The organism is Winslowiella iniecta (assembly GCF_001267535.1).
Lineage (GTDB): Bacteria > Pseudomonadota > Gammaproteobacteria > Enterobacterales > Enterobacteriaceae > Erwinia > Erwinia iniecta.
Genome location: NZ_JRXE01000004.1, coordinates 90,184 through 140,821, shown reverse-complemented (window position 1 = coordinate 140,821; position 50,638 = coordinate 90,184). Strand labels below are relative to the sequence as shown.

Here is a 50,638-nt window from a genome sequence, read left to right as displayed (position 1 = left end):
GGCCGCTACCGGTGAGGAACATCGCCAGCCCCCAGTACAACCCTTCGGCACTCTGTCCGGAGAGCACCCAACATCCCGCCACCTGCAACACCATCCCAAGGACAAACAGATTGCGGTTACTGAGGAAGCGGCCACCAAGGTAGCCGCCGAACAAATGCAGGCCATAGTTAAATGCGCCAAACACGCCCATCATGGTATTGGCCTGAGCATCGCTAAAGCCAAGACGTTTAGTGGCATACAGCACCAGCGTCGAATAGAGCACAGCGAAGCCGAGTGTGGCGAAGATCTGAATAAAGAAGAGTGCACCAGAACCGGCGGGAACGCCGTGTGGCTGCGCCTTTGTTACGTGATTCAAACTAACCTCTGTGATTTTCTTGCCAGAATAAGCGCATTATTATGCGCATTACTGCCTCATGATGCAGGATGGAAAATGTGATTAGTTGTGTTTTTTCCACCTTTCGGCCAATTTGCCAGCAAAATGCTGAAAAACTGTCTAAACGCACCAGCCGATGAACAAAGTTCGTTGACGGCGCGGCAGGAAATCCCTACATTAGCCGCCGTCGACAAGTCACTTGCCGACAACAATATGGTGAGGTGTCCGAGTGGCTGAAGGAGCACGCCTGGAAAGTGTGTATACGGCAACGTATCGAGGGTTCGAATCCCTCCCTCACCGCCATATTCTGAGAAAAAGCCCGAACTTAGGTTCGGGCTTTTTTGTTTTTCTCTCCGCGCAGAGAGAGCGGATAAGCGGCCTGCCAGCGCCTGAACGTTAGCGGTGAAATTCAGCTACCGTCATCGTAAAGATTAGCTGACTGTTTCCGTCATTTGCATAATGATGGGCCGTATCTGGGAAGCGGGTGACGAATTGGTACGGGGTCTGGAACTGATGATGCCTGCGCAGGTATTGAAAAGAACCTCATCAGTTTTGATATTCCATAGTTTTTGCTGCGCAGATTATGCGCAGAAGGTGAGATAAAGTTTAAAGGTCTTAGGGCGTTTCCCCTGACGCCTATCACATTTGAAGGTATAGATGAACAGGGATTTATTCAGATCCTCTGATGCCCGGCAATAGGCCGAGATTACGCTGAACCAGGCGTAAACGAGGTAAGATCTGTTCTTTCTGCCAGTGAAAGCGAGGCCAGTCTTTCTGTTGCCAGATCCAGTTTGTCGCCATAATTTCTCCAGCGGATTGCCGTATTCGGCTCACTGCACAACGTAATCTCCACATTAAACCGCAAATGCCCGAACGTCAGTTCGGGCATTTGGCAGAGTGCGGCACCGCTATCGATCATTACGGCTATTTAATCCCCATCGCCGCCCGCATGGTATAGAACAGATCGGTCTGGTCAGTCAGGCCAACCACATTGGCAGCATGCGGACCATACGCGGCGATACGCAACTGGGTGCCGGTATGCCCCTGAGAGTCCTCTTCCGAATTACCGTAACTGATGGTCATCAGGCCCCCCTCTTTGGTATTCAGCGTCTGCGTCAGACCGGGTGCCTTACTGTTATTGGCAATAATCTGACTGGAATGCGCATGATCGGCGGTCACGATCACCAGCGTATTGCCGTCCTTACGCGCAAACGCCAGTGCCTTCTGTACCGCTTCATCCAGATCAACCGTTTCACCAATCTGTCCGCAGGGATTAGCCGCATGATCCTGTTTATCGATGGATGCCCCTTCCACCTGCAGGAAGAAGCCATTTTGATTTTTGCTCAGCAATTCGATGGCCTTATCGGTCATCTGCGCCAGTGTTGGGGTCGAGGCCGGGCGCTCTGCGTTGACCTCACAAGTGACAGCATTGCCTTTCAGGTTGCCGTGATAGCTGGCCTTTGGCCCTTTCCAGCGCACCGGCATATTGCCTGGTGCAAACAGGCCCAGTACCGGTTTATCCTGATTCGCTTCGCCGATCGCATTCATGCCGTCAAGATCTCTGACCCACTGATAGCCACGCAGTTTTGCCTGTTCTTCCAGGGTTTTCCCCTGCCACTCACCGGCCTTCGCCGTTTCGCTAAAGGTTTTTCCGCCGCCGCCCAGCGTGACGTCAACGCGGGTATTTAACAGCTGCTCGGCAATCGACCCTTTACCGCCTCGTTCCAGCGCATTGCTGGCGCACAATTCAGTGGTTTTTTCCGGGCCGTAACATTTGCGTGAAGTGACATGAGCAATCTGCGCCGCCGGGGTGGCGTCCTGCAATTCTGCGGTGGAGACGTTGCCGGTGGCTTTGCCCGCCGCTTTGGCAAGCTCCATAATCGTCGGATGATCTTTGCCGTTAACGTCAACGCCAATTGCCCCATTATAGGATTTCACTCCGGTACTCCAGGCGGTGGCCGAAGCGGCAGAATCGGTAACATAGTCAGGTTTATGGGTTTTCTTATCCAGCGCGTAGTGGGTGTATTGTCCGGTCAGCGGCAGCGCATCGATGCCTTTAAAGAAGCCGCCGGCACCTTCGGCATAGTTACGCGCGGCGGTGATTTCGGAGTCACCCATACCATCGCCAATCAGCAGAATCACGTTTTTCGCGGTGGTATGGGTTAATGAGGCTTTTAACGCGTCGGTCTGATCGCTGGTCAGACGGCGCGCGCCGCCGGGCTGAGTCAGATCGCCCTGCGCTGCGCGGCTGTAAGCGGCGATATCGGCATAGCAACTGGCGGAAAACAGCGTTGCGATAACAGACAGGGTGAATAGTTTTTTGTGTGACATCTTGCCATCTCTCCATGAGAAAAAGTTAACTAAGGTTTTCAGAGAGCGAGTTTGCGACAAAACCCTGTCAGTTTTGTGACACCAGCATGTCAATCTGATGTCAGTCACCGCGCCGCCTCATGACGTTAAAACCATTAGCCACCTCACAATTCGCGGCCTGCATTCCAACACTTAGCGAAATTTCGTCTAAAGTTTTTCGAATGGTCAATTACTTACAGACCATGTCGGGTCTGGACAAGGAGAACTGCCGATGATGAGACGAATTGATAACCCTCAATGGAAAGGGGCACTGCTGCTGCCGCTAATGTTTACCGGCGCGCTGGCGGGAATCACTCTGCCTGCGCACGCTGAAGAGGATCAGCGGATGTTAACCAGCGCACCGCAGCCGCCCGATGTGCGCCTTGGTCCGCTGTATCATGCCATACAGTCGGCAAAATTCTTCCCCGATCAGAAAACCTTTGCTGATGCGGTACCGAAATCTGATCCTACTTCAATTCTCGCTGACTGGCAGATGCAAAAAGGCCAGCGCAATTTCGATCTGCGCCACTTTGTAAACAGTAATTTTATCCTGCCGACCGAAGGTGAAAAGTACGTGCCACCGGAAGGCCAGAGTCTGCGTGAGCATATCAACGGGCTGTGGCCGGTGCTGACGCGCACCACCGATAAAGTGAATCAATATGATTCGCTGCTGCCACTGCCGAAGCCGTATGTGGTGCCGGGTGGACGTTTCCGCGAAGTTTATTACTGGGACAGTTACTTCACCATGCTGGGGCTTGCCGAGAGCGGTCACTGGGATCGGGTGCAGGATATGGTGGATAACTTCGCCGCGGAACTGGATAAATATGGTCATATTCCTAACGGTAACCGCAGTTATTACCTTAGCCGTTCACAGCCGCCGTTCTTTAGTCTGATGGTGGATCTGCTGGCGAAGCACGGCGGCGAGGAGGTGTACAGCAAGTACCTGCCGCAGTTGCAGAAGGAGTGGAATTACTGGATGGCGGATGCTGAAACGGTAAAACCCGGTGACGCCAGCAAGCGCGTGGTCAAGCTGAAAGATGGCACGATCCTGAACCGTTACTGGGATGCCCGTGATGTACCGCGCACCGAATCGTATATGGATGATATCGCCACCGCGCAAAAATCGCCGGAACGTAATAAAGCTGAGCTGTATCGCGATCTGCGTGCCGGTGCCGCTTCCGGTTGGGATTTCAGCTCGCGCTGGTTTGATAAGCCCGACGATCTCTCGACCATCCATACTACCCGCATCGTGCCGGTCGATCTCAATGCGCTGCTGTTCCATCTGGAAACCACCCTCGCCCACGCCAGCAAAGTGGCGAAGCAGGATGACGCCAGTCAGCGCTTTGGCGATCTGGCGAAAAAGCGTCAGGAGGCAATTAACCGTTACCTGTGGGATGAGCAGGACGGCTGGTATGCCGACTACGACTGGCAGAAAAACAGCGTGCGTAAGCAACTGACCGCCGCCACGCTGTTCCCGCTGTATCTGCAAGTCGCCAGCAAGGATAAAGCCAGCCGCACCGCCGAGGCGGTACAGAAGCAGCTGGTTAAAGAGGGCGGACTGGTCACCACTAACGTCAATAACGGCCAGCAGTGGGATGCACCTAATGGCTGGGCACCGTTGCAGTGGGTCGCCGTTGAGGGTCTGAATCATTACGGTAAGCAGACGCTGGCGAAAGATATCGGCATGCGCTTTCTGAAAAATGTGCAGGCGACCTATGATAGAGAGCATAAGCTGGTTGAGAAGTATGTCGTGGAAGGCGCCGGTCTGGGCGGCGGTGGCGGCGGTGAATATCCGTTGCAGGATGGCTTTGGCTGGACCAACGGCGTCACGCTGAAACTGATGGATATGTACTGTCCGAAAGATGTCACCTGTAATAATGTTGGCGATATCAGTAAAACCCAATAAGGATTTTTCACTTTAAACACTGCATATCCTCACAACGGGAGCCGAAAACGGCTCCCGTTGACTGGCCCGGAGCCATCATGCAATCACAAATCACTCGCTCAGCCAGTCGCCGTGCATTAGTGGCCGGTTCGGTCGGTAACTTTATTGAATGGTATGAATTTGGCGTTTACGGCTTTCTGGCCACGGTGATTGCCGCGAATTTCTTTCGCCTTGAGGGTGAAAGCGAGATCACCAGCCTGATCCTGACTTATGCTGCCTTTGCCCTCGCCTTTTTCTGTCGTCCGCTGGGGGCAATTCTGTTTGGCCGCATTGGCGACCGCATCGGGCGTAAACCGACGCTGATCGCGGTGCTGATTATGATGACGCTGGCCACCGCAGCCATCGGGCTGATGCCGACTTATGCCACGCTGGGTGTGGCCGCTCCATTGCTGCTAACACTTTTGCGTATGTTGCAGGGGCTGTTTGCTGGCGGTGAATTTGGCGGCGCGGTGGCGCTGATGACCGAATTTGCGCCGCGTGGCAAACGCGGTAGCTATGGCGCCTGGCAATCTTTTACCGTGGCGCTCGGTTTACTGGCCGGTGCCGGGGTGGTGGCGTTACTCGGTATGTTACTGACCAGCGAACAACTGCACAGCTGGGGCTGGCGCGTGCCGTTTCTGCTGGCTTTGCCGATGGGTCTGGTGGCGCTGTGGCTGCGTTTGCAGCTGGATGAAACCCCAAGTTTTAAGCAGACGCAGCAACATCGGCAACCCGCGCCGCTTTCCGGGGTGGTGAAAGCCATTGCGCTGGGTATTGGCCGCATGATGGGCTGGTCCGCCGCCGGTTATACCTTCCTGGTGGTGATGCCGTCATGGCTGCAAACCGCACTGCATGCCAGCTTTCAGCAGGCACTGGTGGCAACAGTATTGGGAAATATTGGCTTCGCGCTGACCATTTTACCGGCGGGTCGTCTCAGTGACCGTTATGGCCGCCGCCGCATTATGCTGCTGGCGATTGGCGCGGTAATTATTTTTACTTTCCCGCTGCTGGCAATACTGCAACAGCCAGAGGCGTCACTGTGGTGGAAGGCTGCGGCCGTGATGCTGGCCGGTGCGGTGGTGGGCTTGCTGGCCGGGCCGGGACCGGCGATGCTGGCAGAGATGTTTCCGACCCGGGTACGCTATACCGGATTAGGGCTGGCCTACTCGCTCTCCAATGCAGTGTTTTCCGGTTGCGCCGGACTGATTATTACCGCCCTGATAAAGCAAACCGGCAATATTAATATCCCGGCCTGGTATGTGGTGATCATTTCATTAATCAGCTTACTGGCGATTCTCACTTTGCGCCCCGACGACCATCTGCGCGACCTTGAGAGTTAACCGCTTGTCAGACGGCCCTTGCGCCGTCTGTTTCCTGCTCAGAAATGTTAATACCCCGATCGCTTTGTGTGAATATATCAGCATAATCAATGCTTGAAACCGCAATCGAGAAAGATAATAATTATCATTAGAATTATGACAATGTATGTCAATTGCATTGTCGGTGCGCTCAAGCTGGAATTCCTCTCGGAAACGCCGGCTTAATTACAATGAAACTATGGGATATTTAGAATGAGAATGGCTTTTACCTTAAAGCGTTCTGCTCTGCTTTGTTCACTTGCACTTGCCGCGCCAGCACTCTCTTTCGCTGAAGAGACCATGGTCGTCACTACACAGCCAGCCGAAACCGCCCAGTCACCGACTTCAGGTTACACCGTTAAAAACAGTACCGGTGCCACAAAAACTGATGAGCCGCTGATTACCACCGGACAATCCATTTCCGTGGTGACCCGCCAGCAGATCGAAGATCAGGGTGCCACCAACCTGAATCAGGCGCTGAACTATACGCCGGGGGTGTTTACCAACTTTGCCGGTGCCGCTTCACGCTTCGATACCGTTTCTCTGCGTGGCTTCCACGGCGGTGATACTGACAACACCTTCCTGGACGGACTGCGTGTTATGAGTGACGGCGGCAGCCACAACGTGCTGCAAGTTGATCCCTGGTTCCTTGAGCGCATCGATATTATCAAAGGCCCTTCTTCTGCCCTTTATGGTCAGACCGTACCGGGTGGCCTGGTGAATATGACGTCAAAACGTCCGCAGTTCGCTGAACAGGGCCATTTCCGCCTGTCTGCCGGTACGCAAAATACCAAAGGCGGTGCGTTTGACTACACCAATGCGATTAACGATCAATGGGCATTTCGTCTGACCGGTATGACCCGCACCAGTGATACTCAGTACGATCATACCCGTGAAGAGCGCTATGCGATCTCGCCATCACTGTTATGGCAGCCGGATGAAGATACCTCTCTGTTGTTGCGCGCTTATCTGCAAAAAGACCCTTCCGGCGGTTATCACGGCTCGGTGCCGCTTGATGGCACCACCAGCGAACATAACGGTAAAAAACTTAGCCGCAGCTTCTACGAAGGTGAAAGCTCACTCGATCAATACAAACGTACCGAGCAGATCTACAGCTATGAGTTTGCCCATCGCTTTAATGAAACCTGGGCATTCCGCTCGAATGCCAGTTATACCCACTCTAACGTCAAGCTTGACCAGGTTTATCAGGCTGGCTGGGTCAGCCCGACCAGTGATGAGTTAACCCGCTACTATTCCGGCACCCGTTCTTCGCTGGATGCGGTGGCGATTGATAACCAGCTGGAAGCCGATTTTGCTACCGGCGCGGTGGAACATAAAGTGATGCTCGGTGCTGAGTATCATCAGTATAAAAACGACCTGTGGGATGGCGGCGCGACGGCCACTAACCTGAATGCCTTTACCGGTGTTTCAGGTGGCACTGCCCTGAACTTCTACACCGATGATGACCTGACCCGTCGCTACTACCAGACCGGCATCTACTTGCAGGATCAGATGAAACTGGATAAGTGGCATGTTGATTTGTCTGGTCGTTACGATCGCATTGTGGCGAAACAGGATAACGATACGTCCGGTGACTCGCGCCGTCGCTCCGACGACCACGTCAGTGGCCGTGCTTCGGTACTCTATGCCTTCGACAACGGTATTTCACCTTATGTCAGCTACAGCCAGGCGATCACCCCAAGCTCACTGACCGGCCCGGATAATAATCTGCTGAAACCCAGCACCGCCGAGCAGTATGAGGCTGGGGTGAAATATCAGCCAGTGGGTACATCCGATATGTACTCGATTGCTGTTTATGATCTGACGCAGAAAGATGTCTCCAGCCGCGACGTGGTCAATGCGATTAACGTGCCGGCCGGTAAAGTGCACTCACAAGGTCTGGAACTGGAAGCGCGTAACCAAATCACGCCGCGTCTGAGCACCATTGCCGGCTACACGCTGAACCATGTGCGCTATAAAGAGACGCCGGATAATAACGATGGTCATACGCCATACCTGACGCCAAACCAAATCGCTACCGCCTGGGCACATTATCAGTTTGATTATGGTCTGAGCGTCGGTGCCGGAGTGCGTCATCTGGGCAAACAGTGGGCAGACAATGAAAACACCACTCGTCTGCCATCCGTCACGCTGTTTGATGCTTCCGTGCGTGCCGATTTGGGTGCCTGGAACAGTCAGCTGAAAGGGGCGTTTGTGCAGGTTAATGCCAATAACCTGACCGACCGCGAGTACATTGCCGCCTGTTATGGTACAGGCTTCTGCTACAAAGGCGCTGAGCGTACCATCGTTGCCACTGTCGGTTACGACTTCTGATACCTGGATTACGGTCACAAAAAAGGGAGACGTAAAGTCTCCCTTTTTAATGTGTCTGGTGCTTAACTTCTGACTTTACGGTAGATAAACAGCACCACAATGGCACCGATCACCGCCACCACAAAGCTGCCGAAGTTAAAGCCATCGACTTTACCAAAGCCGAAGAAGGTACTGATCCAACCGCCGACTACGGCACCGATAATACCCAACACGATAGTGATAATAAAACCGCCACCGTCTTTACCTGGCATAATCCATTTCGCAATGATACCGGCGATCAGACCAAAAATGATCCATGAAAGAATTCCCATTTCCTGCTCCTTATTTTTTGCTAATTAATACACCAACAACCAGACCCAGCGCAGCACCAATGCCTACGCCAGCCCAGGGATTCTTTTTCAAATAATCACAGGAGTCGCTGGCTGCGCTTTTCAGCTCATCACACAGTTCGCTACCTGCTTCGCGTGAGCGTTCCTGAACCTGCTCAAGTTTTTTACCGGCTTCACGTTTTGAAAACATCATACTCTCCTGTTAATACGCTCGCAGATGGCCGAAGGCCTTTTCTGTTAACAAGTATAGGCGAGATTTCTAACTCTGTGATTTGAATCCAAACTTTGATGAAAAAAAGACAGATACTCAGCGAATAAATGTAAAGTCCGCCGCTCTGACGCCGATACTGACCCCTGTACCGTTATCAGCAACGAGATTGCAACCGCACCGGAGCAGGATGTGAAAGAGGAAGATAAAGAGCAGTACCGTAAACACGGCACACTGGCGGTGCTGGGGGTACTGCGTGATCTGGAAAAACATCAGACCCCGGTGCGAATCGTCAGTGCACGCGGTCAGTTTATCAGCCGCATCCTGTTGGTTAATCAGCAACAGCTGATGCTCGATTACGGCAGTAATGCCTATGATAATCAGCTGGCATTGCAGTCACAGGATCTGCATATTTGTGCCGAAACCCAGGGTGCCAAAGTGGAGTTTGCCCTTGACGCGCTGGATGCCGTGGAATATGAGGGCTTACCGGCATTTTCTGCCCCGCTGCCGCAGCTACTGTGGCTGATTCAGCGCCGCGAATTTTTCCGGGTGAATGCGCCGCTGGAACCGGCGTTCTTCTGCCAGAGTCAGTGGCCAGATGGCTCCCGCGCCCGTTTTCGCCTACAGGATGTGTCGCTCGGGGGCATTGGCGTACTGCCGGATGGCCCGTTACCGCCAACACTGAACAGCGGTGATATTCTGCAAAATTTGCAGGTGGAGCTGGGAGAATACGGTCAGTTTACCGTCGATGCTCAGCTGCTGCATATCGGCGAACGCACCACCGTCAGCAGTAAAAATGAAACGGTGGTGACGCCACGGCTGAGTTTTCGTTTTGTGGCACTGAATGCCGCTCAGGAACGACAGTTGCAGCAGGTGATCTTCTCTCTGGAAAGGCTGGCGCGTGATAAGGCCAGACGCTTTGCTGAATAAGCCAGGGGCTAAACCGGCGGCTACCTTCATTTACGCTAGCCGCCTGACTAAACTCACCCTTTTAGTGTTCAGTCCACTCCGGAACCGGATCGTCAAAGAGCGTCCAGCCATGCGGCCCCAGTGCCATCTCCTTATCACTCAGCAGAGCCGCGCCGAGCTTATGCCGCAGCCCGTCTTCATCCATATCGATGCCAATAAACACCAGCTCCTGACGCGCATCGCCGACGCCATCGACCCAGTTTTCCGCAATAAACTGGCGCGTGTCGGCATCCTGCGGCCAGCGCTCGCGCGGCACAGAAGCCCACCATACCCCCGCCATTCCCTGCCGCGATACGCCACCGGCTTGTGACCATGACCCGGCAAAAGCGGGGCGAGTTGCCAGCCAGAAATAGCCTTTCGAGCGCACCACACCGGGCAAATCGCCGGCGACCAGCTGCCAGAAACGCTGCGGATGAAACGGCCGACGGGCGCGAAACACAAAGTGACTGATGCCGTACTCTTCGGTTTCCGGCGTATGTTCACCCCGTAACTCTTTCAGCCAGCCCGGCGCCTGAGCGGCAGCATCAAAGTCAAATAGCCCGGTATTCAGCAATTTATTCAACGCCACTTTACCGAATTGCGCGAATTCAATTTTCGCCCGCGGGTTCAGACTATGCAGGATCGCCATCAGCTGCTCGCGCTGCTCAACATCGATTAAATCGATTTTATTCAGTACCAGCACATCACAAAACTCAATCTGATCGATCAGCAGATCGACCACCGTGCGCTGATCCGCTTCACCCAGTGACTCGCCGCGCGCGCGGATGCTTTCATTCGACTGATAATCTTTCAGGAAATTGCAGCCATCGACTACCGTCACCATGGTATCGAGCCGCGCCACGCTGGAGAGGCTAATCCCCTGTTCATCCTCAAAGGTGAAGGTTTCTGCCACCGGCAGCGGTTCCGAAATGCCGGTGGATTCAATCACCAGCTGATCAAAGCGGCCTTCCTGCGCCAGCCGGGTGACCTCCAGCAGCAAATCTTCGCGTAACGTGCAGCAAATGCAGCCATTACTCATCTCAATCAGTTTTTCGTCGGTGCGGGACAATTCTGCGCCCCCTTCCCTGACCAGCGCCGCATCAATATTGACCTCCGACATATCATTCACGATCACCGCGACCCGACGACCTTCACGATTATTGAGAATATGATTTAACAGCGTGGTTTTACCGGCACCCAGAAAACCTGAGAGTACGGTTACGGGCAACCGAGAGTCGGCGGCGATAACTTCTGACATGGGAAACACTCCTTACTGGATAATATTGTTATGTTATAACATAACAATATTCATTACCAGAAGCGGTGTTAACGGTAGTTCTCCCAGGTGAACAGCATAAATTCAACTTTGCCCTCGGCGTAGGTTTCTGGCTGCGCGCCGCTGTCGAGGTGCCGGAGCATCAATGTGATCGCCAGTTGAGCGTGCTGGCGGGTGTTCTGGTCGAGGGTCAGCGAGACAGCATTTTTCGCCAGCAGCGCCTCGGTGGTGGTATACAGTTCGTGGGTAATAAATACGCTTTTACCGAGAAGGCGATGGCGATCCAGCGCTTCGCTGATTTCACTGTTACCGAGGCCGGTATTATAAATGCCCGCCACCTCACCCGACTGCGCCAGTTGCTGCTCCAGCAATTTACTGATGGTGTCGCGGCGCTCCTGTCCGGCCAGCACTTCGCGCAGCCGGATATGCGGGAAGCTTTGTTGCAGCACATCACGAAATCCCTGAATGCGCTGGCGATGGGCGCTGTAATCAAAGCGACCGCTGACCATAATCACTTCGCCATCAGTGTGCAGCATTTTTCCCATCAACCATCCCGCGGTGCGGCCAGCCTGCAACTGGTTAATTCCCACGTGACATAATCTTTCCACGCCTGGCAAATCGGTTACGATGGTGATTACCGGCACGCCACGCTGTTTGCAGAGCGCCAGCGCGTCATAAATTGCCGGATATTCATGCGCAAAAACGATCAGCCCGTCGCGCCTGGCGCTACAGGCGACAATATGCGCCGCCAGCTTGTCAGGACGGGATTCGGGAATAAAGGTACGGTGCAGCGTCAGGCGGCGATAGCCGTGGCCGGATGCCACCTCACTGAAGTCCTGCGCCAGCTGTTTAAAAAAGAAAGAGTCATTGCCGCTCAGTATCACTTCAAGCTGCCACGGATGACGATGCTCCTCCGGCAGAATCCGCTTCAGCCCGGCATCGCGCGCCGCCTCCAGTACTTTACGGCTGGTTTGCGGTGAAACGCCGCCACGCTCATTCAGCACCCTATCAACCGTCGCCACCCCCACTCCCGCCGTTTTCGCCAGTTGTTCCAGGGTGACTTTTTTCATGTCGCGCTCCGTTGAGGGATTTCCATCAAAACACCGTTCATCAAGTGTATCGGGGAAAGGTATTTTGGCAATGCACATTCGGCGATATTTCACGCTTAACCCCGGAGTAAAAATGGCAGCAAAACAGAGATTTGCCCTGCTCGGCAGCGGTTTTATCGGTCAGGTTCATGCACAGAATCTGGCCATGCATCCTGACACTGAACTGGTGATGGTGGCGGACAGCGATCCCTCACGGGCGGCAGCCGTTGCGCAGCGCTACGGCGCAAAATGCGCAGAGGTTTCGGCCGCCATTAACAGCGATACCATTGATGCGGTACTGATTGCCAGTTCCACCCCTTCCCATGCTGAACTGCTGCTGACCGCCGCCCGCGCCGGTAAAGCCATCTATTGTGAGAAGCCAATCGATCTTTCTCTTACGCGCGCCAGACAGGTAGTGGCGCAAGTGCTGCCGCTCTCTGTGCCGGTTACCGTCGGCTTTAATCGCCGTTTTGATGCCAGCCACCAGCAGCTAAAACAGCATCTGCAACGAGGCGACATCGGGGGCGCAGAACTGATTCAGATGGTTTGCCGCTCATCAGAGATGCCGCCCCTCAGTTATTTGCAGGCTTCTGGCGGACAAATGCGCGATCAGGCCATCCACTTTTTCGATCTGCTGCGCTGGCTGACGGCAGATGAAGTCACTGTCGTCGGCGCGATGGGCAGCGCGCTGGCGCAGCCTGAAATTAGCGCCTTTGGCGATGTGGATACCTCAGTATTGATTATGCAGATGGCCAGCGGCGCTCTGGCACAGCTGGATAATACCCGGCGAACCGGTTATGGCTATGATGAGCGCATCAGCGTACTGGGTGCGCGTGGATTGGCTGAATCCGGCAGTCAAAGCCCGCAAGGCGTCACGCTATGGCAGGGTAATCAGCAGCGTCGGCCAGGCCTGTGGCCGGACTGGTTCAGCCGGGTGAAAGAGAGTTATTACCTGCATCTGGATGCCTTTGTGCGCCAGTTAAACGGCGAGCTGACAGCGGATCTGCCGGGTTTGCTGGATGGGTTACAGGCGCAGGCGATTGCTGAAGCGGCGGTGCAGTCGCTGGCCGAAAAACGATTCTGTACCGTTGAGCAGATTACTGGCTGAAAACAGTCAGGGCGACATTTGTCGCCCTGTCGCCATCAGCGTTCTTCGTTAAATACGACACCGATCTGTCGGCGCACCTCATCCATTACCGACAGCGTCAGCAATGAGGTGGCAAGCGGCCGCACCGGTGAGTCCGTCAGCCCTTGCCCGACACACCAGGCAAAATGCTCAGCTTCATAACTCAGCTGCGCATAGCGGTTAAGCGGCTCTTCCCAGCGTAGTACTTTGCCGCCCTGGCTTGAGGTCAGGGTAAACGCGCCCGGCGCGTAAAACTGTCCGTCCATCACGATAGTCGCGTCACGTCCGGCAATCACCGCCCCGCCTGGCGTATTGCTGAATAAGGTGGTGTTGAGCACCGAATGCATCCCGTTGCCGTGGGTCAGCAGCATAGATGCCTGACCATTCACGCCACCGGGCGCGGGCTGACCGTGCGCCACAATGTTCTCCGGCGCGCCGCCCACATTAACACTCAGCCCAATCAGGTAGCTGCCGAGATCGAGCATTGGGCCGCCTGCCAGCGCCTGATTAAAAATACGATGATCGGGGGTAAAAAACTCGCCGTGATCGGCAATCAGGGTATGCAGATCCCCTAAAACGCCGTCTGCCAGCAGTTGACGTAACACAGCATATTTAGGCGTAAAATCGCACCACATCGCCTCCATACAGAGTACGCCCTGCTGTTGCGCCAGCTGCTGAAGCTCGGTGGCCTCGCGGGCATTGAGCGCCAGCGGTTTTTCAATCAGCGTATGTTTACCGGCCTTCAGTACCTTCAGGCCATCCGGATAATGATGGTTATGCGGCGTGGCGATATACACCGCGTCGAGATCGGGCAGCGCCAGCATCTGATCAACATCAGTAAACACCCGGAGAATATCCCATTTTTCGGCAAACGCCTGGCCTTTTTGCTGACTGCGGGACGAGACCGCCACCAGCTGCTGAGAAGTCTGCTGGCGTAATGCCCGGGCAAAGTGGTCGGCAATCCAGCCGGGACCGATAATCCCCCAGCGCAATGCTGGAATGCTGCCGGATGCCGGAAGACGCGGAGTCGGAAGTGAAGAAGGAAACATACTTTCTCCTGTTACTGAAAATAATGGAGGATTTAGTCAGCGGCCACCGGCGTCCAGCTGCGGGACACCATCGACTGTTCAATCGCCGTCAGGATCTGCTGATTCTCCAGGCCAAAAGCAAAATTCGGATAACAGTCATGATCGCTACAGATACCCTGAACCAGGTCGTGGACTTCGATCACTTTGATATCGAAGTATCCGAGGCCACCGCCGCCAAAATCAAAGCCAAAGAAGCCGGAATAAGCCGGGATCTGACTACCGGCATACAGCGTTTTAAAGCCGCGATCGTGTTTGTCATCGCTAAAGCGATAGAGTTGCAGTTCATTAAAGCGTTCGCCGTCCATATACAGGGTGCCCTCCGTCCCGGAGACTTCCCAGAACACGCCAAAGATGCGCCCGGCAGCAATGCGCGACGCCTCAATCACCCCCGACGCGCCGCTGTGGAAGTTCACCAGGCACTGCACCTGATCGTCGTTTTCCACTTCACGCATCTCCGCATGGGTATCAATGCGGCTGGCGTAACCGGCATCCACCTGCGGGACCGGCCGCTGACGCAGAAAGGTCTGGGCGCTGGCGGTCACTTCACTGATGCCACCCATCAGAAACTGCGCGACCGACAGGGTATGCGCGCCTAAATCGCCGAGCGCACCGCTGCCCCCCAGGGTTTTCGAACAGCGCCATGACCAGGGCAGCGTAGGGTCATTGTAGAACCCCTGGTCAAAGGTCCCGCGAAAGCGCACCGGGGTGCCGATATCACCGCGTTCAATTATCTGCCGCGCCAGCAGCGCCGCTGGCGTTTTGATATTGTTAAACGCCACCATGGTTTTGACTCCGGCGCGACGTGCCGCTTCGGTCATCTCACGCGCCTGCTGCGAATTGACCGCCAGCGGTTTTTCGCAGTAAACGTGCTTGCCGGCCTTTATCGCCGCAATTGCCATCTCAAAATGCAGATGGTTGGGCGACGTGATATCCACCACATCGACGTCGCTGTCGTTTACCAGATCGCGCCAGTCGCCATAGGCTTTTTGCGCGCCAAAGCGCGTGGCCGACGCGTCGGCCATTGGTTGATCCTGGTCCGCGACCGCATACAGCACCGGCCGTTTCGGCAGATCGGGCCAGATCATCGCGGCGCGACGATAGGCATCGGCATGTGCCTGTCCCATAAAACCCGAACCAATCAGGCCGATATTCAGTGTGTTACGCATGATGCGGTCTCCACGGCAAGGCTGACGCCGAATTGCTGACTGACCCAGCGTGCGGCGCGGGTGGCGGTGGCTAGCGGCGGCGCAGTATCCGGATCCTGTTCGGCCTCAACAATCAGCCAGCCCTGATAGCCTGAGTGGCGGACAAACTCAATCAGCGGACGGTAATCAATGCAGCCCTCACCGGGCACGGTAAATAATCCGGCGCGTACCGCGTCGTTAAAGCTCAAATCTTCGGTTTGAATGCGTTCGAGGATCGCCGGGCGAACATCTTTCAGATGGATATGCACAATGCGCTGAGCATATTTTTTCAACACGGCGGCAATATTCACGCCTGCGGCATAGCCGTGGCCGGAATCCAGCACCAGACCGACGTTATGGCTGGTATGCTGCAAGAAACTGTCCAGCTCATCGTCATGTTCCACCAGCATCATCAGATGGTGGTGATAGGCCAGCTTCAGATCATAATCACGCAGTAAAATATCGGCAAAGGCATTCACTTTGGCGGCATAACTTGCCAGATCGACAGCGCTTAGCCGTGGTGACAACGACAGCGGCTCATCGAGCGGCGTCGCCCCTGGCAGCTGACCGCATTCGCCATATACCATCACTTTTGCACCAAGCTGATGCAGCAAATCGGCGTGCTCGCGCACCGCCTCAACTTCCTCATCGACACTGCGATCGGCGAGAAAACCGCTGTGCCAGCCCGATGCCAGTTGTAATCCGGCGGTGGATAACAGCGGCGCAAGCTCAGCTGCCCGACGGGGAAATTTACGTCCCAGCTCAATGCCGCGATAGCCCGCCTGCGCCGCCTGTTGCAGGCAGGTTTCCAGCGGAATATCGCCCCCTAAATCTTCCAGCACATCATTGGTCCAGCACAACGGGCTGACCCCGAGTTGTACAGCGACTGCCTTCATCTGAGTTCTCCTGAGTGATCCTGACCTCACTATAGGCAACCGTCAGGTCACTTCGGTATCGCTTTAATGATGGAAAACCCTCAACTGTTGATGGCAGAAATGAAAAAGCTGATAAGCCCGCGACGATCGGGCAAACTGACCGTTTCGTAATTCAGATAAATGTCAAAATCAGGATGTTAATGATGAAAACTCTGCCCGTGGTGACGATTACCTATTGTTCACAATGCAACTGGCTGTTACGTGCCGCGTGGATGTCGCAGGAACTGTTAAGTACTTTCAGTACCGATCTGGCGCAGGTGACATTAATCCCGGCTACCGGCGGGATTTATCAGATAACCGTTGATGATCAGCTGATTTGGGATCGGAAAACCATGGGCGGTTTTCCGGATGCGGCTGAGATTAAGCGACGAGTTCGCTCACAGTGTTTCCCTGAACGGGAACTGGGGCATATTGATAAGCCGCGCAGCGAGCCATAATTCAGCAATCAGGCACTGGCACGCACAACCAACTGCCAGTCCATCATGATACGTTCGGCGGGCGATTGCGGTTTGTCGATCTTTTGCAGCAGCAGCGTAAAGGCTTTACGGCCAATATCTCGCGAAGGCTGGGCGATAGTGGTTAACGGTGGCGACACCATTTCCGCTAACTCGCTGCCATCAAAACCGGCCACCGCGATATCCTGCGGCACCCGTAATCCGCGCTGAAAAATTGCCGACATGGCGCCAGCAGCCAGCGTATCCGACACCGCAAACACCGCGTCAGGCCGCTGTTCGCCAGCCAGTAATGTTGCCATCGCGCGTTTTCCGGCGCTGAAACTTAACTCACTGGCGTAAGTGACCGCCTGCCACTCCAGCTGACTGCTCTGCAACTGCTGCAGATAACCTTGCTGGCGCAACCGGGCGTATTTGTAGCTAAGATCGTGGTTAATTAACGCAATCCGTCGGTGCCCCTTGCCCGCCAGGTAACGCACCACCTGTTGTGAAGCCTCGATATCGCTGATTCCGACACAAGAGATATCACCGGCATCAGCATATTCCGCACACTGAACCCAGGGAGTGACGCCAATCAGCTGCGTCAGTTCGGGCAACTTGCTGAAGGCATCCATAGTAATGATGCCATCGACCATTTTACCAGCCAGCAATTGCAGGCTGGAGCGCGAGCGTTCGATGTCAGAACCTGAATTGCACAACAATATACGGTAGCCGTTTTGCTCGGCCTGCTCCTCAATGCCCTTGACCACTTCGGCGCAAAACGGGTTAGAAATATCAGAAACCATCACGAGGATCATCGAACTGCGAGCGGTGCGTAACTGACGTGCTAACAGATTCGGCTGGTAGTTACTTTCGCTGATGGCCTGCAGGACTTTGGTGCGATTTTTTTCTTTCACTGAATCACTGTTATTCAGCACCCGTGAAACCGTAGCAACAGACACGCCCGCCAGACGGGCGATTTTTTGAATGGACATGAGGAACACACTTCCTGCAAGCAAACTGATGGCAGACAGGCTACCATAAATATATCAGTCGATCTGGTTTAGCCCCAGTAGCGCCCGCACGCTGGCTGAGCCAACGTCCCTGGCCGCAAAGTCATCAAAGGCCCGATCGGCGACCGGAATAATATGGCGCTGAATAAATTCGGCTCCTTCACGCGCGCCGCTGTCGGCGTCTTTCAGGCAGCATTCCCACTCCAGTACCGCCCAGCCGTCATAGTCGTATTGGGCCAGCTTGCTGAAAATCCCCCTGAAATCGATCTGCCCGTCACCCGGCGAGCGGAAGCGCCCGGCCCGATCAATCCAACGCTGATAGCCGCCATACACGCCGCTGCGTCCGTTAGGCAGATATTCCGCATCCTTAACGTGAAAGGCTTTAATACGCGAATGATAGATATCAATAAACTGCAAATAATCAATATGTTGCAGATGGAGATGACTGGGATCGAACAAAATATTGCAGCGCGGATGCTGATTCACTGACGCCAGAAAGCGTTCAAATGTCACACCATCATGCAGATCTTCACCCGGATGTATTTCGTAACAGACATCCACCCCCTGGCGGTCAAACTCATCCAGCACCGGCAGCCAGCGACGTGCCAGTTCGGCAAACGCTTCATTCAGCAATTGCGCATTGTGTGGCGGCCATGGATAGAGGTAAGGCCAGGCGAGGGAGCCGGAAAAGGTCGCATGTGCGCGGAGGCCAAGTTTCGCCGATGCCACCGCCGCACGCTTCACCGTATCGATGGCCCATTCGGTACGACGGGCGTTGTTGCCGCGTACCGCAGCGGGTGCAAAGCTGTCGAATGCCACATCATGCGCCGGATGCACCGCAATCAGTTGCCCTTCCAGATGCGTCGACAGCTCGCTCACCATCAGGCCATAGTTTGCCAGCAGTCCGCTCACTTCATCACAATAAGTCTGACTGGCTGCCGCTTTTTCCAGATCGAATATTGCCGGGTGATTACAGGGGATCTGTAACGCCTGATAACCCAGACCTGATGCCCACTTCGCCAGCCCTTCCAGCGAGTTATACGGTGCCTGATGACGAATAAACTGCGATAAAAAAATGCCCGGACCTTTTAATGTTTTCATATCCACCTCCAACAAAGAAACCCTCTTAGTCCCGATATTTGAACGAGAAGAGGAAAATAATGGCGATCGCCGCAGCCGCAACCGCCGGGATCCACCAGAACAGCGCCCAGTTTGCCGCTGAGACCTGACCGGCGACCAGATTGTTATACAGCGCGCCGGAAATCTGCGAGCCGAGCAACATGCCGATGCCATAAGTAAACATCACCACCATGCTCTGCGCCTGCCCTTTTACTTTTTCACCGGCAATACGGTCGGTGTAGATAAATCCCACCACAAAGAAGAAGTCATAACAGACGCCATGCAGCAGGATGCCAAGATAGATCAGCGTGCGGGTTTCATCGTTCATTCCCAGGGCAAACAGCGCGTAACGCACGAACCAGGCGCACATGCCAATAAACAGCATGTATTTGACACCAAGACGGCGGAACAACAGCGGGATCACCAGCATAAAGAAGATTTCTGACATCTGACCGAGCGACATCACGGTGCTGACATTTTCAATACCTGCATCCGCCAGCCACGAGGCGGTAAAGGCATAATAAGTGCCGAGCGGAATGGAAATAAGCGTGGCACACAGGGCAAAGATAAAGAAATGGCGGGTTTTCAGCAGCGCGAAGGCATCGGCACACAACAGGTCGCGCAATGTAAATGGCAGCCCTTTAGCCGGTGCAGGCGTCTGTGGCAGTGTCAGGCTGTAGACCGCCAGCGCCACCGAGCAGATGGCGGCCACCGTAAAGATCGACACGCTGGCGGAAATACCGGCGACGCCGATAAAAATGCCCGCCACGATCCAGCCAATGGTGCCAAATACACGCACCACAGGAAAACTTTTGTCGCTGCTGGCCAGGCTGTGGAACGCAATATTATTGGTCAATGCCAGCGTCGGCATATAGCAAAGCGTATAACCAAACAGTAAGGCAATAAGCAGTGTGCCGTTTTCAGCGATCAGCGCCTGCGGCACGAACCACAAAATCACCGCTCCTGCCAGGTGCATCAGCGCCAGCACCCTCTGCGACGGGAAAAAACGATCCACCAGCATGCCGAGTACAAACGGAGATAATATCGACGCGATGGGCCCGGCCGAGAACGCATCGCCTATCAGTAGCGCCATATTGTGCTGCGTCATCACCAGCCCGAGAGTGACAGACCAACTGCCCCAAATAAAAAACTGCATAAACATCATCAATGACAGGCGCGGAATCAGCATCCGCTGCGGTACAGCCGGTTTATCTGAGCGTTGCGTGGTCGATACCATAGAATCCTCGCCATTAAAGTAATCGATTACATTAGAGTGAAAACTAAAGTAATCGATTACAAAATATCGAACTTTTGCGTCGATCACACTTCTGCGATCGGTTTATTTTTTACGCATCAAATGAGTTTCAGGGGGCATCCGGCAGCCCTGCCGCGTGGAAAAGTGGGTCGTCGCTGGCAATGCCGTGACGACCCGCCAGTTTAAATGGTGCGGTATGCAGTGGTGACTTTCCACAGGTAGCGCGGCGCCTGGGCTGCCGGGTGCTTGTCATGCACGTGCTGATAAAACTCCTGCGGCGTCAGATCGTTGATCATCGCAATCGCGCGCTGACGATCGGAAGAGAAGGTCCGCAACAGCGCACCGGCACCATTGGCGTAAGAGACGATCGTGGCATAGCGCAGGGTCTCGGGGTCGCGGATCCCTGCCAGCTGTTTCGACTGTAAAATCCGCAAATAGGCAGTGCCAATGTCGATATTTTTCGCCGGATCGCGCAGCTCTGAACCGCTGGGTTGACCGTGTCGCCCCTGAGCACGGTACACTTCGCGCCCGGCAGTAGAGGCTTTAATCTGCATTAAACCCACGGCATTCGAACGGCTGACCACCGTTGGATTGCCGCCAGATTCGACGCTGATAATGGCAGTAATCAGCCGCTCATCAACGCCATAGTGGCTGGCGGCGTTTTCCGTAAACATTGACCAGGCCTGAGAAACTTTTTGCGGCGGGGCTTTGGTTAACGGTGTTTGTCGCTCCGCAGGCGCATGCTGCGGTTTTTCACCGGCGCATCCCGCCAGTAACAGTGCACATAAAATCAGCGATCGGGTTTTCACGCTATTCTCTTCCTCGGAGCCACTTAATCGCGCTCAATCATACTGACTGACCTGGTATTAAATATTGCCGTTTATCTGAATTGCTTTGAAAACAGTGGTCAGTGGTGACTTCACGCCCGCTTTTCGTCATCATCAGCTGAATTTGACAGCAAAGTGTGGCAAATAATTCAAAGCATGCCGTTAATTTTTGCACCACTGGTGATAAATGATCGCGTAAAGGGAGATAACCGAACATGATGTCTGCAACGTCTCGCACCCTTCGTCTGGTTGCGCCCAGCGGCTATTGTCAGAATCAGGCGGCTGCCCGACTGGGTATCGAACGCCTCCGCGCCCAGGGGCATCAGATTGAAAACAGCGCGGTGATTGAGCGCCGCTTTCAGCGCTTTGCGGGTGATGATCAGCAACGGCTGAATGATATTAATGACCTCGCCAGCCTGCACGAGCTTCCCGATATTGTGCTGGCAGTACGCGGCGGTTATGGCGTCAGTCGTTTGCTGGATAAGGTCAATTACCCGGCGTTAAAACAGCGCCTGAGCGGACAACCGCTGGCTATCTGTGGCCACAGCGATTTTACCGCGCTGCAACTGGCGCTGTTAAGCCGCTGCGGATTGATCAGCTTTAGCGGCCCGATGCTGGCTGGTAATTTCGGTGCAGAGACATTATCCCCATTCACCGAACGCCATTTCTGGCAGGCGATCACTACGCCACAGTTCACGATTGACTGGACCACCGACACGCCGGATTGCCACGCCAGCGGTACACTCTGGGGCGGTAACCTGGCAATGATTGCTTCGCTGGTGGGCACACCGTGGCTGCCCCAGTTTGACGACGGCATTCTGGTGATCGAGGACGTTAATGAACATCCGTTCCGCACCGAGCGTATGCTGTTGCAACTGCATCAGAGCGGTATTCTCGCCCGTCAGCGCGCGATTATTACCGGCAGTTTTACCGGAGCAACACTCAGCGAATATGACCAGGGCTTTGATTTTTCCAGCGTCTGGAACGGCATTTGTCAGCTGACCGGTCTGCCGGTGATCACCGGGCTGGATTTTGGTCACGACTATAATACCGTGACGCTACCGCTGGGTGCGCGGGCAACAGTACAGGTCAGTGGCGGAACCAGCCAGTTGACTCTCAGCGGACATCCGACGCTGCGATAAGCCGTTCACACCATCAGGAAAAAACACGATGAAGCCGCTTTACGAAGATCTGTGGATTTCGACCCCGGAATTTCCGGCGGCAGAACAACAGCCCGAACTGATGATGCACGGCTTTATGCTGCGCCATCCGCGCGGCAACTTGCTGATTTCACGCGTTGAGCATCCGCAAGACCATAACGCGTTAGCCGATCTCGGCGGCGTGATGCGGCACTATCTGACCCACTGGCATGAAGCGGCACCCGGCGCGCTGGCCATTCAGCAGCGCTTTAACAATCCGCTTTATTGCCATGCGCGCTCCCTCGGGCCGGTCAGTCGGGTGGTAGAACCGGATGCCACTTTTATGGCGCAGGAAAGTCACTTCGGTGATTTTCATATCCTGCCCTCACCTGGCCATACGCCCGGCAGCTGTAGCTATTTCTACCACTCGCCGTGGGGCAAACGTTATTTGTTTGTCGGCGATACTCTGACTCAGGATCAGAGCGGCTGGAGGACGTTAATTGTGGCGGAAAGCAATCTGAATGATCTGCACAACACGCTGGCGCGCTACCGGACATTACAGCCGGATGTGGTACTGATGAGCAGCACCCGTGGACATCTGTCATGGCAGGAAGTCAACGCGGAGCAGTGGCAACAGGCGATTAACGAGGCGGAGCGGTCGCCACTGGATGTGCGCGACGGCCCAAGTGGGTAATTGGCAGGTTGCTGGAATTCCACAGAGGAGCCATTTTCGGCTCCCGTCCTGATGGCATAAACAGTGCCTGGAGGACAATATCTGCTCGCCTCAGACCTTAAGCGACTTGGTCAGATAGTGGCGCTGATGCACACGCGGATAGTTGTCGAGGGAAAAGCACAGCTGGTAGCCCTGCTTTTCATAGAACGGACGCGCCTGAAAACTGGCGGTATCGACCTGGGCATAGCAACATCCACGCGCACGCGCTTCCTGCTCTGCGGCCGCAATCAGCTGACCACCCACTCCCTGCCCGCGCAACGTGTCGCTGACCCACAACATATCAATTCGCAACCAGTTTCCCGCCGTCGAGCCAGTTAAGCCTGCGAGTTTCTTGCCGTTATCATCGGTAAAAAACAGCGCAATCGGCTTAATTTCATCGATATTGATATATTGCGCATTAAAGCTAATCAGCCCGGCTTTCACTTCATCCAAATCTTGCTGACTGGGTGTGGCGGTAATCGTTAGTTGCATATTGCTTCTCCTTAAGAGGCTGAAATAGCTCAAATGTGTGCCCTGTGATACCGCGCCTGACCAGAATGCCGTCAGGAGTGGTTCTGCACCGATCCATCATAACGCTCCAGCGAAATCGCATCAGTCTGGCGATCGCGGGTACGTGAACATGACACTAATTCACTACTGCCATTAAAAGCAAAAAAGGTTTCACCGGAACTTTTATCAACGATCAGCTGGTCGCCATTGCGAAAACGGGTGATGGTGACGTTATCGCCACCGTTGATTTGCGAACGCTGTTTACCGGCAGCCACCTGAAAGTGATGATTCGGCCACATTGCCGTCGTCAGACCATACTGCGCGCGCGAGATGGTCATGGTGGCGCGCCCCGGGCAGGTTATCTGAAATTCGCTGTCGCTGTGAGCAGGAAATGCGCTGAAAACCAGCAGACAGGCTGCCAGTGATTTGATGGACATGATTTTTATTCTCCGCTGCCGATGTTTTCTCTCTGAATTTACGCATTATTTTGCCATTCCAGCTTAGCACAGCCAAAAAAGTGCTTCCGGAAAAATCTGATGGCGAAAAAATAAGCTAATATTAATGAGCAAAATTTGACCAACTTTATGACATTCAGCACCCTGACGTCACAGGATAACCAGGTCGGGTTGCCAGGAGGGGCTATCAATGAAACGACGTAGTGTTAATTCATCTAAAATTCATACTGTTGCCTATGATATGGAAAATAAGCTGCTGGAAATTGAATTTCAACAGCGTGATATTTATCGTTACCAGCAGGTTCCGTTGACGGTATTCCATCTGCTGATGGCTGCCGAGTCAAAGGGGCAATTTTTCGCTGAAAATATCAGACATCATTATCCCGCTAATCGGATTGGCTGATCTCACCGGGAGCGGGAAGCGCCGCCAGGCCTCCCCGCTCTGCTGCCTTGCATCGTCATACCTGACGACACGCCTGATAACAAATTAACGATCTTAATAACAATATCAAGGTGTTGTTCTCTGCCCTGCGGTTTAAAATCACCGGCAGTCAGAATTCCACAACCATCGCCCGCAATAAGAGGCCGTTATGAGTAATATTGAAGTTAAAAGCATCGACTACCAGGCGCAGGGGGACGCGCTACAGGGGCGTCTGGTCTATCAGCGCGGCCAGCAGGCTAAACAACCGGGTCTGGTGATGGCACCCAACTGGATGGGCGTCAGCGATAACGCGGTCGAGCTGGTAAAACAGGTGGTGGAACAGGGTTACGTGGTACTGATCGCCGACCTGTACGGCACAGATGTACGGCCGACCAATGGCGAACAGGCGGGTGCGGCGATGATGGCGGTAAAAGATCAGCCGCAGGAACGTGCACGCATGCAGGCAGCGCTGGATACGCTGATCGCGCAGACTGATGCGCCGGTCGACCCGCAAAATGTCGCCGCATTTGGTTTCTGCTTTGGCGGACACTGTGTACTGGAGCTGGCACGCAGCGGCGCGGCATTGAAAGCGGCACTGTCATTCCACGGCTCGCTGGACACCACCGACCCTGATGGCGCGAAAAACATTAGCGCTTCCGTGCTGGTGCTGGATGGCGCAGAAGATCCGCTGGTACCGCGTGAGCAATTACCTGCCTTTGCGGCAGAGATGACCGCAGCTGGCGTCGACTGGCAACTGCTGAGCTTCGGTGGCGCAGTCCACTCGTTCACCGATCCGCATGCCAATGTCGCAGGCGTCAGCATGTATCATCCGAAAGTCAGCCAGCGCGCCTTCCAGGCGATGTACACTCTGCTGGATGAAGTGATGTCCTGATAGTACCGGCGCGCCAGTAAATTCAGGGCGCGCCTAAAACCACTCTTTATGCGGTGGGTGTGCTAACGCCTCAATCAGTTTCTGATGAAATGCCCCAGGATCTTCCATCTGAGGCGCATGTCCCATCCCCGGGAAGCTGATCAGCTTCGCATGGGGAATCATTCCCGCCACCTCTTTGCCCAACAGATTGTAGTGACCAATGCGCGCTTTAACCTCGGCTGGCGCGATATCACTGCCAATGGCGGTAGTGTCTGCGGTGCCAATCATCAGAGTGGTCGGCATCAGCAGATCTTTAAATTCATACCAGACCGGCTGGGTAAAAATCATGTCGTAAATCAGCGCCGAGTTCCATGCCACCCGCTGTTTACCGGGGCCATTATTCAGCCCCGCCAACATCTCGACCCATTGGTCATACTCCGGTTTCCACTTGCCGACATAATAGGTTTTCAGCTCGTACTGCTTGATGCTTTCGGCGCTGAGTTTTAGTTCACGCTGATACCACTGATCGACACTGCGCCATGGCACCCCTTTCGCTTTCCAGTCTTCCAGCCCAATCGGGTTCACCAGCACCAGCTGTTCGACGCTTTTTGGATACATCAGACTGTAACGCGTCGCCAGCATACCGCCGGTGGAGTGGCCGATAATTATCGCTTTCGGGACATTAAGCTGAGCCAGCAGCGCGTGGGTATTTTGCGCCAGCTGCTGAAAACTGTACTGATAGCTGGTCGGTTTGGTCGAACTACAGAAACCGATCTGGTCTGGCGCAATTACCCGGTAGCCGACTTTGGTCAGTGCGGCAATCGTCTGCTGCCAGGTCGCACCACAAAAGTTTTTGCCATGCATCAACACCACCGTGTGACCGTTCGCCTTACCTGATGGCGCAACATCCATATAGCCCATCTGTAGCTGTTGTGCTTGCGAGCTAAAACTGAAGTGCTGTAACGGATAAGGCCAGCTGAAACCTTGTAACTCCTCACCGTATTGCGGTGTGGGCTGCGCGGCGACCGCCGCTGTTGTCAGCGTTGCCGTTAGCAACAGATGGCGCATTTTCAGCATGCATAAACCCTTGTTTGAATAGCCGTTACCGCCAATTTTAGCATCTAAACGACATTTTTCTTGTTACGCAGTTGTTACAATAGTTGATGCATCAACCGAGCTGCCCGGCTATAAAGGCATCTGACAGCGAAAAAAACAGTGACAGTGGATTGATTCAGGAGCAGTTTTTGATGGCGAAGGATTCAGAAATACTCACTCAGTTGCAAAGTATCCTGGCAAATGACCAGCTGCTGACCCGCGACGATGATAAAGCGTATTACACCAAAGGTTTTCGTGTCGGCAAAGGACAGGCGCTGGCGGTGGCGATTCCGCAGTCGCTGATGCAGCTGTGGCAAGTGCTACAGGCCTGCGTGGCCTGCGACAAAATTATTCTGATGCAGGCTTCGAATACCGGTGTGACCGGCGGCTCGACGCCTGACGGCAGCGATTACGATCGTGAGATTATTATTGTCAGTACCCGTCGGATTAAAGGGGTGCAGGTCATTGATGATGCACAGCAGATTATTGCCTTTCCTGGCAGTACCCTGACCGAGCTGGAGAATGCCCTGAAGCCGCACCATAAAGAGCCGCATTCCGTGATTGGCTCCTCCTGCATTGGAGCCTCGGTGATTGGCGGTGTGTGTAACAACTCCGGTGGTTCCCTGATTCGCCGTGGCCCGGCTTTTACCGAAAAATCGCTGTTTGCGCAAATCAATCCCGACGGCAGTCTCTCGCTGGTCAATCATCTGGGGGTCGATCTTGGGAACACCGCCGAAGAGATGATTACCCGACTGGAGCAGCAGCAATACACCACCGGCACTGCCGTCGACTGGGAAGGCAAAATCTGGGCCGATGATTACGCGGCGATTTTGCGCGATACCGCCGCATCGACGCCGACGCGCTATAACGGTAATCCGCAGTATCTGCATGACAGCTCCGGCAGCGCGGGCAAAGTCGCGGTGTTTGCGGTGCGCTTGTCCACCTTTGAGGCCAGCGATAAAACCGAGAGTTTTTATATCGGCACTAATGATGAAGGCGAACTGGTTGAACTTCGCCGCTATCTGCTGGAAAACCTGAGTGAACTGCCGTTACAGGCGGAGTACATTCACCGCAATGCTTTTGATCTGACGGTGCGCTACGCCAGGCATATGTACTGGGCGATCAACCGGCTCGGCCCGGAAGCGCTACCCTCGCTGATGGCCAACAAAGCGAAGTGGGATGTACGGGTGAAAAAGCTGCGCGTGTTGCCGACCAACTTTGTCGACCGGGTGCTGCAACTGGTGAATACTCTGACCCCGAAAATGGTGGCGAAGCGGATCCTCGATTATCGAGACAGTTTCGAGCATCATCTGATGATTAAAGCCGACGCGCGCCACGCTGCTGAACTGCAAAACCTGCTAAGCCAGTTTTTCGCCGCTAAATCCGGGCAGTTTTTCCGCTGCGATGCGCGCGAAGAAAAGGATGCGTTTCTGGTACGTTTTGGCGTGGGGGGGTGCACCATTTCGTATTGCGACTATCACGGCATCAGTGCCGATCGGCGGCTGATCGCCTTCGACGTCGCGCTGCGTCGTAATGACAGCCAGTGGCGCATCGAATTACCGCCAGAGTTACAGGCGCAGGTACTGGAAGACTCATGCTGCGGCCATTTCTTCTGCTTTGTGAATCACCAGGATTACATTCTGAAAGCCGGTGTGGATGCGCAACAGTTTAAGCATCAGGTGCTGGAATATCTTGATCAGCGCGGTGCGCGCTATCCAGCCGAGCACAATGTCGGTCATCTGTATCATGCATCGGGAGAATATGAGCAGCACCTGCGTCATCTCGATCCGACCAACAGCTGCAATCCCGGCATTGGGAAAACCAGTAAGAAGAAATTCTGGCAGTAATCGATATCAGCCCCTCCCCTGATGCACGCGGTGCGCAGGGGAGAACCATTCAGATGGTTTCAGTCAGTTTATCGACAATCACCTTTCCACCCATATCGGTCTGAGTGATGCGGTAATTCACCGGATAAGAACGCCGGGTACTCATCTTATCAAACAGTGAAACCAGCCCCTTGCGTTCGCCATCTTTTCCGACGATCAGCCATTCAGAGATCTGTTCCTGTCCGCGGTTTTTCACATGCGTCACTTGTTGTTGCAGCTGGTCATCAGCATCCAGTTTTAAATAATCACGTAACATTTTTAATCTCTCCGGTTAACGGCAGCTACTATAAACTTTTATCTAATCGCTTCAATCGAATTTATTTATCGATGTACCTTCAGCCTCTGCCAGTCGTCCTTACCGGGCAAAAAAAAACCCTCCGAAGAGGGTTTTGCTTTAACGTGTTCTGAGGCACTTTTTCACCAGCCAGTAGATGACCCCGGCGGCCACTAACGAATTGATGGTGGGAACGCCCCAACTGGCGCTCAGACCGATAATACTGCCGATGATACTGGCGATAATCGCACTCCAGCCAATCACCGGCGTCTCCACCGGCAGTGCACCGATTTTTTTGCTGTCGTCTAACGCTTTCCGGTGGCTGCGCAACAGATAATAATCCACCAGCATAATGCTGATGATTGGCGGGAACACCACGCCAAGCAGCGTCAGGAAATCGACAAAGCGATCTAATATTCCCAGTACTGACAGCAGTGTACCCAGCAGGCCAATCACCACGGTGGTGGTGGTATAGCGCAGCTTTTTGCCGGTAATACCTTCAACCGCATTAACAATGCCCAGTGAAGAGGAGTAGAGATTGATATCATTCACGCGCAGGGTTGAGAAAACCACCACCAGCAAGCCGATACCGCCCGCAGTTTGCGACATGATGGTGACAACATCGGCGCTGCCCAGCGTTTTGGCGATCAGAATGGCGAGGCCATTAACAATAAATTCGCCAACGATAATGGTCAGCAGCGTGATACCCATCACCTGTTTGCCGCTTTTTGAGTAGCGGGTCAGATCCGGCGTAATCAGGCTGGCGACAATCGCCCCACCGACCACCATGGTGATCCCGGCACTCAGCGTCACCGGTTCCCCTGCGGGCAGAAGGCCAATAATCTGGCGCAGATCCACACCGGATAGCGTGGTGACCGAAATAAACGCCACCAGACAAATAAACAGCGGCACGGCAATCCTGGCGGTAAAACGTAATGCTTTAAAACCGAAGGCCACAATAATCGTCAGGAAAACACCGGTCAGGGTGGCTGCCCAGGCAAAGCTGATTTTGTCTTGCAGCGCAAAAGTGAGCGAACGAGCAAAAATGGCATTCTGAATGCCAAACCAACCTAACAAACTGACGGCCACCACCACGCCAATCAGCACCGAACCGATGCGGCCAAAGCCACACCAGCGGGCTAACAGGCTGCCCGATACGCCTTCACGCATACCGGCCAGCCCAAGGCCAAAGGTGACGATACCAAAAATCACACTGCCTGCCAGAATAGCGAGAAAAGCATCGGTCAGGCTCATTGAGTGACCCAACACCGCCCCGAGCATAAACTGGTCTAACGCGGTCAGCATACCCATATGCACTACGGCCACGCTTAGAAATGAAACTCTTTTATCCTGAGGTACCCGACTCAATGGATAATCTTCAATCTTTAACACAGTTCTCTTTCCTTGATATTGATTTAAATAAACAGAATGCCTTTTTCAATCAGGCGGTCGGGTATGTAATTATCTAAATTAGCCTCTTTGCAATACTCTTCAAACTGACGCAGAGTATGAACTCCCGCTTTCTGATAAATACTGTAAACGCGATTCTCAATCGTTTTTGGGCTGACGTTGTAGATATTTGCCATCTCTTTGGTCGACAGCCGTTGCAGCATTAAAAAGATGATATCCAGCTCGGCGCGGGTAAAAACAGTGGTGGATGCTTCGGTAGTCAGCACGCTGGGCTTTTGCTGATTGATATATATCAACGGCGACAAGGTATTCAGCGGCCTGGCATTCCATAACACGCCAATTACCTGTTTTTCTTCATTAAAAACTGGAATCTTCTCACTGATAAACGGCGTCAGCGAATCTTTACCGTACCAGTAATGCGTTTCAATCACCGCCACCCGGTTTTGCGCCAGCTCGGTCTTTTTATCGTGCTCTATTAGCGCTTCCGCACAATCGGCCCAGTCGGCGGGAAACTCTTCATCAAGCTTGCCCTCTATTTCAAAACTGGCCGGGGTATGGGTGTAGCGAAAGGCGGCCTTATTCATATAAAGGTGGCGCGATTCTAAATCCTTTATTCCCCATGGCTCATCCAGATGCTCAGTCATGGCAATCAGGGTAGAAAAATAGAGTGTATTCTTTTGAGAAGAGTCCATTCCGACCTCGCAGGTTGTCCAGATACCTGTTACAGGTCTTTGGCTAAATAATAACGAGTATGTTTATGCGCATATTCGGCTAAATTTCCGTAGGCCTGATATCCCAGTTTTTCATAAAAGCCTTTTGCCTGAAAACTGAACGTATCGACATACGCCATATGGCAACCGCGTTTAATCGCTTCTTCTTCCGCCTGTTTCATCAGCTGATGGCCCAGCCCACTTTGACGGTGCGCTTTATCCACCCATAAATACTGCACTTCCAGCCCGCCCCACCAGGTACGCGCCACCAGACCAGCAATAATTTGTTGGTTATCGTTGGTAAAGGTCAGGAACAGGGGGCGAATATCAACCTTATCAACGGTATCGTTATGCGCCCACAGGCTGGAGATGACAAACTCTTCGTCTTGCGGATTAGGTGTATCGGTAATGTTAATCTTCATTTCTGTATCAAACTGGTTAAATGAATCTGAGGAATCAGGCAGCTTTATAAACCATTAATTCCCATGGCATTTTTCCCGCTAAATTTCAAGAGGGAATAGCACCCCTTCCAGTATTGGTTAGCGGTGGTTATGCTTAAAGATATACAGGGATTGGGCAAAAGCACAACCCTTTAATAAGAAAAACTTACCCTATTTATTATAATAAAATTGCGCCACACCAGAGGCACACCAGGGAATCTTTTTTATCTCTTTCAGAGGGATAGATACAAATCGGCCAGCTCTGAACACCAGATAATGCCTCTCAGAAGGCAAATGTTCAGGCAGGAAGCGGGAGAGGACTACCGGCAACGCCAGGTAGTCCTTTTTTTAGGGCGGGATTAATCGTCAAACTCAGACATCTCTTTCACTTCTGAGCGGTTAATCTGCTGCTCTTTGCCCTGCGCATCTTTATAGGTAATCATGCCGGTATCGCTATCCACCTGCGGTTTACCGTCGGCAACAATTGTGCGGCCATCATTAGTGTGCATGATATGGTCATTGGCACAGCCGCTCAGAAATAAGCCGATAGCAATGGCAGAAGCGGTCAAAATAGTCTTTTTCATCTTTAACTCCATGTCGTGAGTCCGTAGTCAGGTTCCCGTTAAGGGTAACCTGTCATGACGCGCTGTTTTAGGTATTGATGCGCAACGCTTTGTTTTACAGATAATTCTGAGTCCGGTTCAGCAGTAATATTTCTCCGCGCTGACGGCAGAAACCGCGTTTTTGATTCAGCGTCTCGCGCTATTGTGCAGTTTAAAGTTGCTCCAAAGATTGCCGATAACAGAACTCTGACTGGCATAGGTACCGAGACGATATTAACCATGAATCAAGCACTGAAAGTGGCGGTTGTCGCCCTGTTACTGTCCGGCTGCGCACTGAAGCAGTATCCCAAATCCACGCCGCTCGGTGCGCAAGAGTCGGCCACACTGGACTGCCCTGCCATCGATAATGAAATGGCCAAATCGCAGCGCGTTCAGCAGGAAATCGCCGACACCGGGAAATTCAGTACACTGACGGTAGTGGGATTTATGCTGGATTTCGGTATCGGCAATGGCATCGCCAAATATCACGCCAGCAGCAAAGCCGAGGAGCGACTCACTCAACTTAGGGCGTTAAAAACGGTGAAATGTCCGCAGTCGAGTTAAACAGCGTCATTTGCAGCATGATTACCCTGAAACGGTTTAGGTAACACAGCATTTATCCGCTACGCTTTACCCTGTGAGGCACTGTTTGAATAAGGGATGCAATCATGAAGCTGGTTCGGTTAACTGTTTTGGCGGGCGCAATAGCACTGGCAGGCTGCTCGTCGGACTATCAGGGCAAAGAGTGCGTCGGTAAAGTGGAAAGCTTATCCGGACAGCCACTGGGTCAGACGCAGGCGCTGGTCATTGACCGGTTCAGCTCCTTTACCGTCACCACCTCACAGGCCAAAATTGACAGTGGCACGCTGAGAACCACCGATCGCACGCTCTATCTGCCTGCTGCGGTGACACGCGAAGGCTATCTGGCACAACGGTTGTCAGACAACCGCTTTTGCCTGATCGACTCACCGAATAACCAGATGATCACTTATACCTGTAAGTAACTGAATTAGCATCGATGCCGTCGGATCGCAGGCTGACTGACGGCAACCCGCAGACGCCCCTGATTGACACCCCGCTCCACCGATTAAGATCGCACCAAATGCTTACCTGAAACGGTCACAGCTACGCCAGACGATAATTTATTCTGACCAGACGGGATGCCAGGCTGGACAAAATCCGCCTGGCTTTAACCACTCTGCGCTAACTGTCATGCATTTCAGTAGGGGTTCAGGCAGGTTTAGTTTTTGTTGGCGGAGGCGACTCCACTGGACTCAACGTAATGGTGAAAGGACGATTGGCTGTACGGCTAATGGCGTTGAAAACCTCGCCTTTAGTGCTCTTCGTGTCAGAATCGAATGAGCGCAAAGCCGGCGAAATGAAAGTATTATTATCTATTTTCGACATAACAAGCTCCATTTGTTATTAATAACGAACCATGCTAATCAGGATGCTAATGATCATGCAGTGGACGCCTGTCCGGTACAAAGTCTGCTACCAATCAGCACTCTTTCCCCCACCGGGGAGAGTCGCTCTTCAACCTTGTCGCTGAATACGGTGGCGGCGGGGCTATTGTATTGATCTAAAAGCGCATTGCATAACCGTGAAACCACTCTCCTGTCAGTGCCAGAATATTCTCATTGGTGAGTTTTGCAAGAGATGCCTTGTGACGACATAAAGAAAAATTTAACCGTGATGATGTTTAATAAATTCCGCAATAATGTTTCATCAGCAGCGCCCAGATAACCAGTGCGGAGAGTTCTTAACGATATTATCAGTCGCTGCATGCGGACGATATCAATTTCCGCTCAATGCGCGCTCCGGCAGCGTAAACTGTCGCCGGAGCATAAAGCCTGTTCAGGGCAGTTAATCAGTGGCGGGAAAGCTGCCGATCCGATTAATTTTCCAGCTGATACTCAAGCGTTATCTCAGCCTTGAGTAATTTTGAGACCGGGCAGCCTGCTTTTGCCTGATTGATAATTTTATCAAAGGTCTCATTATCGATACCGGGCAGTTTAACCTGGCTTTTTAACGCCACCTTGCTGATGGCAAAGCCACCGTCGACTTTATCCAGCGACACATCAGCGGTGGTATCAATACTCTCAGGCACAAAACCTTCTTCACCCAGCATCAGCGACAGCGCCATCGAGAAACACGCGGAGTGAGCCGCTGCAATCAGCTCTTCAGGGTTGGTGCCCGCTTTGCCCTCAAAGCGGGTATTAAAGCCGTAGGGTTGCTGTTCAAGCGCCCCGCTCTCGGTGGAAATGTAACCCTTACCCTGCTTGATATTACCTTCCCAGTGAGCCTGTCCTTTTTTATGAATGGTCATTTTTATCCTCCGGTTTTTCTGCATGAACTACCAGTATAGGAAACTCTCAGCGAGGCGATGGCGAATCTTTAGCCAGTTGCGCTTGCAAAACGGCAATTGCTGACCGTTAATAAAACGGACAACACAATGGAGAAAACGTCATGTTTAAACCCGAAGATATCGTTCAGTCAAAAACCGGTGGTCCAAAAATGGTGGTGCTGCAAGTTGAGGGAGACAGCCTGTGGTGCGCACGTATTGATGATGCGGAGAAGAAACAGATCAAAGTTGCGGCCAACTCGGTCAATCATTATCACGAAGAAGGCGACTTTGGCGTCTGCTAATTAATTAAGGGCCATCTGCAAGATTAACGTTCAGAATGAGCCTGGTCCGGCTGGCTTATCTTCAGGCGGTTAGCGGCTTTTCCCTTAGCGCTGGTCGCGCTACACCGTGAGCCGGGCCGCAGCTCGACGGTAGCACCACTGGTCGCAGAAATGGGCAGTTTACGCACGGTGTTTGCGGAGCGATTTTTAACCGTTAGCGGCAAGAGTCCGGGCCATGATGCGCAGCGAATCTCGTCTGGGCTGCCCCTTTGTTTATTATTTCTCACCTTATTAGCGGGTAAAAAGAGTATTGCCTTTCAACATTACCGGGTTATATTGAAGCGGTAGCCGATTTAATCATTAAATCAGATTGCCGCATTAGGTTTAATTAACACCCCAGAAATAATTAGCTTAGTAAAAATATCGCTCCCTCATTCAGGCAAAATTAACTCAAGGAAGAGTATTATGGTTAAAATTGAAGATTATCCGTTAAGCCGGGTTCCACAAGATAAACGAGTTTCATTTTTAAGTGTTGCAATAATTCATCTTGGCATGTTGACCGCATTAGATCAGTTTATGCTGGGTGCCGTATTGGGCCACAGAATGAGCCTGGAAGACGCCTTTATTGCCATTACGGCGGGCAGTCTTATTTTCGCCGTCGCCACGCTCGGGCTGGGATTCGCCGGTATGCACGAAGGCGTTTCCGGTAGCCTGTTAGCCCGCTGGTGCGGCTTTGGCCGCATCGGTTCAGTATTCGTTGGGCTGGTCATCGCACTCTGTTTACTCGGCTGGTTTGGTATACAAAATGCGATATTCGCCCGTTCACTTAATTTTGCGCTACAGGGGAAGCTGGGGTTTATTCTGTCGGCCACAATAACCGGCGCTTGCCTGACGATTCTGGTGGCCTTTGGCTTTAGGGCATTACGCTTTACCGCGCGCATTGCCGTGCCGATGTTTATTATGCTGGTGGCTTTTATCTCATTCACCACTCTGTCCGGTATCAATACCGCTGAAATTATTACCCGACAACCGGCCGGAGAGCCACTGGCTCTGAGCGATGGTATTACTCTGGTCGTCGGCGGGGTGATTCTCGCCAGTCTGGTGACACCCGATCTGACACGCTATTCGCGGAACAAAAAACAGGTTTTTAATATTACGCTGCTTACGATTATTGTCAGCCAGTATATTGTTAATGGACTGGCGATTCTTATTGGCAAAACGCTGGGGACGGCCGATGTTGTCACCATGATGGCTCAAACTGCTGGCGGTATCGGTCTGCTGGTGGTGGTATTTTCAACCCTGCGGGTTAATGATATTAACCTTTACTCTTCATCATTGGGTATCACTAATGCAGTTGAAGGGATATTCGGTAAAAAATTGAAATATTCCACCACCACACTGTTTATTGGAACCGTCGGCACGTTATTATCGGTGTTGGGTATTCTGGAGCGCTTTGCCGACTTTCTCAGTCTGATGGGGGTGGTTATTCCGCCAATTATCAGCGTAATGATGGTTGACTACTATATTCTGCGTAACCATCGGGCAGTGCTGAATCATAGCCGGGAATCTGGCGGATTGCCTGAAAGCACGCCGGTTATTGGTTGGCTGGCGATTATTTCCTGCGCAGTCGGCAGTATCGCAGGCGTGATGATTACGGCAGGCGTGCCGACCTTTAACTCGCTGGCGATCGCCGGGACACTCTATTATCTGTTAAGCAAACTGAAATAAGACTCTCGCTGTCCGCTTGGTGGCGGACAGCGATGTCGATTTAAATAAATCCAGGTTATCAGGCTCCCGGCTTATCTCCTTTATCTTTATCTTTATCTTTATCTTCCAGAGACTTCGCCTGTTGCCGAATCACAGAGAGCTGCGAGAAATGATCGATTTTATTCATATCTGGTTTGATTTGCAGGATATCAAACCCCATGCCGAGCCCGGTGCTGTACAACGTGGCATCTACCGCCTTGTTTGCATCCGTCATCCCTTCAACAAAATCGGCTCCGCGCCTGATATACCCCCTCGACTTATCATGCTCTAACGGATTCTTTGTGCAAATCGACGCCATTTTTGACGCAGCAAGCGGGATAGAGGGATATCTCAAAGCAATATTCTCCCACTCAGAAAAATTAACCACCGCAGTCACTGCCGCACCAATCGCCATAAAGCGCTGATTGCGGCTGGGCATCTGCTCAATATTGCTGATGACTGACAGTGTCGGCGTGGATTTAATATCACGACTGAGTGATAACTCTTTAAGCGACACGGCTAATGCCACCGGGATGTTTTGCACCCTGTCGGGCCAGGGAAGCGCTCTGTTGGTTGCTCCCTGACGATTATTCCAGCTCTGTACAGAAAGTAACGCATCTGAATGCGCATGATTAGCGACTAATTCAACTGGCATAGATATACCTGCTCTGCTGTTTAAATGCCGTCAAACTAGCAGCTCGCTGAACGGTTTACTTTTAAAAAAAGCTTATATTTAGGATTTACCTCAGCAGTACGTGACTGGCCGCACGAAAAAATGGATTTTCTGATAATTTTCCATTAAAAATAGAGACATGGAGCAGCTCAGAAATGAAAGAATATTTATTATTACAGTATTAACATTCAGCACAGCACAGTCGGAGACACCCGTTATATGCAGAACAGATTAACAATGCGACTCTCATGGCAGGTCAGTGAGTTCCTCCTTCCCGACCTGCGTGCGCTGCTACCCGCTGAAAGTATTCAGTTTTTTACCAATGAGCTTGATGAACAGTGGCACCACACCTTACTGTGTATACCGGGCGATAAAAATTGCTCACTGATGGTTTCGGCAATCCTTATCTGGCGGCAGTTGGGGCGGATTCATGCGCTGCATTACAGTAGTGCAGCGGTGACCGCCGACGCTTCCCATGCCGATCAACATCAGCTATTCGAATTGCTGAACACACCGGGTGCGGTCGTGAATATTTCTTAGGCCAGGCCTTACCAGACGCACGGCCCCATGCGCCTGGTATGGAGGATTTAATCAGCTTTAAACGGATCTTTTTTATCGTCTTCACTGTCATCGCGCTTTCTTGGGATCTCCCCCTCTTCGTTCGGCGCACCACCTGCTGGTAAATCATCTTTATCTTTATGCTTTTGGCTCATCGCGATCTCCATCAACTTATCGGGGTTAATAAAGTATAGAAGAGATTAATCAAATTGTTACTGTCGTCTCTTTGCGGAAGTTCACACCGGGCACAGCCTGCTCTACGAATGAAGAGAACGCAAAAGCCGGACAAACTGGACAGTAATATTATTAATAATACAAATATATTAATTATATATAATTTAAATTGAAATCAATTCTAAATAAATAGAAATCTCTAAAAAAAACACTCATAATAATCTGCTGCAAGCAAAAGCCTGTATCGGAACGATTCGCATAAGGATATATAATGAAAAAAGTATTAATAACTCTTGATACACCCACGGGAAGAGGCGGTCTGGAATCAGCTGTTGCACGTATCTCTAAAATGATGATGAAACATAACAATTTTATTGTTGAAATATTTATGTTCTATGAAAGTCGTGAGGAGAATTATAACTGGCTGTCAGAAATAAATTATACCATCAGTCAATCTTCATTCCGAAATCATAAGATCCGCAGATGCCATCATGCCTGGAAACTGGCAAAAAAAATCCGCCAATTTAAACCGGATATTGTCGTAACATTAAGTACTGTCCCCTGTTTCATATCACGCCTTGCGATACGCTTTGCACGGGTTAACACCCCCTTGCTTTCATGGATACACTTACCGCCCAGGCCAAGATATCGCCCACAATATCTCATGCACGCGGATGGTCACCTGGCGATTAGTAATGAAATAAAGCAACAACTTATCGACTTAGGTGCAAACCCCGCTAGCGTTTCGGTGGTTTTCAACCCGGTGACGCCCCAATCAGTCTTTGTCGAACGCCCTGTTGCTACGACGAATTTTTTATATATTGGTCGAATAAACTTTGAGTTACAAAAGAGAATAAAAGACTTACTCACGGCCTGTTCTCTTCTGCAGGGTAACTGGCGTCTGGATGTGATTGGCGAAGGCGATGACAGGAGTCAGTGTGAGAGTTATGCACAGAGCTTAGGGATAAATAATCATATTCACTGGCACGGCTGGCAGGAGTCGCCATGGGAGTATGTTGAAAGTCATATTAATGTTGCCAGCTGTCTGGTTTTAAGCTCTGATTATGAAGGATTCCCGCTGGTGTTACTTGAGGCGCTATCACGAGGCATTTTCTGTATCGCTTCCGATTGCGTCAGCGGCCCAGGAGAAATAATTAATAATGGCGTAAATGGTTTCCTTTACCCCCCCAGGGAGACAAAAGCACTAGCTGAAAAAATGCAATTGATTATTGACGGGCGCGCCCTGCCATCCCATGCTGACATTAAAAACTCAGTGTCGCAGTTTTACAATGAAAACTTTATCAGTTCGTTTAATGCAGAGTTACTTAAGTGGATAAAGTGAATAACAGAACGTGAAGTAATCTGTTTAATTGCCACGTTTGACGGTGTTGGGGAAAGGCCTTAAAACACATCAGGCCAGCCGCAGGTTAACGCTGCAACCGGCCTGATACTAATCAAGCAAAATTACATATGCTTAATCATTGCATCGCCAAACTCTGAGGATTTCAGCAGCTTAGCGCCGTCCATCAGACGTTCGAAATCGTAAGTCACGGTTTTCGCCGCGATGGCGCCTTCCATACCTTTAACGATCAGGTCAGCCGCTTCGAACCATTCCATATGACGCAACATCATCTCCGCAGACAGGATCACTGAACCTGGGTTCACTTTATCCTGGCCAGCGTACTTAGGTGCAGTACCGTGGGTCGCTTCAAACAGCGCACACTCGTCACCAATGTTGGCACCCGGTGCGATACCGATACCACCAACCTGAGCAGCCAGCGCATCAGAAATGTAGTCACCGTTGAGGTTCATACAGGCGATAACGTCATACTCAGCCGGACGCAGCAGGATCTGCTGCAGGAATGCATCGGCGATCACGTCTTTGATAACGATCTCTTTGCCGTTATTAGGGTTCTTGATTTTCACCCATGGGCCGCCGTCGATCAGTTCACCGCCAAACTCATCACGAGCCAGCTGGTAACCCCAATCTTTGAACGCACCTTCGGTGAATTTCATGATGTTGCCTTTGTGCACCAGGGTGACAGAGTCACGATCGTTAGTGATCGCATACTCAATCGCCGCACGCACCAGACGCTTCGTCCCTTCTTCTGAGCACGGCTTGATGCCGATACCACACTGCTCAGGGAAGCGAATTTTCTGCACGCCCATTTCGTCTTTGAGGAACTTGATCACTTTGTCTGCTTCTGCAGAACCTGCTTTCCACTCGATACCCGCATAGATATCTTCGGAGTTCTCGCGGAAAATCACCATATCGGTGTCTTCTGGACGCTTGACCGGGCTTGGTGTGCCCTGATAGTAACGTACCGGACGCAGACAGATGTACAGATCCAGCTGTTGACGTAAGGCAACGTTCAGAGAACGAATACCGCCACCGACCGGGGTGGTCAGCGGGCCTTTGATGGCAACGCGGTACTCTTTAATCAGGTCGAGAGTTTCTTCTGGTAACCAGACATCCGGACCATACAGCTCGACAGACTTCTCACCGGTATAGATTTCCATCCAGGAGATTTTTCGCTCGCCGTTGTAGGCTTTCTGCACAGCGGCATCAACCACTTTGATCATCACTGGTGAAACATCAACCCCAATACCATCACCTTCGATAAAAGGAATGACAGGGTTGTTTGGAACGACCAGTTTTCCCTGAACCTGGGTGATTTTTTGACCTTCCGCCGGAACAACTACTTTGCTTTCCATTAACCTCTCCTTCGAGCGCTTTTTTGTTAATGATTTGTAAGATGCGCGTCAATACTACTTGAATATTAACTCCGCGCCAATCACCGCAGCTTTGCGTTATAATGCGCTCATTGTCACAAACTGCAAAGACCATGCCGAAAACTCCCGTTAAGAATCACCGCGTTAAACGATTCAGCCGCCCTGCTGCGGCGAAAAACGCCGCCAAAGGCCCGCGGCGCGTCATTGTGTTCAACAAACCCTTTGACGTGTTGCCCCAGTTCACCGACGAAGCAGGCCGCGCCACACTGAAAGATTATGTGCCGGTCACTAAGGTCTACGCCGCCGGGCGTCTCGACCGCGACAGCGAAGGCCTGATGGTGCTGACCAATGATGGGGCACTGCAGGCAAAGCTGACGCAGCCGGGTAAGCGCACCGGAAAAATTTATTATGTGCAGGTGGAAGGCGCGCCGCTGGAGAGCGACCTGCAACTGCTGCGCGATGGGGTTAATCTGAAAGATGGCCCGACGCTGCCTGCCGCCATCGAATTAGTCGATCAGCCTGACTGGTTATGGCCGCGCAATCCACCGATTCGCGAACGAAAAGCCATTCCTGTCAATTGGTTAAAAGTGACGCTGTTTGAGGGGCGCAACCGTCAGGTACGGCGTATGACAGCGCATATTGGCTTCCCGACTTTGCGGCTGATTCGTTTCGCCCTCGGCTCAATTCAGCTGGAGAATCTGGCGCCGGGAGAATGGCGCGATATCAGCGCTGAGTTTGAGCACTAACGGTCGCCGACCTCATAACCTGTGGTTAACAATTACGGAGAACAGCATGTTTAAACCTAATGTTACCGTTGCCTGCCTGGTGCACGCCGAAGGCCAGCTGCTGGTGGTGGAAGAGACGATTAACGGCATCGCAACGTGGAATCAGCCGGCCGGACATCTTGAGGCGAATGAAACCCTGATTGAGGCCGCTGAACGCGAACTGTTTGAAGAGACCGGCATTCGGGCCACGCCGCAGGCGTTACTGCGTGTTCATCAATGGATTGCGCCAGATAGCACCCCGTTTTTACGTTTTCTCTTTGCTCTCGACCTGCCTTCCCGACTGGCAACCACGCCACAGGATGCGGAGATTGATCGCTGCTGGTGGCTGACGCCACAGCAAATTTTGCAGGCCGATAACCTTCGTTCACCGCTGGTGGCGGAGAGCGTGCGCATCTGGCAATCAGGCGAGCGTTATCCGCTGGCGTTATTGCAGGCATTTCAATGGCCGTTTTGCGAGGGTGCGCCGCTCGGCGACGCGTGATAGAATACGCCGCCTGTTTTTATTCCTTATCGTGAGTGTGTCATGTCTGACAACAGCCAGAAAAAAGTGATCGTCGGAATGTCCGGCGGCGTCGACTCTTCCGTTTCCGCATGGTTACTGCAACAGCAGGGCTATCAGGTCGAAGGCCTGTTTATGAAGAACTGGGAAGAAGATGATGGTGAGGAATACTGCACCGCTGCCGAAGATCTGGCTGATGCACAAGCGGTTTGCGACAAACTGGGTATCCGCCTGCACAAAGTTAACTTTGCTGCCGAGTACTGGGATAACGTTTTCGAACATTTCCTTGAAGAGTACAAAGCTGGCCGCACGCCGAACCCGGATATCCTGTGCAATAAAGAGATCAAATTTAAAGCCTTCCTCGAATTCGCCGCGGAAGATCTCGGCGCGGACTTTATTGCCACCGGCCACTACGTGCGCCGCCAGGATGTTGACGGTAAGAGCCGCCTGCTGCGCGGCCTCGACGACAATAAAGACCAAAGTTACTTCCTCTACACCCTCAGCCATCAGCAAATTGCCCAGAGCCTGTTCCCGGTTGGCGAACTGGCCAAGCCCGAAGTGCGCCGCATCGCTGAACAGCTCGAGCTGATTACCGCGAAGAAAAAAGACTCCACCGGTATCTGTTTTATCGGCGAGCGCAAATTCCGCGACTTTTTGGGCCGCTACCTGCCCGCGCAGCCAGGGAATATTGTCACCGTTGACGGTCAGACCGTGGGTCAACATCAGGGTCTGATGTATCACACCCTCGGCCAGCGTAAAGGTTTAGGTATTGGCGGTCTGAAAGAGAGTAACGACGACCCATGGTATGTGGTGGACAAAGATGTCACCAATAACCTGCTGGTGGTCGCTCAGGGCGCGGAACATCCCCGCCTGATGTCGGTCGGTCTGGTGGCTCAGCAACTTCACTGGGTCGATCGCGAAACGCTGCGCGAACCATTACGCTGCGTGGTGAAGACCCGTTATCGCCAGAGCGATATCGATTGTGTTATCACCCCGCTTGACGATCAGCGCATTGAAGTGCGCTTTGACCAGCCGGTTGCCGCGGTTACCCCGGGTCAGTCAGCGGTGTTCTATCTCGGCGAAGTTTGCCTCGGTGGTGGCATTATCGAAGAGCGCTTACCGCTGCTTTGATAACGGCATTAGCGCCAGCCATATCAATGAATGACCTGTGATGTAATGACGGAAGCGTAGACAGGAGTAACCGTGGCTAAGAACTATTATGATATCACCCTGGCGATGGCTGGCATCTGCCAGTCGGCGCATCTGGTACAGCAGCTGGCGCACCAGGGCCATTGCGACGGCGAAATCATGCAAGTGTCGCTGAGAAGTTTACTGGACTTAAATCCCTCATCAACGCTGGCGGTTTACGGCAGTGATGAAGCCAATCTGCGCTTTGGTCTGGAAACGCTACTGGCAATCCTGAATACCAGCAGTCGTCAGGGCGTCGGTGCTGAACTGACGCGTTATACCCTGAGCCTGATGGTGCTGGAGCGCAAACTGCACGGCAATAAGCAGGCGATGGACGAGCTGGCACGTCGTATCTCCCAGCTTGACCGCCAGCTGGCGCATTACGATCTCGAATCCGATACGCTGCTGAGCGCTATGGCGGCGATTTACGTTGATGTCATAAGCCCGCTTGGGCCGCGTATTCAGGTGACCGGTTCACCGGCGGTATTGCAGAATGCACAGTTGCAAAGCAAAGTGCGCGCAACCCTGCTGGCCGGTATTCGTTCTGCGGTGCTGTGGCACCAGGTGGGCGGTGGCCGCCTGCAATTAATGTTTTCCCGTAATCGCATTGCCAGCGAAGCGAAACGAATTTTAGCCAATCTCAGCCCGGCGGCGTAACGCCGGGTGTTCAGCCCAATACCTTGTAAAATGATCAGGAGTTGCACTGATGGAATTATCCTCTCTGACCGCCGTCTCACCTGTAGATGGTCGTTACGGCGACAAAGTCAGCCCACTGCGTGCTATTTTCAGCGAATACGGTTTGCTGAAGTTCCGCGTTGAGGTTGAAGTTCGCTGGTTACAGAAACTGGCCGCGACCGCAGAGATCAAGGAAGTTCCTGCATTTGATGCCGACGCAAACGCTTACCTTGATGCTATTGTGGCCAATTTCAATGAAGAAGATGCCGCGCGTATCAAAACCATTGAACGCACCACCAACCACGACGTAAAAGCGGTTGAGTACTTCCTGAAAGAAAAAGTTGAGTCAGTACCGGCCCTGCACGCGGTCTCTGAGTTTATTCACTTCGCCTGTACTTCCGAAGATATCAATAACCTGTCTCACGCGCTGATGCTGGAAACCGCACGTCGCGACGTGGTAGTGCCTTACTGGCAGCAGATTATTGGCGCGGTAAAAGATCTGGCGCAGCAATATCGTGATATTCCCCTGCTCTCACGTACCCATGGTCAGCCAGCTACCCCTTCCACTCTGGGTAAAGAGATGGCTAACGTAGCGTACCGCATGGAGCGCCAGCTGCGTCAGCTGGAGCGGGTTGAGGTGCTGGGCAAAATTAACGGTGCCGTCGGTAACTATAATGCGCACATTGCCGCCTACCCGGAAGTGGACTGGCATCAGCTGAGCGAAGCCTTTGTCACCTCACTGGGCATCACCTGGAACCCGTACACCACGCAGATTGAGCCACACGACTATATCGCTGAGCTGTTTGACTGCATGGCGCGCTTCAATACCATTTTGATCGATTTCGATCGTGATATCTGGGGCTATATTGCGCTGAACCACTTTAAGCAGAAAACCATTGCGGGCGAAATCGGCTCTTCCACCATGCCGCATAAAGTTAACCCAATTGACTTCGAAAACTCCGAAGGCAACCTCGGGCTGGCGAATGCCGTGATGCAGCACCTGGCGAGCAAACTGCCGGTATCACGCTGGCAGCGCGATCTGACCGACTCAACGGTACTGCGTAACCTCGGTGTTGGCGTGGGCTACGCGCTGATCGCTTATCAGGCGACGCTGAAAGGTATCTCTAAACTGGAAGTGAACCGCGACCGTCTGCTGGACGAGCTGGACCACAACTGGGAAGTGCTGGCTGAGCCGATTCAGACCGTAATGCGTCGCTATGGCATCGAAAAGCCTTACGAGAAGCTGAAAGAGTTGACGCGCGGTAAACGTGTGGATGCAGCAGGTATGCAGACCTTTATCGACAGCCTGGCGCTGCCGGAAGAGGAGAAAGTCCGCCTGAAGCAGATGACCCCGGCTAACTATATTGGCCGTGCGATTCAAATGGTTGACGATCTGAAATAATACCCGCCGGGCCGATTCATGTCGGCCCGTGTTAACCTCTGGTTTAGTTGCTTTCTCCTATAATCTCAGCATATAAAGAGAGTGGATAACACTGGTTCACTCAGTTTGCGAGAAAGGAATGGCCTATGCGCGTTTTGGTTGTTGAAGATAATGCTTTGCTGCGTCATCACTTAACAGTACAGCTGCGGGATATGGGACACCAGGTTGATGCTGCTGAAGATGCGAAAGAAGCGGATTACTTCCTCAATGAACATACCCCGGATATCACTCTGGTTGACCTCGGTCTGCCCGATGAAGACGGCATGTCGCTGATCCGCCGCTGGCGCACCCAGGAAGTGAAACAGCCGATTCTGGTGTTAACCGCACGTGATGGCTGGCAGGCAAAAGTTGAAGCGCTGGAAGCCGGTGCCGATGACTATGTGACTAAACCCTTCCATATTGAAGAAATCGTGGCACGCATGCAGGCGCTGATGCGCCGCAACAGCGGCCTCGCCTCGCAAATTATTTCGCTGCCACCGTTTCAGATCGATCTGTCACGCCGCGAACTGACTATCAACGAACAGCAAATTAAGCTGACAGCCTTTGAGTACACCATTATCGAAACCCTGATCCGCAATAGCGGCAAAGTGGTGAGTAAAGACTCGCTGATGCTGCAACTTTATCCTGACGCGGAACTGCGTGAAAGCCACACCATTGACGTATTAATGGGCCGCTTGCGTAAGAAAATTCTCGCTGAGTACAGCAAAGACGTGATTACCACAGTGCGCGGTCAGGGCTACCGCTTCGATCTCTGATTGATGTCACTGTTGCGTCGATTTATCCCTTATTCCCTGCGGGCGCGCTTCCTGCTGGCAACCGCTGCGGTGGTGCTGGTGCTGTCGCTTTCCTACGGCATGGTAGCGGTGGTCGGTTATGTGGTCAGTTTTGACAAAAACACCTATCGGGTGATGCGCGGTGAAAGCAATCTGTTCTTTACGCTGGCGCAGTGGCAGGACGGTAAGCTGACTATCGCCCAGCCGGAACGCATGACGCTTAACTTCCCGACGCTGGTGTTTATCTATGACGAGCGCGGCAATCTGCTTTGGCAGCAGCGTGATGTGCCGGAGATCCGCAGCAAAATCAAACCTGACTGGCTGAAAAAGCCGGATTTCTACGAAATCGATACCAACAGCAGCACCAGCCGGGAAGCGCTGGGTAATAACGCCGATGCGCAAAGTAAACTGCATGCTTACGACGATGATGGCAGCAGCTCCTTTACCCACTCGGTGGCGGTCAATCGCTACGATGCCACCACCAATCTGCCCGCGCTGACCATTGTGGTGGTCGACTCGATTCCGCAGGAATTACAGCAGTCGGATATGGTCTGGGTGTGGTTCAATTATGTTCTGCTGGTCAATCTGCTGCTGGTCATTCCCCTGTTGTGGCTGGCGGCACACTGGAGTTTACGGCCGATCGGCTCGCTGGCAAGCCAGGTACGCGAGCTGGAAAGCGGCACCCGTGAAACCCTCGATCCTTATCCGCCGCAAGAGTTGCGCAGTCTGGTGCGTAACCTGAACCTGTTGCTGGATAACGAACGCCAGCGCTATACCCGTTATCGCACCACGCTGTCAGATTTGACCCATAGCCTGAAAACCCCGCTGGCGGTACTGCAAAGTACCCTGCGCTCGCTGCGCGGCAGCAAAACTTTCTCGATTGAGCAGGCTGAGCCAATTATGCTGGAACAGATTAGCCGTATCTCGCAGCAGATTGGCTATTACCTGCATCGCGCCAGTATGCAGGCCGACCATAATCCGCTAAAGCGCGAGCTGCATTCGGTCTCCGCGCTGCTCGACAGCCTCTGTTCCGCACTGAATAAAGTCTATCAGCGTAAAGGCGTTTCCCTGTCGCTCGACCTGTCGCCGGAGATCACCTTTGTCGGCGATCCTAACGATTTTATGGAAGTCATGGGGAATGTGCTGGATAACGCCTGTAAATATTGCCTGGAATTTGTCGAAATCTCGGCGCGTCAGACGGATAATGTGCTGTATCTGATTGTCGAAGATGACGGTCCCGGTATTCCGGAAAGTAAGCGCGATCTGATTTTCGTGCGCGGTCAGCGCGCCGATACCATGCGCCCCGGTCAGGGTATCGGCCTGGCGGTCGCACGCGATATTCTTGAGCAATACGAAGGGGATATCCTCACCGGAACCAGTGAATTAGGCGGAGCCCGCATGGAAGTGGTGTTCCAGCGCCAGGAAGTGTCGCATAACGGAGAGTAGCAACCCACTGCACTTCACAGGCGAAGGGTATATACTTCCTGCAATTACTGCCTGAACTGGAACGTTATATGGATTATCAGCTCGATATCAACTGGCCCGAATTTGTGCAGCGCTACTGGCAGAAACGCCCGGTGGTGCTTAAACGTGGCTTCAAAAATTTCGTCGACCCTATCACCCCCGACGAACTGGCAGGCCTGGCGATGGAGAATGAAGTCGACAGTCGCCTGGTCAGTCATAATGAGGGGAAATGGCAGGTCAGCCACGGGCCTTTCGAGAGCTATGATCATCTGGGTGAAAACAACTGGTCGCTGCTGGTACAGGCGGTTGACCACTGGCACGAGCCTTCTGCCGCACTGATGCGCCCTTTCCGCTTTTTGCCTGACTGGCGTACTGACGATCTGATGATCTCCTTCTCGGTACCCGGCGGCGGCGTCGGTCCCCACTTCGACCAGTATGATGTGTTTATTGTGCAGGGCACCGGGCGTCGTCGCTGGCGTGTCGGTGATAAAGTGCCGATGAAACAACACTGTCCGCATCCCGATCTGCTGCAGGTTGAGCCTTTCGACGCGATTATCGATGAAGAGATGGAGCCGGGCGATATTCTTTATATCCCGCCAGGATTCCCGCACGAAGGTTATTCGCTGGAAAACGCCATCAACTATTCTGTCGGTTTCCGTGCGCCAAGCGGACGTGAACTGATCAGTGGTTTCGCCGACTACGTACTGCAACGTGAACTGGGCAGCTACCGCTTCAGCGATCCGGATGTCCCGGCCCGCGATCGCCCGGCGGAGATTCTGCCTCAGGAGCTCGACGGTATCCGTCAAATGATGCTGGATGTGATTAACCAGCCGCAACAGTTTAACCAGTGGTTTGGTGAATTTATTTCGCAATCCCGCCACGAGCTGGATGTTGCACCACCAGAGCCGCCGTATCAGCCGGATGAAATTTATGATTCGCTGCAACAGGGCGATAAGCTGACGCGCCTTGGCGGTCTGCGCGTTCTGAGCATTGGCGATGCGGTATTTATTAACGGTGAACAGCTGGAAAGCGCACATCGTGAGGCGTTAGTGGTGCTGGCTAATCAGCTGACGTTGGGGCAGGATGACTTTGGCGATGCGCTGGACGATCCGTCATTCCTCGCTCAACTGGCAGCGCTGGTCAACAGCGGCTACTGGTATTTCGGCGAAGAATAAGCGGATAAAATGTCGGGGAGCCGTTTTCGGCTCCCGTACTGTTGGTATGCAGGGTGCGAATCTTCGGTACGGGCGGCGAAAGCGCTGCCCCTACGTTTAACTTACTGATAATGAGCACTATTTACGCTGCGCCGCTAATTCCGCAATTCGCATAATGACCGCAACGGTTTTCTCCATATTATCCAGCGACGCGAACTCATGTTTGCCATGATAGTTATAGCCACCGGTAAAAATATTCGGGCACGGTAATCCCATAAAAGACAGCGATGCGCCATCGGTGCCGCCACGAATCGGTTTCACCTGCGGCTCTATCTCGCAGTCACGCATCGCCTGCAATGCCAGCTCAATAATATGCGGGTGTGCCTCCACTTTTTCCCGCATATTGTAATAACTGTCTTCAATTATCACCTCAATGCCCCCCTGTCCCGCTAACCCTTTGCCGAGACGGCGGCCAATATCCTGTAGCATTTTCTTACGCGCGGCGAAAGCGTCGGCGTCAAAATCGCGCACAATATAGTGCAGCTCGGCACGCTCAACGCTGCCTTTAATCTGATGCAGATGATAAAAGCCTTCATAGCCTGAGGTATGCTCCGGCACTTCCTGCTGCGGCAGTTCGGCATGAAAACGCGTCGCCAGATCCAGCGCATTGACCATCACCCCTTTGGCGGAGCCGGGATGCACATTATTGCCGGTGATTTTTACCGTTGCCGAGGCAGCATTAAAATTTTCAAATTCAAACTCCCCGAGTCCACTGCCATCAATGGTATACGCCCAGTCGGCAGCAAAGGCGGCAACATCGAAATGCGCCGTGCCGCGACCAATCTCTTCGTCCGGGGTAAAGGCAACGCGGATTTCACCATGGGGAATATCGCCTTGCGCCAGCCGCGCCATCGCCGTCATGATTTCGGCAATACCAGCTTTATCATCCGCCCCGAGCAAGGTTTTACCGTCGGTAGTAATCAGCGTATGTCCAATAAGCTGATGCAATACCGGAAACATTACCGGCGACAAGACTTCATCGCCCATTCCCAGCGCAATATCGCCGCCGCGATAGTTTTCAACAATCTGCGGATTGACATTTTTCGCGGTAAAGTCGGGTGAGGTATCCATATGGGAAATAAAACCGATAACCGGTGTTGGCCAGTCAACGGTGGACGGTAAGGTGCCCATCACGCAGCCATAGTCACTTAGCGTAACGTTTTCAAAGCCCAGCGCTTTTAACTCAGTTTGCAGAACCTCCGCCAGCCGCCATTGCCCCTCAGTACTGGGAACCTGACGAGCATGACTTTTTGATTGCGTATCGAAAGAAACGTAATGTAGAAAGCGATCGAGTAATCTGTTCATCTGTCGTCCCTCTGAATGTCTGCCGCTATTATGGAAAGCCTTGCCGGCAAAAGTATTGCGTAAGGTCATGGGTTTAGCGTGTCAGCTCAGATTAATTGTAGTTTGTCCCCTTTCAGTGCAAGAGTGCCGCATGAAGAAAAAAGAGTTTGTAACTCAGGATCTGCTCAGCAAAATCTATCAGCAAGGCGCTGATTCGCCGCGCAAACTGCCACCGGAGCGTCAGCTGGCTGAGGAGTATGGAGTTTCACGCTTTACCATCCGTCAGGCGCTGGAAAAACTGGTCAGCATTGGTGTCATTAACATTGTGCAGGGTTCCGGGATTTATATCAGCGAACGGGCGCGCAGCAATCCGCTGATTTACAACTCGATTACGGAAAAACACTTTGACCAGATCGCCTTTCGCCTGATCAGCCTGCATAAAAAATTGCCGGATAAAGAGGAGCGACAGGTATTTGGTCTGGCTGAACAGGACTATATCTGGCAATTCTGCCGCCTGCGCTACGTCGATAATCAACGGGTGCAGATTGAAACCTCAAAAATGCCGGTGAATGATTTCCCCGACCTTAATCAGCAGATTATCGAGAGTTCAATTCAGCAGTATGTGCTGAGTCGCGGCTGGCGTATCTCGCATCTGATGACCAGCTATCAGGCGATTGCCATCACTAAACCGCAGGCTGAGCTGCTGGCGGCGAAAAAAGGCCAGCCAGCGATGCAGATTAACAGTCGCGGGATTCTTGAAGGTGGCCGGGTCTATGAGATCAGCGAAGTGATTGATATTAATTACGCCTGTACTTACGTGATCCCGTTCAACCAGGACAATCTCAGCTTTCGCCAGACCACACCTTAAGGGGTATGCATCGCGCCGTTGGGTAAGCGGCTCTGCGTCCATTCGTGCGGACGATATTCCAGCGGAAAACGGCTGGCGGCCTGCTGATCAAAGCCAACGCCGATACCGGGCCGCTCAATCGGATACATATAGCCCTGCTCAGCCTGCGGTGCATGGGCAAACACGCTGCGGGTATTGGCCGGCCAGGGATTAAACTCCTGAATCGCGGCGTTATGCAGGTGGATATTCAGATGCGTATTCACCGC

At 52.8% G+C, this 50,638-nt stretch carries 52 protein-coding genes, 1 tRNA gene and 2 pseudogenes; 27 read left to right on the top strand and 28 right to left on the bottom strand.

The features are described 5' to 3' along the window. Nucleotides 1-355 (bottom strand): annotated as a pseudogene (locus NG42_RS23285) (MFS transporter); the annotation flags it as partial. 233 nt (nt 356-588) lie between these two features. On the opposite strand from NG42_RS23285, the gene NG42_RS03860 reads away from it, so the two are divergent. Further along, nucleotides 589-676: transfer RNA gene (locus NG42_RS03860), tRNA-Ser, on the top strand. Nucleotides 677-1,042: 366 nt separating this feature from the next. Here NG42_RS03860 and NG42_RS21830 read toward each other — a convergent pair. Beyond that, nucleotides 1,043-1,174, bottom strand: a complete 132-nt coding sequence (locus NG42_RS21830) for a DUF4172 domain-containing protein (RefSeq protein ID WP_082203827.1) — start codon at nt 1,172-1,174, stop codon at nt 1,043-1,045. A gap of 123 nt (nt 1,175-1,297) precedes the next feature. Beyond that, a complete protein-coding gene (phoA, locus tag NG42_RS03855; protein ID WP_052897951.1) occupies nt 1,298-2,704 on the bottom strand; it encodes an alkaline phosphatase in 1,407 nt (468 codons plus the stop codon). Between the two features lie 304 nt (nt 2,705-3,008). On the opposite strand from phoA, the gene treA reads away from it, so the two are divergent. From treA to NG42_RS03840, 3 genes are all read left to right on the top strand, one after another. After that, entirely contained in the window at nt 3,009-4,628 is a 1,620-nt protein-coding gene (gene treA / locus NG42_RS03850; protein ID WP_173581464.1) for an alpha,alpha-trehalase TreA, read from the top strand. 77 nt (nt 4,629-4,705) lie between these two features. Beyond that, entirely contained in the window at nt 4,706-5,986 is a 1,281-nt protein-coding gene (locus tag NG42_RS03845) for an MFS transporter (RefSeq protein ID WP_052897950.1), read from the top strand. 231 nt (nt 5,987-6,217) lie between these two features. Continuing rightward, a complete protein-coding gene (locus NG42_RS03840; protein ID WP_052897949.1) occupies nt 6,218-8,338 on the top strand; it encodes a TonB-dependent siderophore receptor in 2,121 nt (706 codons plus the stop codon). Nucleotides 8,339-8,400: 62 nt separating this feature from the next. On the opposite strand, the gene NG42_RS03835 is transcribed toward NG42_RS03840, so the two are convergent. Both NG42_RS03835 and NG42_RS03830 read right to left on the bottom strand, forming a co-directional pair. Beyond that, entirely contained in the window at nt 8,401-8,649 is a 249-nt protein-coding gene (locus tag NG42_RS03835) for a GlsB/YeaQ/YmgE family stress response membrane protein (RefSeq protein ID WP_052897948.1), read from the bottom strand. Between the two features lie 10 nt (nt 8,650-8,659). Next, nucleotides 8,660-8,860 (bottom strand): ElaB/YgaM/YqjD family protein, encoded by a 201-nt coding sequence (locus tag NG42_RS03830; protein WP_241488295.1) that lies wholly within the window; start codon nt 8,858-8,860, stop codon nt 8,660-8,662. A 207-nt stretch (nt 8,861-9,067) separates the two neighbouring features. Between NG42_RS03830 and NG42_RS03825 the strand changes: the two genes are divergently transcribed. Beyond that, entirely contained in the window at nt 9,068-9,805 is a 738-nt protein-coding gene (locus NG42_RS03825) for a flagellar brake protein (protein WP_052897946.1), read from the top strand. A 61-nt stretch (nt 9,806-9,866) separates the two neighbouring features. Here NG42_RS03825 and zigA read toward each other — a convergent pair whose 3' ends face one another. Both zigA and NG42_RS03815 read right to left on the bottom strand, forming a co-directional pair. Beyond that, nucleotides 9,867-11,081, bottom strand: coding sequence for a zinc metallochaperone GTPase ZigA (zigA, locus tag NG42_RS03820; protein ID WP_052897945.1), 1,215 nt, complete (start codon nt 11,079-11,081; stop codon nt 9,867-9,869). A 68-nt stretch (nt 11,082-11,149) separates the two neighbouring features. Further along, entirely contained in the window at nt 11,150-12,169 is a 1,020-nt protein-coding gene (locus NG42_RS03815; RefSeq protein ID WP_052897944.1) for a LacI family DNA-binding transcriptional regulator, read from the bottom strand. 112 nt (nt 12,170-12,281) lie between these two features. Here NG42_RS03815 and NG42_RS03810 point away from each other — a divergent pair, with 112 nt between their 5' ends. Continuing rightward, entirely contained in the window at nt 12,282-13,295 is a 1,014-nt protein-coding gene (locus tag NG42_RS03810) for a Gfo/Idh/MocA family oxidoreductase (RefSeq protein ID WP_052897943.1), read from the top strand. Between the two features lie 35 nt (nt 13,296-13,330). Here NG42_RS03810 and NG42_RS03805 read toward each other — a convergent pair whose 3' ends face one another. Genes NG42_RS03805 through iolE form a run of 3 tightly spaced genes read right to left on the bottom strand, consistent with a single transcriptional unit; the run spans nt 13,331 to nt 16,481 of the window. Then, nucleotides 13,331-14,362, bottom strand: coding sequence for a Gfo/Idh/MocA family protein (locus tag NG42_RS03805; protein ID WP_052897942.1), 1,032 nt, complete (start codon nt 14,360-14,362; stop codon nt 13,331-13,333). A gap of 32 nt (nt 14,363-14,394) precedes the next feature. Beyond that, the gene (locus tag NG42_RS03800) at nt 14,395-15,567 is read right to left on the bottom strand and encodes a Gfo/Idh/MocA family protein (protein ID WP_052897941.1); all 1,173 of its coding nucleotides are present in this window, start codon (nt 15,565-15,567) and stop codon (nt 14,395-14,397) included. Then, nucleotides 15,552-16,481, bottom strand: coding sequence for a myo-inosose-2 dehydratase (gene iolE, locus NG42_RS03795; RefSeq protein WP_052897940.1), 930 nt, complete (start codon nt 16,479-16,481; stop codon nt 15,552-15,554). The genes NG42_RS03800 and iolE overlap by 16 nt, the downstream gene beginning before the upstream one ends. A gap of 182 nt (nt 16,482-16,663) precedes the next feature. Between iolE and NG42_RS03790 the strand changes: the two genes are divergently transcribed. Then, on the top strand, nt 16,664-16,957 hold the full coding sequence (locus NG42_RS03790) for an Rdx family protein (RefSeq protein ID WP_052897939.1): 294 nt from the start codon (nt 16,664-16,666) through the stop codon (nt 16,955-16,957). An 8-nt stretch (nt 16,958-16,965) separates the two neighbouring features. On the opposite strand, the gene NG42_RS03785 is transcribed toward NG42_RS03790, so the two are convergent. From NG42_RS03785 to emtA, 4 genes are all read right to left on the bottom strand, one after another. Then, on the bottom strand, nt 16,966-17,946 hold the full coding sequence (locus NG42_RS03785; RefSeq protein ID WP_052897938.1) for a LacI family DNA-binding transcriptional regulator: 981 nt from the start codon (nt 17,944-17,946) through the stop codon (nt 16,966-16,968). A 54-nt stretch (nt 17,947-18,000) separates the two neighbouring features. Then, nucleotides 18,001-19,065: a sugar phosphate isomerase/epimerase family protein gene (locus tag NG42_RS03780; RefSeq protein ID WP_052898023.1), complete on the bottom strand. Its 1,065-nt coding sequence runs from the start codon at nt 19,063-19,065 to the stop codon at nt 18,001-18,003. A gap of 25 nt (nt 19,066-19,090) precedes the next feature. Then, nucleotides 19,091-20,320 (bottom strand): MFS transporter, encoded by a 1,230-nt coding sequence (locus NG42_RS03775; RefSeq protein ID WP_052897937.1) that lies wholly within the window; start codon nt 20,318-20,320, stop codon nt 19,091-19,093. A 200-nt stretch (nt 20,321-20,520) separates the two neighbouring features. Then, nucleotides 20,521-21,147, bottom strand: coding sequence for a membrane-bound lytic murein transglycosylase EmtA (emtA, locus tag NG42_RS03770; protein WP_082203825.1), 627 nt, complete (start codon nt 21,145-21,147; stop codon nt 20,521-20,523). A 236-nt stretch (nt 21,148-21,383) separates the two neighbouring features. Between emtA and ldcA the strand changes: the two genes are divergently transcribed. Both ldcA and NG42_RS03760 read left to right on the top strand, forming a co-directional pair. Further along, nucleotides 21,384-22,307: a muramoyltetrapeptide carboxypeptidase gene (ldcA, locus tag NG42_RS03765; protein ID WP_052898021.1), complete on the top strand. Its 924-nt coding sequence runs from the start codon at nt 21,384-21,386 to the stop codon at nt 22,305-22,307. 28 nt (nt 22,308-22,335) lie between these two features. After that, nucleotides 22,336-22,998, top strand: coding sequence for an MBL fold metallo-hydrolase (locus NG42_RS03760; protein WP_052897936.1), 663 nt, complete (start codon nt 22,336-22,338; stop codon nt 22,996-22,998). Between the two features lie 90 nt (nt 22,999-23,088). Here NG42_RS03760 and NG42_RS03755 read toward each other — a convergent pair whose 3' ends face one another. Together NG42_RS03755 and NG42_RS03750 are read right to left on the bottom strand one after the other, a co-directional pair. Next, nucleotides 23,089-23,508: a GNAT family N-acetyltransferase gene (locus tag NG42_RS03755; protein WP_052897935.1), complete on the bottom strand. Its 420-nt coding sequence runs from the start codon at nt 23,506-23,508 to the stop codon at nt 23,089-23,091. Between the two features lie 71 nt (nt 23,509-23,579). Beyond that, the gene (locus NG42_RS03750) at nt 23,580-23,963 is read right to left on the bottom strand and encodes a hypothetical protein (protein WP_052897934.1); all 384 of its coding nucleotides are present in this window, start codon (nt 23,961-23,963) and stop codon (nt 23,580-23,582) included. Between the two features lie 208 nt (nt 23,964-24,171). On the opposite strand from NG42_RS03750, the gene NG42_RS03745 reads away from it, so the two are divergent. Both NG42_RS03745 and NG42_RS03740 read left to right on the top strand, forming a co-directional pair. Further along, nucleotides 24,172-24,384, top strand: a complete 213-nt coding sequence (locus NG42_RS03745; protein ID WP_052897933.1) for a KTSC domain-containing protein — start codon at nt 24,172-24,174, stop codon at nt 24,382-24,384. Nucleotides 24,385-24,571: 187 nt separating this feature from the next. Further along, nucleotides 24,572-25,294, top strand: a complete 723-nt coding sequence (locus NG42_RS03740) for a dienelactone hydrolase family protein (protein WP_052897932.1) — start codon at nt 24,572-24,574, stop codon at nt 25,292-25,294. 33 nt (nt 25,295-25,327) lie between these two features. Here NG42_RS03740 and NG42_RS03735 read toward each other — a convergent pair whose 3' ends face one another. Then, entirely contained in the window at nt 25,328-26,350 is a 1,023-nt protein-coding gene (locus NG42_RS03735; protein ID WP_052897931.1) for an alpha/beta fold hydrolase, read from the bottom strand. 170 nt (nt 26,351-26,520) lie between these two features. Between NG42_RS03735 and dld the strand changes: the two genes are divergently transcribed. Continuing rightward, nucleotides 26,521-28,215: a D-lactate dehydrogenase gene (dld, locus tag NG42_RS03730; protein WP_052897930.1), complete on the top strand. Its 1,695-nt coding sequence runs from the start codon at nt 26,521-26,523 to the stop codon at nt 28,213-28,215. A gap of 49 nt (nt 28,216-28,264) precedes the next feature. Here dld and NG42_RS03725 read toward each other — a convergent pair whose 3' ends face one another. The 5 genes from NG42_RS03725 to NG42_RS03705 form a co-directional block, all read right to left on the bottom strand. Then, a complete protein-coding gene (locus NG42_RS03725; RefSeq protein WP_052897929.1) occupies nt 28,265-28,510 on the bottom strand; it encodes a hypothetical protein in 246 nt (81 codons plus the stop codon). Between the two features lie 138 nt (nt 28,511-28,648). Continuing rightward, complete coding sequence (locus NG42_RS03720) at nt 28,649-29,920, bottom strand: cytosine permease (protein WP_052897928.1); 1,272 nt, start codon at nt 29,918-29,920, stop codon at nt 28,649-28,651. A gap of 23 nt (nt 29,921-29,943) precedes the next feature. Then, complete coding sequence (locus tag NG42_RS03715; protein ID WP_052897927.1) at nt 29,944-30,630, bottom strand: helix-turn-helix transcriptional regulator; 687 nt, start codon at nt 30,628-30,630, stop codon at nt 29,944-29,946. A 29-nt stretch (nt 30,631-30,659) separates the two neighbouring features. After that, a complete protein-coding gene (locus NG42_RS03710) occupies nt 30,660-31,070 on the bottom strand; it encodes a GNAT family N-acetyltransferase (RefSeq protein ID WP_052897926.1) in 411 nt (136 codons plus the stop codon). 377 nt (nt 31,071-31,447) lie between these two features. Continuing rightward, nucleotides 31,448-31,672, bottom strand: a complete 225-nt coding sequence (locus NG42_RS03705; protein ID WP_052897925.1) for a YgdI/YgdR family lipoprotein — start codon at nt 31,670-31,672, stop codon at nt 31,448-31,450. A gap of 258 nt (nt 31,673-31,930) precedes the next feature. On the opposite strand from NG42_RS03705, the gene NG42_RS03700 reads away from it, so the two are divergent. Together NG42_RS03700 and NG42_RS03695 are read left to right on the top strand one after the other, a co-directional pair. Continuing rightward, nucleotides 31,931-32,254: a lipoprotein gene (locus NG42_RS03700; RefSeq protein ID WP_052897924.1), complete on the top strand. Its 324-nt coding sequence runs from the start codon at nt 31,931-31,933 to the stop codon at nt 32,252-32,254. A gap of 104 nt (nt 32,255-32,358) precedes the next feature. Continuing rightward, nucleotides 32,359-32,694, top strand: a complete 336-nt coding sequence (locus NG42_RS03695; protein ID WP_053115619.1) for a hypothetical protein — start codon at nt 32,359-32,361, stop codon at nt 32,692-32,694. A gap of 893 nt (nt 32,695-33,587) precedes the next feature. Here the strand turns inward: NG42_RS03695 and NG42_RS03690 are convergent. Beyond that, on the bottom strand, nt 33,588-34,019 hold the full coding sequence (locus tag NG42_RS03690) for an OsmC family protein (RefSeq protein ID WP_052897923.1): 432 nt from the start codon (nt 34,017-34,019) through the stop codon (nt 33,588-33,590). Nucleotides 34,020-34,159: 140 nt separating this feature from the next. Here NG42_RS03690 and NG42_RS03685 point away from each other — a divergent pair, with 140 nt between their 5' ends. Then, nucleotides 34,160-34,339, top strand: coding sequence for a YodC family protein (locus NG42_RS03685; protein WP_052897922.1), 180 nt, complete (start codon nt 34,160-34,162; stop codon nt 34,337-34,339). A gap of 444 nt (nt 34,340-34,783) precedes the next feature. Next, nucleotides 34,784-36,046, top strand: coding sequence for a purine-cytosine permease family protein (locus tag NG42_RS03680; RefSeq protein WP_052897921.1), 1,263 nt, complete (start codon nt 34,784-34,786; stop codon nt 36,044-36,046). A gap of 58 nt (nt 36,047-36,104) precedes the next feature. Here the strand turns inward: NG42_RS03680 and NG42_RS03675 are convergent, their stop codons facing one another. Then, on the bottom strand, nt 36,105-36,719 hold the full coding sequence (locus NG42_RS03675) for a hypothetical protein (protein ID WP_052897920.1): 615 nt from the start codon (nt 36,717-36,719) through the stop codon (nt 36,105-36,107). Nucleotides 36,720-36,974: 255 nt separating this feature from the next. Between NG42_RS03675 and NG42_RS03670 the strand changes: the two genes are divergently transcribed. Continuing rightward, the gene (locus NG42_RS03670) at nt 36,975-37,277 is read left to right on the top strand and encodes a hypothetical protein (protein ID WP_241488294.1); all 303 of its coding nucleotides are present in this window, start codon (nt 36,975-36,977) and stop codon (nt 37,275-37,277) included. A 47-nt stretch (nt 37,278-37,324) separates the two neighbouring features. Here NG42_RS03670 and NG42_RS23745 read toward each other — a convergent pair whose 3' ends face one another. Next, nucleotides 37,325-37,450 (bottom strand): hypothetical protein, encoded by a 126-nt coding sequence (locus tag NG42_RS23745; protein ID WP_277619509.1) that lies wholly within the window; start codon nt 37,448-37,450, stop codon nt 37,325-37,327. 290 nt (nt 37,451-37,740) lie between these two features. Between NG42_RS23745 and NG42_RS03665 the strand changes: the two genes are divergently transcribed. Continuing rightward, a complete protein-coding gene (locus NG42_RS03665; RefSeq protein WP_052897918.1) occupies nt 37,741-38,811 on the top strand; it encodes a glycosyltransferase in 1,071 nt (356 codons plus the stop codon). A gap of 122 nt (nt 38,812-38,933) precedes the next feature. Here NG42_RS03665 and icd read toward each other — a convergent pair whose 3' ends face one another. After that, nucleotides 38,934-40,184 (bottom strand): NADP-dependent isocitrate dehydrogenase, encoded by a 1,251-nt coding sequence (gene icd, locus NG42_RS03660; RefSeq protein WP_052897917.1) that lies wholly within the window; start codon nt 40,182-40,184, stop codon nt 38,934-38,936. A 101-nt stretch (nt 40,185-40,285) separates the two neighbouring features. Between icd and rluE the strand changes: the two genes are divergently transcribed. From rluE to NG42_RS03620, 8 genes are all read left to right on the top strand, one after another. Next, nucleotides 40,286-40,948: a 23S rRNA pseudouridine(2457) synthase RluE gene (rluE, locus tag NG42_RS03655; protein ID WP_072133163.1), complete on the top strand. Its 663-nt coding sequence runs from the start codon at nt 40,286-40,288 to the stop codon at nt 40,946-40,948. Nucleotides 40,949-40,994: 46 nt separating this feature from the next. Then, on the top strand, nt 40,995-41,468 hold the full coding sequence (locus NG42_RS03650; RefSeq protein WP_052897915.1) for an NUDIX domain-containing protein: 474 nt from the start codon (nt 40,995-40,997) through the stop codon (nt 41,466-41,468). Nucleotides 41,469-41,510: 42 nt separating this feature from the next. Next, nucleotides 41,511-42,617, top strand: a complete 1,107-nt coding sequence (mnmA, locus tag NG42_RS03645) for a tRNA 2-thiouridine(34) synthase MnmA (protein WP_052897914.1) — start codon at nt 41,511-41,513, stop codon at nt 42,615-42,617. A 72-nt stretch (nt 42,618-42,689) separates the two neighbouring features. Continuing rightward, nucleotides 42,690-43,331: a high frequency lysogenization protein HflD gene (gene hflD, locus NG42_RS03640; protein ID WP_052897913.1), complete on the top strand. Its 642-nt coding sequence runs from the start codon at nt 42,690-42,692 to the stop codon at nt 43,329-43,331. A gap of 49 nt (nt 43,332-43,380) precedes the next feature. Next, nucleotides 43,381-44,751, top strand: a complete 1,371-nt coding sequence (purB, locus tag NG42_RS03635) for an adenylosuccinate lyase (protein ID WP_052897912.1) — start codon at nt 43,381-43,383, stop codon at nt 44,749-44,751. Between the two features lie 125 nt (nt 44,752-44,876). After that, on the top strand, nt 44,877-45,545 hold the full coding sequence (gene phoP, locus NG42_RS03630) for a two-component system response regulator PhoP (RefSeq protein ID WP_052897911.1): 669 nt from the start codon (nt 44,877-44,879) through the stop codon (nt 45,543-45,545). Between the two features lie 3 nt (nt 45,546-45,548). Next, nucleotides 45,549-47,009 (top strand): two-component system sensor histidine kinase PhoQ, encoded by a 1,461-nt coding sequence (phoQ, locus tag NG42_RS03625; protein WP_052897910.1) that lies wholly within the window; start codon nt 45,549-45,551, stop codon nt 47,007-47,009. 68 nt (nt 47,010-47,077) lie between these two features. Next, nucleotides 47,078-48,202, top strand: a complete 1,125-nt coding sequence (locus NG42_RS03620; protein ID WP_052897909.1) for a ribosomal protein uL16 3-hydroxylase — start codon at nt 47,078-47,080, stop codon at nt 48,200-48,202. Nucleotides 48,203-48,319: 117 nt separating this feature from the next. Here NG42_RS03620 and pepT read toward each other — a convergent pair whose 3' ends face one another. Next, nucleotides 48,320-49,546 carry a peptidase T gene (gene pepT, locus NG42_RS03615; RefSeq protein WP_052897908.1) on the bottom strand — a complete coding sequence of 409 codons (1,227 nt, stop codon included), beginning with the start codon at nt 49,544-49,546 and terminating at the stop codon, nt 48,320-48,322. 130 nt (nt 49,547-49,676) lie between these two features. On the opposite strand from pepT, the gene NG42_RS03610 reads away from it, so the two are divergent. Then, entirely contained in the window at nt 49,677-50,393 is a 717-nt protein-coding gene (locus NG42_RS03610; RefSeq protein WP_052897907.1) for a GntR family transcriptional regulator, read from the top strand. Here NG42_RS03610 and NG42_RS23280 read toward each other — a convergent pair. After that, nucleotides 50,390-50,638, bottom strand: a pseudogene (locus tag NG42_RS23280) (starvation-sensing protein RspA); the annotation flags it as partial. The gene NG42_RS03610 and the pseudogene NG42_RS23280 overlap by 4 nt on opposite strands.

Excerpts from the sequence above, each read along its gene's own strand:
- NG42_RS03775 (WP_052897937.1), bottom strand. The coding sequence starts at position 20,320 with ATGGTATCGACCACGCAACGCTCAGATAAACCGGCTGTACCGCAGCGG.
- NG42_RS03725 (WP_052897929.1), bottom strand. The coding sequence starts at position 28,510 with ATGTTACGTGATTATTTAAAACTGGATGCTGATGACCAGCTGCAACAA.
- treA (WP_173581464.1), top strand. The coding sequence starts at position 3,009 with ATGTTTACCGGCGCGCTGGCGGGAATCACTCTGCCTGCGCACGCTGAA.
- NG42_RS03710 (WP_052897926.1), bottom strand. The coding sequence starts at position 31,070 with ATGAAGATTAACATTACCGATACACCTAATCCGCAAGACGAAGAGTTT.
- NG42_RS03830 (WP_241488295.1), bottom strand. The coding sequence starts at position 8,860 with ATGATGTTTTCAAAACGTGAAGCCGGTAAAAAACTTGAGCAGGTTCAG.
- ldcA (WP_052898021.1), top strand. The coding sequence starts at position 21,384 with ATGTCTGCAACGTCTCGCACCCTTCGTCTGGTTGCGCCCAGCGGCTAT.
- NG42_RS21830 (WP_082203827.1), bottom strand. The coding sequence starts at position 1,174 with ATGGCGACAAACTGGATCTGGCAACAGAAAGACTGGCCTCGCTTTCAC.
- NG42_RS03785 (WP_052897938.1), bottom strand. The coding sequence starts at position 17,946 with ATGTCCATTCAAAAAATCGCCCGTCTGGCGGGCGTGTCTGTTGCTACG.
- NG42_RS03840 (WP_052897949.1), top strand. The coding sequence starts at position 6,218 with ATGAGAATGGCTTTTACCTTAAAGCGTTCTGCTCTGCTTTGTTCACTT.
- NG42_RS03705 (WP_052897925.1), bottom strand. The coding sequence starts at position 31,672 with ATGAAAAAGACTATTTTGACCGCTTCTGCCATTGCTATCGGCTTATTT.
- phoP (WP_052897911.1), top strand. The coding sequence starts at position 44,877 with ATGCGCGTTTTGGTTGTTGAAGATAATGCTTTGCTGCGTCATCACTTA.
- NG42_RS03815 (WP_052897944.1), bottom strand. The coding sequence starts at position 12,169 with ATGAAAAAAGTCACCCTGGAACAACTGGCGAAAACGGCGGGAGTGGGG.
- NG42_RS03750 (WP_052897934.1), bottom strand. The coding sequence starts at position 23,963 with ATGTCCATCAAATCACTGGCAGCCTGTCTGCTGGTTTTCAGCGCATTT.
- NG42_RS03835 (WP_052897948.1), bottom strand. The coding sequence starts at position 8,649 with ATGGGAATTCTTTCATGGATCATTTTTGGTCTGATCGCCGGTATCATT.
- NG42_RS03805 (WP_052897942.1), bottom strand. The coding sequence starts at position 14,362 with ATGTTTCCTTCTTCACTTCCGACTCCGCGTCTTCCGGCATCCGGCAGC.
- NG42_RS23745 (WP_277619509.1), bottom strand. The coding sequence starts at position 37,450 with ATGAGCCAAAAGCATAAAGATAAAGATGATTTACCAGCAGGTGGTGCG.
- NG42_RS03780 (WP_052898023.1), bottom strand. The coding sequence starts at position 19,065 with ATGAAAACATTAAAAGGTCCGGGCATTTTTTTATCGCAGTTTATTCGT.
- NG42_RS03620 (WP_052897909.1), top strand. The coding sequence starts at position 47,078 with ATGGATTATCAGCTCGATATCAACTGGCCCGAATTTGTGCAGCGCTAC.
- pepT (WP_052897908.1), bottom strand. The coding sequence starts at position 49,546 with ATGAACAGATTACTCGATCGCTTTCTACATTACGTTTCTTTCGATACG.
- NG42_RS03700 (WP_052897924.1), top strand. The coding sequence starts at position 31,931 with ATGAATCAAGCACTGAAAGTGGCGGTTGTCGCCCTGTTACTGTCCGGC.
- iolE (WP_052897940.1), bottom strand. The coding sequence starts at position 16,481 with ATGAAGGCAGTCGCTGTACAACTCGGGGTCAGCCCGTTGTGCTGGACC.
- NG42_RS03670 (WP_241488294.1), top strand. The coding sequence starts at position 36,975 with ATGCGACTCTCATGGCAGGTCAGTGAGTTCCTCCTTCCCGACCTGCGT.
- NG42_RS03810 (WP_052897943.1), top strand. The coding sequence starts at position 12,282 with ATGGCAGCAAAACAGAGATTTGCCCTGCTCGGCAGCGGTTTTATCGGT.
- NG42_RS03715 (WP_052897927.1), bottom strand. The coding sequence starts at position 30,630 with ATGGACTCTTCTCAAAAGAATACACTCTATTTTTCTACCCTGATTGCC.
- icd (WP_052897917.1), bottom strand. The coding sequence starts at position 40,184 with ATGGAAAGCAAAGTAGTTGTTCCGGCGGAAGGTCAAAAAATCACCCAG.
- NG42_RS03680 (WP_052897921.1), top strand. The coding sequence starts at position 34,784 with ATGGTTAAAATTGAAGATTATCCGTTAAGCCGGGTTCCACAAGATAAA.
- zigA (WP_052897945.1), bottom strand. The coding sequence starts at position 11,081 with ATGTCAGAAGTTATCGCCGCCGACTCTCGGTTGCCCGTAACCGTACTC.
- NG42_RS03745 (WP_052897933.1), top strand. The coding sequence starts at position 24,172 with ATGAAACGACGTAGTGTTAATTCATCTAAAATTCATACTGTTGCCTAT.
- NG42_RS03740 (WP_052897932.1), top strand. The coding sequence starts at position 24,572 with ATGAGTAATATTGAAGTTAAAAGCATCGACTACCAGGCGCAGGGGGAC.
- NG42_RS03695 (WP_053115619.1), top strand. The coding sequence starts at position 32,359 with ATGAAGCTGGTTCGGTTAACTGTTTTGGCGGGCGCAATAGCACTGGCA.
- NG42_RS03845 (WP_052897950.1), top strand. The coding sequence starts at position 4,706 with ATGCAATCACAAATCACTCGCTCAGCCAGTCGCCGTGCATTAGTGGCC.
- NG42_RS03690 (WP_052897923.1), bottom strand. The coding sequence starts at position 34,019 with ATGACCATTCATAAAAAAGGACAGGCTCACTGGGAAGGTAATATCAAG.
- NG42_RS03665 (WP_052897918.1), top strand. The coding sequence starts at position 37,741 with ATGAAAAAAGTATTAATAACTCTTGATACACCCACGGGAAGAGGCGGT.
- NG42_RS03790 (WP_052897939.1), top strand. The coding sequence starts at position 16,664 with ATGAAAACTCTGCCCGTGGTGACGATTACCTATTGTTCACAATGCAAC.
- NG42_RS03650 (WP_052897915.1), top strand. The coding sequence starts at position 40,995 with ATGTTTAAACCTAATGTTACCGTTGCCTGCCTGGTGCACGCCGAAGGC.
- NG42_RS03800 (WP_052897941.1), bottom strand. The coding sequence starts at position 15,567 with ATGCGTAACACACTGAATATCGGCCTGATTGGTTCGGGTTTTATGGGA.
- NG42_RS03685 (WP_052897922.1), top strand. The coding sequence starts at position 34,160 with ATGTTTAAACCCGAAGATATCGTTCAGTCAAAAACCGGTGGTCCAAAA.
- rluE (WP_072133163.1), top strand. The coding sequence starts at position 40,286 with ATGCGCTCATTGTCACAAACTGCAAAGACCATGCCGAAAACTCCCGTT.
- NG42_RS03755 (WP_052897935.1), bottom strand. The coding sequence starts at position 23,508 with ATGCAACTAACGATTACCGCCACACCCAGTCAGCAAGATTTGGATGAA.
- NG42_RS03760 (WP_052897936.1), top strand. The coding sequence starts at position 22,336 with ATGAAGCCGCTTTACGAAGATCTGTGGATTTCGACCCCGGAATTTCCG.
- NG42_RS03610 (WP_052897907.1), top strand. The coding sequence starts at position 49,677 with ATGAAGAAAAAAGAGTTTGTAACTCAGGATCTGCTCAGCAAAATCTAT.
- NG42_RS03735 (WP_052897931.1), bottom strand. The coding sequence starts at position 26,350 with ATGCTGAAAATGCGCCATCTGTTGCTAACGGCAACGCTGACAACAGCG.
- NG42_RS03675 (WP_052897920.1), bottom strand. The coding sequence starts at position 36,719 with ATGCCAGTTGAATTAGTCGCTAATCATGCGCATTCAGATGCGTTACTT.
- phoA (WP_052897951.1), bottom strand. The coding sequence starts at position 2,704 with ATGTCACACAAAAAACTATTCACCCTGTCTGTTATCGCAACGCTGTTT.
- phoQ (WP_052897910.1), top strand. The coding sequence starts at position 45,549 with ATGTCACTGTTGCGTCGATTTATCCCTTATTCCCTGCGGGCGCGCTTC.
- purB (WP_052897912.1), top strand. The coding sequence starts at position 43,381 with ATGGAATTATCCTCTCTGACCGCCGTCTCACCTGTAGATGGTCGTTAC.
- mnmA (WP_052897914.1), top strand. The coding sequence starts at position 41,511 with ATGTCTGACAACAGCCAGAAAAAAGTGATCGTCGGAATGTCCGGCGGC.
- dld (WP_052897930.1), top strand. The coding sequence starts at position 26,521 with ATGGCGAAGGATTCAGAAATACTCACTCAGTTGCAAAGTATCCTGGCA.